This is a genomic window from Streptomyces sp. NPDC015125, assembly GCF_043080045.1.
In the GTDB taxonomy this organism is placed as follows: Bacteria; Actinomycetota; Actinomycetes; order Streptomycetales; family Streptomycetaceae; genus Streptomyces.
Genome location: NZ_JBIBVF010000011.1, coordinates 171,968 through 229,638 on the forward strand (window position 1 = coordinate 171,968; position 57,671 = coordinate 229,638).

Genomic DNA, 57,671 nt, shown 5'->3' on the forward strand with positions numbered 1-57,671 from the left:
ACCGCTCTTCGGGTGCACCTTGGCGAACACCTTCGGCACCAGCCCGTCCCGGGACATCGCGAAGAGGATGCGGGTCTGGCCGTAGAGCACGGTCAGCACGACGCTGGCGATGGCGATGACCGCGCCGAAGGCGAGCAGTACCGCCCAGAAGCTCTGGCCGGTGACGTCCTTCATGATCCCGGCGAGCGCGGCCTCCGAGCCCTCGAACTTCTGCCAGGGCATGGCGCCGACGGCGATGGCCGCGACCAGGCAGTACAGCGCGGTGACGATCACCAGCGAGAGCATGATCGCGCGCGGCATGTCGCGCTGCGGGTTCTTGGCCTCCTCACCGGCGGTGGAGGCGGCATCGAAGCCGATGTACGAGAAGAACAGGGTGGCGCCGGCCGCGCTGACACCCGCCATGCCCATCGGCATGAAGTTCGCGTAGTTGCCCGACTTCACGCCCTGCACGGCGACGCCGCAGAACAGCAGCAGGGCAACGATCTTGACGATGACCATGATCGTGTTGGCGCGGGCACTCTCCTTGGCCCCGCCCAGCAGGAACACCATCGCCAGCAGCACGACCAGCAGGGCCGGCAGGTTGAAGACGCCGCCGTCACCGGGCGGCTGGGACAGCGCGTCCGGGATGGTGAACCCCAGCGTGCCGTCGAGCAGCTCGTTCAGATACTGGCCCCAGCCCACGGCGACGGCCGCGACCGAGACGCCGTACTCCAGGATCAGGCACCAGCCGCAGACCCAGGCGACCAGCTCACCGAGGGTGGCGTAGGCGTAGGAGTACGACGATCCGGAGACCGGGATGGTGCCGGCCAGCTCCGCGTAGGACAGCGCGGAGAACAGGGCGGTGATACCGGCGATGACGAAGGAGAGGATGACCGCGGGCCCGGCGTCCGGGACGGCCGTGCCGAGGACCACGAAAATGCCGGTGCCGAGCGTGGCGCCGATGCTGATCATCGTCAGCTGCCACATACCCATCGAGCGGCGGAGCGTTCCCCCCTCGCCCTTGCCGCCCTCGGCGACCAGCCGCTCGACGGGCTTGCGCCGCATCAACCGGGTGCCGAGGCCTCCGGAGGCATGCGGTGGGGGCCCTGCGGGCGGGGCTGCGCCGTGCTCCAACACTGGGGTGGCTCCTTTATCGCTGCCGATCAGATGACGGTACGGAGGACGGCGACCGGCAGCGGTCGGTACACGGGCATGCCGAAGCAACCCGCAGCAGGAGACCGCCGAGCAGACGGACTCCGTCACTCCACGTACAGCGCATGACCTTACGGCCCGCCGCTGACCTGCCGTAATGCAGGTTCCTTGCGCAACAGCGACTGATCGTTGCGCACCGGCGCGCCGGGCAGCCGTTCGTTGCGCGCCGGGGTTCGATCGTACGGGCTCCGACGGGGTGCGACGGAACGGGGGCCCGGGTTCCGGATAGCCGAACGGCCCCGCACCGAGTCGGATACTGCTGGTCCGAGTCGGTGCGGGGCCGGTGAGCGGCGGTGCCGGGACGGGGGTACGTCCCGTGGCGGGTCAGTTCCAGCTGTCGTGCAGCGGCTTGCCCTCGGCGTAGCCGGCGGCGCTCTGCACCCCGACCACGGCCTTGTCGGCGAACTCCGCGAGGGAGGCGGCGCCCGCGTAGGTGCAGGAGCTGCGGACGCCCGCGATGATCGAGTCGATCAGGTCCTCGACGCCGGGGCGCGCCTGGTCGACGAACATCCGCGAGGTGGAGATGCCCTCCTCGAAGAGTCCCTTGCGGGCCCGGTCGTAGGCCGACTCATCGCTCGTACGGTTGCGCACGGCACGCGCGGAGGCCATCCCGAAGCTCTCCTTGTACGGCCGTCCGTCGGCGGTGTGCTGGAGGTCGCCGGGCGATTCGAGGGTGCCGGCGAACCAGGAACCGACCATGACGTTGGAGGCGCCCGCGGCCAGCGCCATCGCGACATCGCGGGGGTGGCGCACCCCGCCGTCGGCCCAGACGTGCTTGCCGAACTTCTTCGCCTCGGCGGCGCACTCCAGGACCGCGGAGAACTGCGGCCGGCCGACGCCGGTCATCATCCGGGTGGTGCACATCGCGCCCGGTCCGACACCGACCTTGATGATGTCCGCGCCGGCCTCGATCAGATCGCGGACGCCCTCGGCGGCGACGATGTTGCCCGCCACGATCGGGACCTGCGGGTCCAGCCCGCGGACGGCCCGGACCGCGGTGATCATCGACTCCTGGTGGCCGTGCGCGGTGTCCACGACGAGGGTGTCCACACCGGCGTCCAGCAGCGCCTTGGCCCGGCCGGCCACATCGCCGTTGATGCCGACGGCGGCCGCGATCCGCAGCTTGCCGTCGGCGTCCGTGGCGGGGGTGTACAGGGTGGCGCGGAGCGCGCCCTTGCGGGTGAGGATGCCGATCAGCATGCCGTCCGCGTCGACCGCGGGCGCGAGCTTGCGGTTGGCGGCGTCCAGGCGGTTGAAGGCCTCCCGCGGGTCGATGTCGGCGTCCAGGACGAGCAGGTCCTTGGACATGACCTCGGCCACCTGGGTGAAGCGGTCCACCCCGGCCAGGTCGTGCTCGGTGACGACGCCGACCGGGCGGCCGCCCTCGACGACGATGCCCGCGCCGTGCGCCCGCTTGGGCAGCAGCGCCAGGGCGTCGGCGACGGTCGCGACCGGGGACAGCACGATCGGGGTGTCCAGGACCAGATGGCGGCGCTTGATCCAGGTCACCACGTCGGTGACGACATCGAGCGGGATGTCCTGCGGAATGACGACCAGACCACCACGGCGGGCCACGGTCTCGGCCATCCGGCGCCCGGCGATCGCCGTCATGTTGGCGACCACGAGAGGGATGGTGGTACCCGTCCCGTCATGGGAGGACAGGTCCACTGCCTGACGGGAGCCCACGGCGGAGCGGCCGGGCACCATGAACACATCGTCGTAGGTCAGGTCGTAGGGCACCGAAGAACTCTCTTCGAGCGCGCCGTTCTTCGGATTCAGGAATCGCATATGGCCAGGATACGGGCCCTGACCAGGGCTCATGTGATAATCCGAGCCTTCTCCCGGCCGTGTGTGCGATCCGCCAAAGGCGCCGTGAGCGGCGGGGAGAGCCACGCCGGAACCAGGGTGCTCCGCCACCCGGCGGGCCGCACCGCATCGCCGCCGGTCAGACCTGGTACGGCCGCGCTACACGCCCTGCCGGTCCCGACCCCTGGCCATGATCACGACCAGACCGGTGTCCGTGTCACGCCAGTAGCCCACCGCATCCGCCAGTACGCCCTCGGCGATGCTCCACTCGTCCGGCGCCGCGGCCGCATAGCCCTGCCAGCCCGTCACGACGAGCAGCCGGCCGCGGTCGGCGGGGCACCAGGACAGATCGGTGAGGCAGTCGGCGAGCGCGTCCCAGTTGCGGCCGAACCAGTCCGGCAGCCGTAGTGCGCGGGCGCACCGGTCCATGAAGGCGGCCTTGTCCGCGACCCCCTCCAGATCCAGGGAGGTGCCGGTCCAGCCGGCGTCCCGCGCCGCGGCCAGCGCCTCGGCCACCGAGCGCTCCGCGGGCCAGGGCAGCACCCCGGGGGGCGTACGTCCGTCGAGCACCGCGGCGAGCGGCCGGGGCACGGAACCCGTCATCGAAGCACCGCCTTGAAGGTCCGGTAGTGGTCGTCGGTGTAGTACGTCTCATGGCTGTGTCCGGTGACGAGCCGGCGGGCTCCGCGGTCCGGCGAGCCGGGCGTGGGCACCGTGTACTCGTGGTAGTAGCCGCGCGGCTGACGGGGCAGCAGCCGCTCACGGTTGCCGAAGACGGTGCCGTCCTGCGGATACGGGAAGGGTCCGCCGGCCTCGATGAGCCGGAGGGTGTCCCGCGCCTGGGCGGGCAGCGCGCCGACCGGCACGACCGGCATGCCCGGCGGCCGGTCCGGAGTGCCGGAGCGGCCCGGCGCATCGGCGGCGGCCGTTGCGGTGGACCGCGGCGATCCGGACGAACTCTCGCCCGCGCCACCGTCCGTGACACACCCGGTCAGCACGAGGAGCAGCCCGGCGAGCAGCGTGCCGAGGACAGCGGCGGCACGGCGCCGGACGGAGCGGATCACCATGCGCCGATGCTGTCACAGGGCTGCGCAGGCTGCTCGTCGATGACGGCGCCAGGGGGGGCACGGGCCAGGCGGTGGGGCGGTCACGCACGGGCGGGCCGTCGCACGCGGGTGGGCGTCTCGCACGTGCGGGCGGGCGGGCACAGGCGGGCGGGCGCGCACGGGCGGGCGATCACGCGCAGGGGGCGGCGGCGAGCCGGTGGGGCGACGAGCCTGCCGGGTGGTCACGCAGGGCCGCCGCCACCGCGTCCCGCCCGGCGCAGGTCACGCCCCGTCAGGATCCGCCCGGTCCAGTGCGGGGCGCGGCCCGGGGCCGGTCTCCAGCAGCAGATGGTCGGCCGCGGCGGTGTCCGTGACCAGGCTCGTCACCAGCCCGGAGCGCAGCACCGCGCCGATCGCGTCGGCCTTGCGCCGGCCGCCGGCAATGGCGACGACCTCGGGGATACGGCGGAGCCGGTCCGCCTCGACGGTGATGCAGCGCTCACCGAGGTCCCGGCCGATCCGGCGTCCTTCGGCGTCGAAGAGGTGCGCCGACATCTCGGCGGCCGCACCCAGCGAGGCATAGTGCTCCCGCTCCTGCTCCGACAGCATGTCGTAGACGGTCGAGACGCCCGGCTCCCAGGAACCGATGGAGACACAGGCGACGGTGACCTTGTCGAAGTACTCGAACGCGCGGGCGATCCCGGTCTGGCGGCGCAGCGCCTCGGCGGTCGCCGAGTCGGGCAGCAGCATCGGCGCATAGATCGGATGCGCCTCGCCGCCGGCGACATCGGCCGCCCGGCGCACCGCTTCGACCGAGCCACGGTCGGCGGTACCGGCGTCGTACACACCGGTCAACTGCACCACGGTGCACGGCGGGAGGCGGTGCAGCGCGGCCGCCATATGAATGGTCGACCGGCCCCACGCCAGCCCCAGCACATCGCCCTCGGTGACCAGCTCACCGAGGAGATCGGCCGCGACCTCGCCGAGGTTCTCCGGGTCCGCGGCGTCGTCGGGCGGCGTCTGGCCGCCGAAGGCGGGGGGAGCGTCCGCGGGCGACTCGACGACCACCGCGTGCCGCAGGCCGTAGCGGGCCCGCAGGGCGTCGGAGCGTTCGGCGTCCAGCTCGGAGGGCACCCGGATCTCGATCCGTACGAGATCACGTTCCAGGGCGGTCTCCAGCACCCGCGCGACCTTGAACCGGCTGACGCCGAACTCCTCCGCGATCTGGATCTTCGACTTGCCCTCAAGATAGAAACGGCGGGCCATGGCCGCGGCCTGCACCAGCTCGGCAGGGCCCATTCCGGACTGTGGGCGGCTGGCTACCACGAAATTCTCCCCTTTTGCGCATCTGATCGAGTCTTTGCTCATCCTTTCAGAAACCCGGCGGCAACGGGGACCATGACCGTCCCGACCCTCGTGAACGCTCGGTTGCGCCACGCACAACGGGCGGCACGGCCCCCGCCACGGGCGGATTCCCGTGGCGTGAATCAGCCGGGCCGCCGGCTCCCGCCCCTCGCACTCAGTGCGCGCAGCCCCAGCCCGCCGCCGCGGTCGCCGTCTCGGCCTGCTCGCGCAGATCCCGGACCGCCTTGGCCGGGTCGTCCGCGCCGTACACCGCGGAGCCCGCCACGAACACATCGGCGCCCGCTTCGGCGCACCGCTCGATGGTGGCCGCCGAGACCCCGCCGTCCACCTGCAGCGCCAGCTGCAGACCGTGCCGGGAGATCAGCTCACGGGTGCGGCGGATCTTCGGCAGCATGATGTCCAGGAACGCCTGGCCGCCGAAGCCGGGCTCCACGGTCATGATCAGCAGCATGTCGAGCTCGGGAAGCAGGTCCTCGTACGGCTCGATCGGCGTGGCCGGCTTCAGCGCCATCGACGCCCGCGCGCCCTTGGCCCGGATCTCCCGCGCCAGCCGCACCGGCGCGGCCGCCGCCTCCACGTGGAAGGTCACGGACCCGGCCCCGGCCTCGATGTACTGCGGTGCCCAGCGGTCCGGGTCCTCGATCATCAGATGCAGGTCGAGGGGGGTGTCCGTCGCCTTGCTCAGTGACTCGACCACCGGCACACCGAGGGTGAGATTCGGGACGAAGTGGTTGTCCATGACATCGACGTGCAGCCAGTCGGCGCCCTTGACGGCCTGCGCCTCCTCGGCGAGGCGGGCGAAGTCTGCGGACAGGATGCTGGGGTTGATCAAGGCCATGCCCCCAGTATGGCGTGCGGGCCGGGAACGGGCGGAGGCGGGAGGGACGGGGCCCGGCGGGCCTGGGACACCCGACGCCCTCGCCCCCGGAGCGCGGCGTCGAGAGCGCGGCGTCAAGAGCGCGGCGTCGAGAGCGCGGATGAGCTCTCTCACGCGTGCCGGTGTTCCGCCTGCTCGGTCAGTTCGCGGACGGCGCGCGCACCGGTTCTCCGCCGTGGCGGCCGCTACCGCCGGGCGCCGGGCTCGCGGCCCCGGCTTCCTCCGTCTCCGCTGCGGCGGACTGCCGGCGCAGGGTTGCGGTGGCGATGTCCAGGAAGTCCCGTACGGGGCCCGCGCAGTTGTTCTCCGGTACCGCCAGGCAGGTTTCGACGGGCGGGGCATCGGTGACGGGCAGGTGGACGAGGTCAGGGCGGGGGTACGAGCCGGCGACGCTGAGGGGGACGAGCGCGAGGCCCTGCCCGGAGGCGATGAGCTCGAACTTCTCCTCCAGTGAGGACGTCCGCCGCGCCTTGACGTCGAGGATCGGCTCACCGTCGAGATCGGCCGACGTGAGGGTGTGACGGCCGGCCAGCGGATGCGTCACCGGCAGGCACGCGACCTTGGCCTCATGGCCGATGGGGACGGTGCGCAGCCCCGCATCGTCGAAGGGGCGCCGGAGGTATCCGACGTGCGCGCGGCCGTCGCGAAGCGGTGCGTCCTGCTCCCACCAGCGCAGCGGAAACACATCGATCTCGACCCTCGGGTGGCTCGCCGTGAACGCCAGGATCGCCTCGGACACCCGCAGGCCGGGCGAGAAGGCGACGACGAGCCGCTGCTCTCCCCGCTCGGCTTCGTGCACGCGCCGCAGCGCCGCTTCCACCACGGTGGTGATCCTGCCCGCTTCGTCGTACAACTGTCGTCCCGCCGGGGTCAGTTCGACGCTGCGCGTGGTCCGCGTGAACAGCAGGCAGCCCAACTCCTGCTCGAACGCGCGGATCTGCCGGCTGAGGACCGGCTGCGCGATGAACAACGACTGTGCCGCCCGGCCGAATTGCCGGTGCTCGGCCACCGCGACGAAATAGCGGAGCTTGCGCAGATCCAAATCCATGCCCGAAAGGTATCAACGTGGCGGAAAGGGTATTGGACGCCCTGCGGAACCCCTCGGAGACTTGCCTCGTGATCGTCCTCACCCCTTCGGCGGCGGGCGCCCACGCGGACCTCCGCCCCACGACATGGCGCACCCCGTGTCCGAGGCACTGAACCGCCACGTGGGCCACGCACGGCCGCCGTTGGACGGCCACGCCGCCACGTTCACCGGCTGCGTCAACGAGGCTTCGCAGCGGCTCCGACCCACAAGTCCCGACCCACCAGAGGAATCACATGACCGACACCCGCAAGACCGCCCTCGTCATCGGGGCCTCGCGGACCCTGGGCCTCGGGCTCACCGCCGAGTACCTGCGCCGCGGCTGGGACGTCATCGGCACGGTCCGCGGCAGCCGGCGCACCGGCCTCCACGACCTGGCCGAAGCGTCCGGCGGGCGGCTGACCATCGAATCGCTGGAGATGACCGAGCCGGAGCAGATCTCGGCACTGCGCGACCGACTGGCCCGGCGCACCCTCGACCTGCTCTTCGTCAACGCCGCCATCACGCGCGGCGACATCCCGATCGGCGAGGTCCCGACGGACATGTTCACCGAGGTCATGGTCACCAACGCACTCAGCCCGATGCGGGTCGTGGAATCCCTCCGCCCGCTGGTCACGCCCACCGGGACCATCGGCGTGATGTCCTCCGACCAGGGGAGCATTGCCCGGAACACCGAGGGCGGCCAGGACCTGTACCGGGCCAGCAAGTCCGCGCTGAACCAGCTGATGCGCAGCTACGCCGCCCGCCATGCCGAGGACACGCACCGGCTGCTCCTCATCAACCCGGGCTGGGTGCGCACCGAACTCGGTGGCCCTGACGCCGATCTCAGCGTGGAGGAGAGCATTCCCGGGGTGGTGGAGACGATCGAGCGCCACCGGGCGGAGCCCGGTCTGCACTTCGTCGACTACCAGGGGCAGGTCGTGCCCTGGTAGACGCCGCGACCGGGCCCCGCCGGGGCGGTGTTCCCGCTGAAGCGTGGTAGGCCCGCATTCGGGATGTTCCGGTGCGTCGCCGGTCCCGGAGGGCGGCGGCTCCGGTAGCGGCGGAGCCGACCCCCTGCCACAGGAGCGCGGCCCTCAACGAGTACGCCGGAATGCCGGAATGCCGGACATACCGTGTCCCCGGCCCACGGGCCAATGCAGACGCCTGGCAGGACGTTGTGGGACGCTCCCCCGATGCGCCCAGAGCGCCGCACCGTCAAGCGCCGGTCTCCGCCACACCGTTGGACCGTGGGGCGTGCCCTGCAGCACCAATCCGCCGTCAGGCGCCCCGCGTGACCATCGGCCACTTGCCCCGCCCACCGATCTGACTTACCTTCCAGTCGATCATGATCGAACGGGGGTTCTGATGGGTGTGGTTCTGCCTGGGTGGGCGGATGAGCTGCTTGACCTGATCGGCGTGTCGTGGCCGAACGTGGACGAGGACGACTACCGCGACATGGCCGACGCCATGCGGGAGTTCGCCGACGACATTGCCGAAGGCGCCGACGAGGCGCACACCGCCATCCAGGGTCTGGTCGGCTCGGCCGGCGGTTCCGTCGCCGTGGAGGCACTGAACACACACTGGGGCAAGGTCAACGGCAAACATCTGACGGGCCTTGCCGAGTGTGGCCGCAAGGCGGGCACCGCGATGGACGGTGTCGCGACCCTCATCGAGGGCGCGAAAATCGGCGCGCTGGTCCAGCTGGGCATCCTCGCTGCGGAGGTGATCGCCGCCCAGGCCGCGGCCCCCTTCACCCTTGGTTTGTCGGAATTGGGGGCGATGGGTGCGACGCAGGCCACCCGGATGATCCTCAAACGGCTCTTCAAAGAGGTCTGCCAACAGGTCGCCGAGCAGGTCGTCAGCATCGCGCTCACCCCGGTTGAGGAAGCGCTCGGGGCAATGGCCGGGGACCTCGTGGTCCAGCTCGGCGCCAATGCCCTCGGCGTCCAGGACGGTGTCAACCTCGGCCGGACCGCCAAGGCCGGCGGGGACGGCCTCCGGCAGGGCGCACAGAACGCCAAGGGTACGGCCAAGGAAACCGCCGCGAACCCGACGATGGGGCTCCTCAGCGCAGGCGGAAGCGGCGGTGGAGGGGGCAGGTCCGGGGGTGGAGCCGGCAGCGGGTTCAGCTTCGACGAAGGCGAACACAACAACGTCGTGACCGGTCTGCAGAGCGCGAGCGGCACGTTCCGCACCAAAGCCGGCGGCAAGATCGGCCGGGCCAGGAGCCACCACGGCCGTACCCGCGGCAAGGACGCCATCGCGAATGCGGCGAATGTGGTGTTGGACAAGGTGGTCGACGGCATCGAGGACGGCGTCAAGAAGACCGCCAAGCACCTCGACGAGAACATGACTCGCGGCGTCAAGCAGATGATCAAGAACCACCGCGACAACGACGAAAAAATCGCCGAGCACCTCAAAGGCATCGGCAAGAAGAACAAGCACGACCCGAAGTCACCCGACAACCATTCCGTCTCGCCCGCGCACTCCACGGGCAAGGGACGCGGAAAGAACCACAAGACCCGCGCCCAACTGGGCAAGGAACACCCCAACAACAGCACTCGCACCGACAAGGCTGTCAAGGACTGTGGTGACCCGGTGGACGTCGCCACCGGCCGGGTCTTCCTCCCTCAGACCGACATCGCCCTGCCCGGCGCTCTCCCTCTCACGTTCACGCGGAGATTCGAGTCGTCATACCGCGCGGGCCGCCGTATGGGGCCGTCCTGGTCATCCACGGCCGACCAGCGCCTGGAGATCGACGACCAGGGCATCATCTTCGTCACCGAGAACGGCCTGCTGCTCTCCTACGAGACTCCCGAGCCCGACCAACGTGTCCTGCCTGCCCACGGTCCGCGCTGGCCTCTGACACGGACCCCCCGGGGTGACTGGGCCGTCCACGACCCCGACACCGGGCAGACCCGCTACTTCACTGAAGCGAGCCACTCCCCCGGCACCGCCCTGCTGGACGAATTGTCGGACCGCAACGGCAACCGGATCGCCTTCGATTACGACGACGAAACCGGTGCCCCGCTCGCCATCCGCCACTCCGCCGGCTACCACCTCAAAATCACCACCGACGGCGACGGGTACATCACCGCGCTGCACCTCGCCGACGCCGCTGCCGACGGCACCGACGTGCTGGTCACTTCCTACGGCCACGACGAGCACGGCAACCTCACCACCCTCACGAGCTCCTCCGGCATCCCGACCCGGTTCGAGTACGACACCGACCACCGTCTCGTCGCCTGGACCGACACCAACGACAGCCGTTACGAGTACACCTACGACCACCACAGCCGCTGCGTCGCTGAAGGCGGGGCCGAAGGCCACCTGCGCTACCGCTTCGACTTCGGCCAACCGGAGCCCGGAACCGGCAACCGTGTCACCACCGCCACGAACTCTCTCGGGCATGCCACCCGCTACCTCATCAACGACCGGCTCCAGGTCATCGCCGAGACCGACCCGCTCGGCCACACCACCCGCACCCAATACGACGCGTACGACCGTCCTCTGGCCCTCACCGACCCGCTCGGCCACACCACCCGGTACACATACGACGAGCACGGCCACCTGACCACCATCAACCGCCCGGACGGTCGTCAGGCCATCGCCGAGTACAACAGCCTCGGTCGACTGGTTGCCGTGACCGGCGCGGACGGGTCCACTTGGCGGGACGAATACGACAGCCGTGGCAATCGCACGGCGAACATCGATCCGAGCGGCGCCACCACCCGCTTCAGCTACGACGCACAAGGCCATCCGACTTCTGTCACCGATGCCCTGGGCAACACCACCTCCGTCATATGTGACCCGGCAGGACTTCCTCTCCGCATCATCAATCCGCTGGGGGCAGAGACCCGCTACCGCCGCGATGCCTTCGGTCGCGTCATCTCCGTCACCGATCCGCTGGGCGCATCAAGCCGTCTGGCCTGGACGGTGGAAGGACGGCTGGCCGGCCATATCGGCTCCGATGGTTCGGAGCAGTCCTGGACATACGACGGCGAGGGCAACTGCATCGCCCACACCAACGCAGCAGGCGGGGTCACCACCTTCGAGTACACCCACTTCGACCAGCTCAAGGCACGAACCAGCCAGGACGGGGCTCGCTACGAGTTCACCCACGACACGGAGCTGCAGCTCACTTCCGTCACCAACCAGCAAGGCCTGACGTGGACTTATGAATACGATCCGGCCGGCCACCTGATATCCGAGACCGACTTCGACAACCGCACCCTCAGCTACACCCACACCCCGGTCGGCCGACTTGCCACTCGCACCAACGCCCTCGGCCAAACCGTCACCTACGCCCACGACTCCCTCGGAAGGATCGTGGAGAAGAACGCGGACGGGCGGGTTACTTCATACCAGCACGATCCTGCGGGGCACCTGCTGCAGGCATCGGCTCCGGACGTTGAGCTGAAATACCGGCGCGATTCTCTGGGCCGGGTGGTAGCCGAGACCGTGAACGACCGCACCACGACCTTCGCCTATGACGCCCTGGGACGCCGCACCCATCGCACAACCCCCGCAGGCGCAACGAGCAACTGGGAATACGACGCAGCAAGCCGCCGTACCGCCCTGACCGCCTCCGGTCGCACCCTCGGATTCGCATACGACCCCACGGGCCAAGAACTGACCCGTCATTTCGGCGCAGATCTGGCCCTCACCCACAGCTGGGATGCAAGCGGCCTACTCACCGACCAGTCTCTCACCGCACCGTCAGGCACCATTCAGCGGCGTTCCTACTCCTACCACCCGGACGGCAATCTCGCCGGAATCGACGATCAGCTGAATGGTCCCCGCACCTTCGACCTCGACAGCGCGGGCAGAGTAACTGCCGTTCATGCCCGAGGCTGGTCCGAACGGTATGCCTACGACGAGTCCGGCAATCAGACCGAAGCCGACTGGTCCGACCGGTACCCCTCCCCCGAATCCCGCGGCCCCCGCACGTATACGGGAACTCGCATCACGCGAGCCGGCGGCATTCGCTACGAACACGACGCGCAGGGCCGTGTCGTCTTGCGTCAGAAGACCAGGCTGTCCCGCAAACCCGAAACGTGGCGGTACGAGTGGGATGCCGAAGACCGGCTCGTCCGGGTCAGCACGCCCGGCGGCGGCACCTGGCGCTACATCTATGACCCCTTCGGCCGCCGGGTTGCCAAGCAACGCCTTGCCCCGGATGGCCGGCAGGTGCTGGAACAGACCAACTTCACCTGGGACGGCAACACCCTCGCCGAGCAGACCACCGCCTCACCCGATGGCACACACCTGATCACCCTCACCTGGGAACACAAGGGTCTGCACCCCATCGCCCAGACCGAACGCAAAAATCTGGCCGAAGCCCCGCAGCAGGAAATAGACCAACGCTTCTTTGCCATCGTCACAGACCTGATCGGCACCCCTGCCGAACTCGTGGACGAAGACGGCAACATCGCCTGGCGCGCCCGTAGCACCCTGTGGGGCTGCACCACCTGGAAGACCCATGCCACCGCCTACACGCCCCTCCGTTTCCCCGGCCAGTATTTCGACCCGGAGACCGGACTCCACTACAACAATCAGCGCTACTACGACCCCGACACCGCCCGCTACATCACACCGGACCCACTCGGCCTTCTTCCCGCACCCAATCCGACGGCCTACGTCCACAACCCGACCACGTGGATTGACCCGCTGGGCCTGTCGGCCTGCCCCCACCGAAAGAAGGGTGGCAGGCACAGTGTGGTTCTCGGCGTCAACGGAGACGATTTCGGGTCCGACGTTCTGGCGAAACACCTTCGTGAGAACGGCGACCCTGACGCCCACAACTACAATGGCCGAGCTTACGCGGATGACGTGAACGGAACCCCTGTTTGGATGTCCCATGTCATGGCCGCGGTGGGCGATCCGGACACCACTCTTTCCATAACGCTGGATGGCATGCCCAATCGCAATGGCGATAACGGAAATTGGAACACTCCCGAATCCATCCATGAAGCATTCCTGGTAGCCGTTGAGCACGGTCGGCAGTTTGGTGTGGGACCCGGCCAGGAGCGACCTGGCCCCGGCCACGGAACGGCCTGGGAGATGAGCGTGGTGGCCAGGAATGTCCTGGCGTTCAACGAAGACCTGGGGGGCCGCTCATGGGACTCCATACACTGGTATTCGGGCAATGAGAGGGTAACCGTTCCCGAACCAGACATTCCACTCCCTCCCAGGGAAGACCAGGCGGCCGGAAGACGCCGCCGCTGATTCTGCTGATCAGGCACAGTGGACCCCACAACGCACCGCGAAACCAGATAAGGTACACACGTGACTCACGGTAATATCGAACCCCAGGCATCGAATGTCGTGGCGGCCAAATGGCAAAAGGCGCGAGAAACCAGCGATGAGTTGATCGACCCCGTAATGGTCGAAGGCGCCTATGCGAATGCCCACCTCCGAGCCCTCTTTCCTCTCATCAGCCACGGGTCGCTGCACTTCAGCCGCTGCACCAAATTCCCCTGGACAAACGACGTACCGTCCATCTACCCGGCCTCCGGTGGAGGGTTTCGCGTGATCCGGATGAACGAACCCGTAGGGTCGAGCCGCCAGATCGTCGGAGAGGTGGACTCGGCCGAAGAGGCTGCCGCTTTGGTCGTCGCTCACTTCCCGCCCGGCTGCGGTCCGGCGATCGACGGAACCGCCGACGATCTCGACCGCCCCTGATCGCGCGTCGACCATCCAGCGCGCCCCAGGCACTGAACGGCGGCGCAGACCTCACCTCAGGTGGTCTGCGCCGCCATTCGCAGCGGGACACCACCGCTGGAGCTGCGCAGCGCAGCGTGGCTCCCATCGCAGCGGTTCCCTGACACTACGAAGGCAGACGTCTCCTCATGCCGTCCGCCGCAGCAGCGCCAGATACATCGCGTCCGTGCCGTGCAGATGCGGCCACAGCTGGACGTCCGGACCGTCGCCGAGCGCCGGTACGCCGGTCATCAGCGGGCGGGCGTCGATCCACTCCACCTGCACCGGCTCGCCGCCCCGCCCCTTGAGGACGTCGTCCACCACGGCCCGGGTCTCGGCCGGATGCGGCGAGCAGGTCGCATAGCCGACGACGCCGCCGACCCGTACGGCCGCGAGCGCCTGCCGGAGCAGCTCGCGCTGCAGCGGGGCGAACCCGTCCAGGTCCTCGGGGCGGCGCCGCCAGCGCGCCTCCGGCCGCCGGCGCAGCGCACCCAGACCGGTGCACGGCACGTCCACCAGCACCCGGTCGAAGGCACCGGGCCGCCAGGCCGGGCGGGTGCCGTCGGCGGTGATGACCGCGTACGGACCGGGGTTGCCGTCGAGCGCCCGCGCCACCAGACGTGCCCGGTGCGGCTGCTTCTCCGAGGCCAGCAGGGCGGCACCGCGCTCGGCCGCGAGCGCCGCCAGCAGCGCCGCCTTGCCGCCGGGGCCCGCGCAGCCGTCGAGCCAGGCGCGGTCGGGGCCCTCGACCGGCGCGTTCGCCAGCGCGAGGGCGACGAGCTGGCTGCCCTCGTCCTGCACCCCGGCGCGCCCTTCGCGGACCGGGTCCAGGGCGCCCGGCTCACCGCCCTCCGCGAGCCGCACCGCATACGGGGACCAGCGTCCGGGGAGCGCGCGCTCCTCGCCGGCCGCCGACAGGAGCTCCTCGGTGGTGGAGCGGCCGGGCCGGGCCACCAACGTCACCTCGGGGCGTTCGTTGTCCGCCTCCAGGAGGTCCTCGATACCGGCCCGGCCCCCTCCGAGCGCGTCCCACAGCGCCGAGACGATCCAGCGGGGGTGCGCATGCACGATGCCGAGGTGGTCCTCGGGGTCCTCGTCGTACTCCGGAGCGACCCGCTCCAGCCAGTCGTCCAGGTCATGGGCGGCGACCTTGCGCAGCACCGCGTTGACGAACTTCGCCCGTCCGTCGCCCAGCACCACCCGCGCCAGCTCGACGCTGGCGCTCACCGCGGCATGCGTCGGAATGCGGGTGCCGAGCAACTGGTGCGCCCCGAGGGTCAGCACGTCCAGGACCGGCGGGTCCACCTCCCGCAGCGGCCGGTCCACACAGCTCGCGATGATCGCGTCATACGTCCCCTGCCACCGCAGCGAGCCGTAGACCAGCTCCGTCGCCAGCGCCGCGTCCCGGGCGTCGAAGTCGCCGCCCTCGCGTGCCTTGCGCAACAACGGCGGCAACACGAGATTCGCGTAGGCGTCCCGCTCGTCGACGGCCCGCAACGCCTCGAACGCGAGGACCCTGACCGGGTCCTTCTGCGGGCGGCGATGGGGCTTGCTGGGGCGACGGCGCGGCTGCTGGCTCACAGAAAAGGTGCTCCGGATACGAGATGAGGGGTCCGTCCCAGCCTACGCGGCCCGCGCCTGCGGAGCGCGCGCGGAGGCCGGAGCCGGGCCGCAGACGCCCTCCGGCGGCTGCCGGCCCCATGACAGCGGACGGCGGGGGCTCAGTCCCCCAGCCGCTCCCCGCTCTCGATCCGCACCCCCCGCGCCCAATCGGCGGCCTTCATCGGCTTCTTGCCCTGCGGCTGGACCCAGCCGAGTTCGACGGGGTGGCTGCCGGTACCGGCGTACACCGCCTTCTTTGTCACGGCGAGTTCGCCGGGCGCAAGGGCGGGCTCGGTGTGGCCCGCGGCGGGAGTGGCCGACATCAGCTTGAGGCGCTCGCCGCGGAAGACCGTCCAGGCCCCCGGCGCGGGCGCACAGCCGCGGATCACCCGGTCGACCCGCAGCGCGGGCGCCGCCCAGTCCACCTTGGCGTCCTCGACCTCGATCTTCGGCGCGAGCGTGACCCCCTCGGCGGGCTGCGGCACCGCCTGCAGCGTGCCCTCCTCGATGCCGTCCATCGTCGCCACGAGCAGCCCGGAACCGGCGAAGGCCAGCCGGGTGAGCAGATCGCCGCTGGTATCGGTGGGCCGGACCTCCTCGGTCAGCACCCCGAAGACCGGGCCGGAGTCCAGTCCGGTCTCGATCTGGAACGTCGAGGCGCCGGTCACCTCGTCCCCGGCCAGCACCGCATGCTGCACGGGCGCCGCGCCCCGCCACGCGGGCAGCAGCGAGAAGTGCAGATTGACCCACCCCTTGGCGGGAATGTCGAGCGCTACCTTCGGCAGCAGCGCCCCGTAGGCGACCACCGGGCAGCAGTCCGGCGCGATCTCCCGCAGCCGGGCCAGGAAGTCCTCGTCGCGCGGCTTGACGGGCTTGAGCACCTCGATGCCCGCCTCCTCCGCACGCTCCGCCACGGGGCTGGCGACCAGCTTCCGGCCGCGTCCGGCGGGCGCGTCGGGCCGGGTGACGACGGCCACGACCTCGTGCCGGTCCGAGGCGATCAGGGCATCGAGGGCGGGTACGGCGACCTCGGGGGTGCCGGCGAAGACAAGCCTCATGGGTGGCGATCTACCTCTCACACGCAGCGGAACGACACACCAGTCTATGGGTCCCGTCCCAGGCAATGGGCGGTGGATCAGGGGGCGTACGACATTTCCCGCGCCTTGTACGGAAGCTCGTGCGCCCCCATACCGTGACCAGAGCCGCTGCTGCCGCGTTGGTCAAACAGCATTGACCCGGACCGGGCCGCTTTGGCGGCCCGCTCGCTTTCATCCTTCCTTTTCCACGCCGGTTCGAGAGGCTTGCTCATGGCCGACCACGCAACCCACGACGCCCAGGCGCGCGCCAGCCTGCATCTCCTGGTGCGGGACATCGAACGGGTGCGCCGGCAGGTGGACGCACTGCGCACGCTGACCGCTCAGCTCGGCAACGTCTACCGGCCCCGGCGCACCGGCCCCTCCGCAGGCTTTGTCGTCTACGGACGCGCGCCCGCCCCGACGGTGCGTCTCGCCCAGGAGCTGCGGGACAGCGTCGAAACCCTGGTCACGGCAGCGGTCGACTTCGACCGTTCGCTGGGATTCTCCTGGGACGCGGTGGGCTCGGCACTCGGCGTCACCAAACAGGCGGTGCACCGCCGTTACGGTGCCCGCCGGGCCGCCGCCCAGCCCTCCTCGGAGAGCAACGGCGGTGACCCGACGGTGCGTTCACCCGACTCCGCCACCGCGAGCCGTGCGGTGACCATGGCCGCGGGCCTGCCCGGCTCCCCGTCCGTCCCGGCCGCCCGCGCCATGCCCGCCCAGCCCTCCGCGGTCTCCCGCGAGGAGCCGGCCCGCCCGGGCGCCTTCCCCGGCCCCCGCAACGGCTGAACCACCCCGGCACCGAGCGCCCTTGGCTCCCCCGCCGCTCGCCAACGCCCCGGGACCACCCGCCGACATCGGTCCCGGGGCGGCGCCATGTCCGGGGCCACCCGGGCGCCTCACCCCAGATCGGGCGGATCGATCCGTACCCGTACCGCCTCGCCCTCCCGCTTGACCAGCCGGGCCGCACGGGCCGCCTTGAGCGCCGCGGCGAGGGCGGCGCCCTGGCCGGGGCGGACGCGGACCAGCGCGCGTTCCCACTGCTCGCCCGGCGGAGGGTCGCCGGGGCGACGCGGGCGCGCGGGGTCCGGTACCGGCAGCGGAACGGGCCCCAACACCTCGGCGCCCACGGGGAGTTCGGTATCCCTCAGCAACTCGGCGACGTCCTCCCCGCGGCCGGCGACGGAAGCCATCCGCGACACCGGGGGGAAGCCGAGCTCGGCCCGTTCGGCCAGCTCGCGGACCGCATGGCCGACCGGGTCCCAGCGCACCAGCGCCTGCACCGGCCGCAGCGTCGGCTCCGCGATCACCGCGACGGTGCCGCCCTCCGCCTGGCCGCGGACCAGCGCGGCGGCGCCCAGCCAGCGGCGCAGCGCCTCCTCCCCCGCCCGCAGGTCCGGTCGCCCCAGCAGCGCCCAGCCGTCCAGCAGCAGCGCCGCCGCATATCCGCCGTCCTCGGCCACCGGCTCCGCGCCCGGTGTGCTCACCACGAGCGCGGGAGCCCCCGGCACCGTTGCCAGGACATGATCACGCCCGGAGGTGCGCACCGGGACCGACGGGAACACCCGACCCAGTTCCTCCGCCGTCCGCCGCGCCCCCACGATCTGGGCCCGCAGCCGCGCCCCGCCGCACTCGGCGCAGTGCCAGTCCGGCTCGGGCCGGCCGCACCACGCACAGGCCAGCTCACCCGCGTCCTGCGATTCCAGCGGGCCCGCACAGGCCCGGCAGCGCGCAGGGGTACGGCAGCGTTCGCAGGCCAGGCGGGGCGCATACCCCCGGCGCGGGACCTGGACGAGCACCGGTCCGCGCTGCAGGCCCTCGCGCACCACCTGCCAGGCCATCGTCGGCAGCCGGGCGGCGCGCGCCGCGGCGTCCCGCGCCTCGTCACCGTCGCTGACCGTACGCACCAGGGGCGCAGCGGTCCGCACCTGCTCGCGCTCGGCGGTCAGCGGGCGTGCCCAGCCGGTCTCGACGAGCTGGGCCGCCTCGACCGTGCAGCTCAGCCCGCCCAGCAGAAATCCGGCGCGCTCATTGACCGACCGCTGGATCAGGACCTCACGGGCGTGTGGCCGGGGTGCATGCGGATCGCTGTGGCTGGCGTCCCCGTCGTCCCACAGGGCGACCAGGCCCAGGCCGGCGACCGGCGCGAACATCGCCGCGCGCGTCCCGACCACGGCGCGCACCGCGCCACGGCTGACCGCCAGCCAGCGGCGGTAGCGCTCCTCGGGCCCGGCGTCGGCGGTCAGCAGCACATGCCGGCCCTCCCCGATCAGCTCGCCGAGGGCCGCGTCCACCCGCGCCGCGGCGCGCCCGTCCGGCACCACCACCAGCGCGCCACGCCCGCCGGCCAGCGCCGCGGCCACCGCCCGCGCCAGCTCCTGCGGCCAGGTCGCCCCCGGCAGCGCCGTCCACACCGCCCGCGGCGCATCCCCCCGCGTCAGCGCCGCCAGGAAGCCGGGGCCCGCTCCGTAGCGCGCCCAACTTCCGGGCTCCGGCGCGGCGTTGGGCGGCAGTGGCGCCGGCGACGGCTTGGCCTCCGCCCGTGCCCGGCGCGGCGGGACGGCCAGCTGCACCACATCGGCGAGCGTCCCGGCATAACGGTCCGCCACCGCCCGGCACAGCCCCAGCAGCTCGGGCGTCAGCACCCGCTCGGACGACAGCACCTGCGCGATCGGGGCGAGCACCCCGCGGTAGTCGCTCTCCGCGGCCCGCTCCACGATGAAACCGCTGACCAGCTTGCCGCCCTCACGACGGCCGCCCTTCTCACCCGCGCCGAAGCGCACCCGCACCCGCACCCCGGGCTGGGCTTCGGCGTCCATCGCCGCGGGCACCGCGTAATCGAAATAGCGGTCGAGGTGCACCAGCCCCTTGTCGACCAGCACCCGCGCCACCGGCAGCCCGGCGGCCAGCTCGGCCCCCCGCCACGTCCGCGGCTTCGCCCGCTCCGCCTTGGTCTCCCGCACGGCCTCCCGGATGAGGGCCAACTGCTCGCCCGCACCCGATGCCCCCGCCTCCGGTCGCCCGTTCTCCCTGCTCACAGCATCAGTCTTAGCAGATGGCACGGACAGTGAGCGGCGGCCTGTGGACAGCCGACGGCCCCGGACCGCTCGGGCGGTCCGGGGCCGTGGGTCACTACACGGGCGGTACGAAAACCGAGGAGCCTTAGAGGCCCGCAGCCTTCTTCAGCGCCTCCACCCGGTCCGTGCGCTCCCAGGTGAAGTCCTCCAGCTCACGGCCGAAGTGGCCGTAGGCGGCGGTCTGGGCGTAGATCGGACGGAGCAGATCGAGGTCGCGGATGATGGCGGCCGGGCGGAGGTCGAAGACCTCGCCGATGGCCTGCTCGATCTTGTCGGTGTCGACGGTGGCGGTGCCGAAGGTCTCGACGAAGAGTCCGACCGGCTCGGCCTTGCCGATGGCGTAGGCGACCTGGACCTCGCAGCGGGCCGCGAGGCCGGCGGCGACGACGTTCTTGGCCACCCAGCGCATCGCGTAGGCGGCGGAACGGTCGACCTTGGACGGGTCCTTGCCGGAGAAGGCACCGCCACCGTGGCGGGCCATGCCGCCGTAGGTGTCGATGATGATCTTGCGGCCGGTGAGGCCGGCGTCACCCATGGGGCCGCCGATCTCGAAGCGGCCGGTCGGGTTGACCAGCAGCCGGTAGCCGTCGGTGTCCAGCTTGATGCCGTCCTCGACGAGCTGGGCCAGGACGTGCTCGACGACGAACTCGCGGATGTCGGGAGCGAGCAGCGAGTCGAGGTCGATGTCGCTGGCGTGCTGCGAGGACACCACGACGGTGTCGAGGCGGACGGCCTTGTGGCCGTCGTACTCGATGGTGACCTGGGTCTTGCCGTCGGGGCGGAGGTAGGGGATGGTGCCGTTCTTGCGGACCTCGGACAGGCGCTTGGACAGGCGGTGCGCGAGGTTGATCGGGAGCGGCATCAGCTCCGGGGTCTCGTCGCAGGCGTAGCCGAACATCAGGCCCTGGTCGCCGGCGCCCTGCTTGTCCAGCTCGTCGTCGTCGCCCTCGACGCGGTTCTCGTACGCGGTGTCGACACCCTGGGCGATGTCCGGGGACTGCGCGCCGATGGACACCGAGACGCCGCAGGAAGCGCCGTCGAAGCCCTTCTTGGACGAGTCGTAACCGATGTCCAGGATCTTGTTGCGGACGAGGTTGGGGATGTCGGCGTACGCCTTCGTCGTCACCTCGCCGGCCACATGCACCAGGCCGGTGGTGATCAACGTCTCCACGGCGACCCGAGAGGTCGGGTCTTCCTTGAGGAGAGCGTCGAGGATGGTGTCGCTGATCTGGTCAGCGATCTTGTCGGGGTGGCCCTCGGTGACGGACTCCGAGGTGAACAGGCGGCGGGACACATCGCTCCCTGGGGTTGCAGCGGCTGCTGGCTGATCATTGGCGGAAGGGCCGAGAGCTGCGCTCGGCCCGATCCACTCGCCAGTTTATCGGTCGTGTGCGGTGTTCGGGCACGCGGTCTCGATTTATGGACCCCCCGTGACCTGGGACACCACGGCCCTCGGTAGGACGATCACCTCGAGTATGGGCCGGGTCAAGGGGACAAGCCGGAGTTTAGGCGGCCGGTGGAGTGACTCCCGGGTCCGTACGGGCGCGTCAGGGACGGGTCTCGGCCAGGCGGGGCGCGACCAGGTCCCAGACCGTGTCGGCCAGGTCTTCCTTGGGGCCGTACGGGACCGGGGTCTCGGTTCCGTCGGCCGCCAGGATCACCGCCTCGTTCCCGTCCGAGCCGAAGGCCTTGCGCTCCCCGACCTCATTGACGACCAGCAGGTCACAGCCCTTGCGGGCGAGCTTGGCACGGCCGTTGGCGAGCACCTCGTCGGTCTCCGCGGCAAAGCCGACCACGAGCTGACCAGGGCGGGCCCGCTCGGCGGAGAGCTCGGCGAGGATGTCCGGATTTCGGACCAGAGTGACCGGTTCCGGCTCCTGTCCTTCGACCTTCTTGATCTTGCCGCTGGTGTAGACGGCGGGCCGGAAATCGGCGACGGCGGCGGCCATGATCACCGCGTCGGCGTCCGCGGCCGCCTTCAGCACCGCCTCGTGGAGCTGACGGGCGGTCCCGATGTGGATCACCTCCACCCCCGCCGGATCGGGCAGCTCGGTGTTGCCGGCGACCAGCGTGACGTGGGCCCCGCGGGCCGCCGCGGTCCGGGCGAGCGCGTAGCCCTGCTTGCCGGAGGAGCGGTTGCCCAGGTAGCGGACGGGATCCAGCGGCTCGCGGGTGCCGCCCGCACTGACCACGACGCGGCGGCCGGCGAGATCCTGCTCCGTCGCCCGGTCGCCGCGGGCCAGCACCCGGCGGCAGAATGCGAAGATCTCGGCCGGGTCGGGGAAGCGGCCCTTGCCGGTGTCGACGCCGGTCAGCCGGCCGACCGCCGGGTCGATGACGAGGGCGCCGCGGCGGCGCAGCGTGGCGACGTTCTCCTGGGTGGCGGGGTTCTCCCACATCTCGGTGTGCATCGCCGGGGCGAAGACCACCGGGCAGCGCGCGGTGAGCAGGGTGTTGGTCAGCAGGTCGTCGGCGAGGCCGTGGGCGGCCTTGGCGAGCAGGTCGGCGGTGGCGGGGGCCACCACGACGAGGTCGGCGGCCTGGCCGATCCGGACGTGCGGGACCTCGTGGACGGATTCCCAGACCTCGGTGCCGGCCGGGTTGCCGGACAGCGCCGACCAGGTGGCCTCCCCGACGAAATGCAGCGCCGAGGCGGTCGGCACGACCCGTACGTCGTGTCCGGACTCGGTCAGCCGCCGCAGCAGCTCACACGCCTTGTACGCGGCGATCCCGCCGCTCACCCCCAGGACGACCCTGGGCCGCTCCCGCTCACGCCTGTCCATCGCTTCGCCGCTCCCCGGGCCTAGGTCCGTACGTATGCCCCTATGACACACCAAGGGCCCGGCGGTTGCTCCGCCGGGCCCTTGGTGAATCGTTCTGCTGCTTACTGCGCCGGGCCCTCGATGGCCTCGGAGGTCAGCAGGCCCGCGTTGATCTCGCGGAGCGCGATCGACAGGGGCTTCTCGTGGACGTGGGTGTCCACGAGCGGGCCGACGTACTCGAGCAGGCCCTCGCCGAGCTGCGAGTAGTACGCGTTGATCTGACGCGCGCGCTTGGCGGCGTAGATCACCAGGCTGTACTTCGAATCGGTGGCCTCGAGAAGCTCATCAATGGGCGGGTTGATGATGCCCTCGGGTGCGGTGATGGAAGAGGACACTCTCTGCCTTCCGAAGGGGGATGAAGCGGGGGTGACGCAAAGTCTTCGACGGTCCGGGGAGCTGCGCGGTCAGCCGCTGGTGTTCTCGTCTCCGGACCTGTCCAGCATCAAGGCTAGCAGCTCACGGCTGACGTCCTCGACGGAGGTGTTGACAAGCGTCGTATCGAACTCCTTCTCCGCTGCCAGTTCGATCCTGGCGGCGGCCAGCCGGCGCTCGATGACCTCCGGCGCCTCGGTGCCCCGGCCGGTGAGCCGGCGGACCAGCTCGTCCCAGCTCGGCGGGGCCAGGAAGAGCAGATGCGCTTCCGCCATGGACTCGCGGACCTGGCGGGCGCCCTGCAGGTCGATCTCCAGCAGGACCGGCTCCCCGGACTCCAGGCGGTCCAGCACCGCCTGGCGGGGAGTGCCGTACCGGTTGCCCGCGAATTCGGCCCATTCGAGCAGCTCGCCGTTGGCGATCAGCTTGTCGAATTCCCCGTCGTCGACGAAGAAGTAATGGACACCGTGCCGCTCCCCGGGACGCGGCTTGCGGGTGGTGGCCGAAACCGAGAGCCAGACCTCGGGGTGGACCTTGCGCATATGCGCGACGACCGTGCTCTTGCCGACCCCGGAGGGGCCGGAGAGCACGGTCAGTCGCGGTTGTCTGGCCGGGGGCGCGGGGGTCGTCCCCCCGGAGACTGCAGAACTCATGCAGCGATTATTCCAGCTTCCCGGTGATGCCGGAAAATTCAGGAAGCAGTGCTGCCGAACTCGCGCTCCAGCGACGCGATCTGGTTGGAGCCAAGGCCCCGGACACGGCGGCTCTCGGAGATCCCGAGCCGTTCCATGATCTGCTTGGCGCGGACCTTGCCGACGCCCGGCAGGGACTCAAGGAGCGCGGAGACCTTCATCTTGCCGATGACGTCGTTCTCCTGGCCCTGCTTGATGACCTCATGGAGGGAAGCACCGGAGTGCTTGAGCCGATTCTTGACCTCGGCGCGCTCCCGGCGAGCCGCGGCGGCCTTCTCGAGCGCGGCTGCGCGCTGTTCAGGGGTAAGGGGCGGAAGAGCCACGCCTACGTCACCTCGGATGTCGAACTGTCGGATACGGACCGGTGTGGAACCTAGTCGCCCCGCACCTGCGGAGCAACGAGCAACGCGCTTACGTGCAGTGCTCTCGTCGGAGACTAGCGCCAGAGGGCGCCGGAGTCAGCGAGAACAAGCGAAAAGTCCTGGTCAGACTCTGCTGACCAGGACAATTCGGGACCAAAGTCCCCGTCGGAAGGGTCTCAATCGAGCGCGGTGCGCACTTCGCCGGCGAATCGGTCCGCCGCGGCGCGCAGTGCCGAGGTGTCCGGACCGTGCCGCAACACCCCTCGGCTGACGCTCGGCACCACGTTGCGCACGGCGGCACCGAAGACCTTCGGGAGGTCGGCGGGGGTGGCGCCCTGGGCACCGATGCCGGGGGCGAGCAGCGGGCCGTTGATCGCCAGATCGAACGAGGAGAGATCGCCGAGCGTGGCGCCGACGACCGCGCCGAAGGAGCCCAGCGGCTCGGCCCCGGCGTTCTCGGCGGCGAGGTGGCCGAGCATGGTGGCGGCGAGCGTGCGGCCGTCCTCGCGCACCGCCCGCTGGACCTCGGCGCCCTCCGGGTTGGAGGTGAGGGCGAGGACGAAGAGCCCGGCGCCGTTCTCGCGCGCCAGGTCGACGGCCGGCTTCAGCGAGCCGTAGCCGAGGTACGGGGAGACGGTCAGCGCATCGGAGAACAGCGGCGAGTCCTTGCGCAGGTAGGTCTCGGCGTAGGCGGCCATGGTCGAGCCGATGTCGCCGCGCTTGGCGTCCATCAGGACCAGGGCACCGCGCTCGCGCGCCTCCTCGACGGCGGTCTCCAGGACCGCCAGGCCGCGCGAGCCGAAGCGCTCGAAGAACGCGGATTGTGGCTTGAAGACGGCCACCGACTCGCCGAGGGCCTCCACGACGGTCCGGGTGAACCGCGCCAGGCCCGCGACATCGTCGTTCAGGCCCCAGTCGGCCAGCAGCGAGGCGTGCGGGTCGATGCCGACGCAGAGCGGACCGCGCTCGTCCATGGCGCGGCGCAGGCGGGAACCGAAAGGCTCGGTCATGCGGACACCTTCTTGTGCTCGGCGCCGACGGCGTCGGCAAGAGTGGCGTACGGGCTGTTGCGCAGACGGGCGGCGAGGCCCTTGTGGATCGCGCGGCACCAGAACGGGCCCTGGTAGATGAAGGCGCTGTAGCCCTGGACGAGGGTGGCGCCGGCCAGGATGCGCTGCCAGGCGTCCTCGGCGTTCTCGATGCCGCCCACCCCGATCAGGGTGATCTTGTCGCCGACGCGGGCGTAGAGGCGGCGCAGCACCTCCAGGGAACGCTCCTTGACGGGCGCACCGGAGAGTCCGCCGGTCTCGGCGGTCAGCTTCGGGTCGGAGGTCAGGCCGAGGCCCTCGCGGGCGATGGTGGTGTTGGTGGCGATGATCCCGTCCAGACCCAGCTCGACGGCCAGGTCGGCGACCGCGTCCACATCCGCGTCGGCCAGGTCGGGGGCGATCTTGACCAGCAGCGGGACCCGGCGGTCGGTGACCGTGCGGTCGGCGGCCTCGCGGACGGCCGTCAGCAGCGGGCGGAGGTGGTCGACGGCCTGGAGGTTGCGCAGCCCCGGGGTGTTCGGGGAGGAGACATTGACGACCAGGTAGTCGGCGTGCCGGGCGAGCCGCTCGGTGGAGATGACGTAATCGGCGGTGGCCCCGTCCTCCGGTACGACCTTGGTCTTGCCGATGTTGACGCCGACGGTGGCCGGGAAGACCGGGTTGCGGGCGGCCAGACGGGCCGCCACGGACGCGGAGCCGTCGTTGTTGAACCCCATCCGGTTGATCAGCGCGCGGTCCGCCACGAGCCGGAACAGGCGCTTCTTGGGGTTGCCGGGCTGCGGCTGGGCGGTGACCGTGCCGATCTCGACATGGTCGAAGCCGAGCATGGTCATCCCGTCGATCGCGACGGCGTTCTTGTCGAAGCCGGCGGCCAGGCCGAAGGGGCCGTGCATCCGGCGGCCCAGGGCCTCGGTGCGCAGCTCCTTGTAGCGGGGCGCGAGGGCGGCCGCGACGAAGGTGCGCAGCACGGGGAGGCGCACGGCCAGCTGGATCCAGCGGAAGGCCAGGTGGTGGGCCTGCTCGGGGTCCATGCGCTTGAAGATCAGGTGGAAGAAGAGGCGGTACATCGTGCGGTGGGCCTTCCGGGGCGAGAAGTGAGGGGCTCATGAAGAGGGGGACACCGCGTCGGTGTCCCCCTCCTGGCCGCTACTCCTCGCGGGCCGCGGTGAGATGTTCGGCGTGTTCCTGGAGGGAACGCACGCCCACGTCACCGCGGGACATGGCCTCGATGCCCTGGACGGCGGCGGCCAGTGCCTGGACCGTGGTCAGGCAGGGGACGCCGCGGGCGACGGAGGCGGTACGGATGTCGTAGCCGTCCAGCCGGCCGCCGGTGCCGTAGGGGGTGTTGACGATCAGGTCGACCTGGCCGTCGTGGATGAGCTGGACGATGGTCTTCTCCCCGTCCGGGCCCTCGCCCTCGGACTGCTTGCGCACCACCGTGGCGTTGATGCCGTTGCGGCGCAGCACCTCGGCGGTGCCGGAGGTGGCGAGCAGTTCGAAGCCGTGCGCGACCAGTTCGCGGGCCGGGAAGATCATCGAGCGCTTGTCGCGGTTGGCGACGGAGACGAACGCGCGGCCCTTGGTGGGCAGCGCCCCGTAGGCGCCGGACTGCGACTTGGCGTAGGCGGTGCCGAAGACCGAGTCGATGCCCATGACCTCGCCCGTGGAGCGCATCTCCGGGCCCAGGATGGTGTCCACCCCGCGGCCGTGGATGTCACGGAACCGCGACCAGGGCATCACGGCTTCCTTGACGGAGATCGGCGCGTCCAGCGGCAGGGTGCCGCCGTCGCCCGTCTTGGGCAGCATGCCCTCGGCGCGCAGCTCGGCGATGGTGGCGCCCAGCGAGATCCGGGCGGCGGCCTTGGCCAGCGGCACCGCGGTGGCCTTCGAGGTGAAGGGGACCGTACGGGAGGCGCGCGGGTTCGCCTCCAGGACGTAGAGGATGTCGCCGGCCATCGCGAACTGGATGTTGATCAGTCCGCGGACGCCGACGCCCTTGGCGATGGCCTCCGTCGAGGTGCGCAGCCGCTTGATGTCGTAGCCGCCGAGCGTGATCGGGGGCAGCGCGCAGGCGGAGTCGCCGGAGTGGATGCCGGCTTCCTCGATGTGCTCCATGACGCCGCCGAGGTAGAGCTCCTGGCCGTCGTAGAGCGCGTCGACGTCGATCTCGATGGCGTCGTCGAGGAAGCGGTCGATGAGGACCGGGTGGCGGTCGATCAGGCCGGCGTGGCGGGTGAGGTACTCGCCGAGCGACGGCTCGTCGTAGACGATCTCCATACCGCGGCCGCCGAGCACATAGGACGGGCGGACCATGACCGGGTAGCCGATCTCCGCGGCGATCCGCTTGGCCTCGTCGAAGGAGAAGGCGGTGCCGTACTTGGGGGCCGGCAGTCCGGCCTCGGTGAGCACCCGGCCGAAGGCGCCGCGCTCCTCGGCGAGGTCGATCGCCTCGGGCGAGGTGCCGACGATCGGCACGCCGTTGTCCTTGAGCGCCTGCGCCAGGCCGAGCGGGGTCTGGCCGCCGAGCTGCACGATGACGCCGGCGACCGGTCCTGCCTGGGTCTCGGCGTGCACGATCTCCAGCACGTCTTCCAGCGTCAGCGGCTCGAAGTACAGGCGGTCGGAGGTGTCGTAGTCCGTCGAGACGGTCTCCGGGTTGCAGTTGACCATCACGGTCTCGTAGCCGGCGTCGCTGAGCGCGAACGAGGCGTGGACGCAGGAGTAGTCGAACTCGATGCCCTGGCCAATGCGGTTGGGGCCGGAGCCGAGGATGATCACGGCCGGCTTCTCGCGGGGCGCGACCTCGGTCTCCTCGTCGTAGGAGGAGTAGAAGTACGGGGTCTTCGCGGCGAATTCGGCGGCGCAGGTGTCGACCGTCTTGTAGACCGGGCGGACCCCGAGGGCGTGCCGCACCTCGCGCACGACGTCCTCGCGCAGCCCGCGGATCGCGGCGATCTGGGCGTCGGAGAAGCCGTAGCGCTTTGCGTCCGCAAGGATCTCCGGGTGGAGCTTCTCGGCGGCCGCGATCTCGTCCGCGATCTCCTTGACGAGGAAGAGCTGGTCGACGAACCAGGGGTCGATCTTCGTGGCGTCGAAGACCTCCCCGGGCGTGGCGCCGGCCCGGATCGCCGCCATGACGGTGTTGATCCGGCCGTCGGTGGGGACCTTGGACTTCTCCAGCAGCGCGGCCTTCTCGCCCGGCTCGGTCAGGAAGTCGAACTGGCTGCCCTTCTTCTCCAGGGAGCGCAGGGCCTTGTTGAGCGCCTCGGGGAAGTTGCGGCCGATGGCCATGGCCTCGCCGACCGACTTCATGGTCGTGGTGAGCGTGGCGTCGGCGGCGGGGAACTTCTCGAAGGCGAACCGCGGCACCTTGACGACGACATAGTCGAGGGTCGGCTCGAAGGAGGCCGGGGTCTTCTCGGTGATGTCGTTGGGGATCTCGTCGAGGGTGTAGCCGACGGCGAGCCGGGCGGCGATCTTCGCGATCGGGAAGCCGGTGGCCTTGGAGGCCAGCGCCGAGGAGCGCGAGACGCGCGGGTTCATCTCGATGACGATGACCCGGCCGTCCTCGGGGTTGACCGCGAACTGGATGTTGCAGCCGCCGGTGTCGACGCCGACCTCGCGGATGACGGCGATGCCGATGTCCCGCAGGGTCTGGTACTCGCGGTCGGTGAGCGTCATCGCCGGGGCGACGGTGATCGAGTCACCGGTGTGCACACCCATCGGGTCGAAGTTCTCGATGGAGCAGACGACCACGACGTTGTCGTTCTTGTCGCGCATCAGCTCCAGCTCGTACTCCTTCCAGCCCAGGATGGACTCCTCCAGGAGCACCTCGGTGGTCGGCGAGAGCGTCAGGCCCTGGCCGGCGATCCGGCGCAGCTCCTCCTCGTCGTGCGCGAAGCCGGAGCCGGCGCCGCCCATGGTGAAGGAGGGGCGGACGACGACGGGGTAGCCGCCGAGCTCGTCGACGCCCGCGAGGACGTCGTCCATGGAGTGGCAGATGACCGAGCGGGCGGACTCGCCGTGGCCGATCTTGGCGCGGACGGCCTCGACGACCTCCTTGAACAGGTCGCGGTCCTCACCCTTGTTGATCGCCTCGACATTGGCGCCGATCAGCTCGACGCCGTACTTGTCGAGGGTGCCGGACGCGTGGAGGGAGATCGCGGTGTTCAGCGCCGTCTGGCCGCCCAGGGTGGGCAGCAGGGCGTCCGGGCGCTCCTTGGCGATGATCTTCTCGACGAAGTCCGGGGTGATCGGCTCGACGTAGGTAGCGTCGGCGATCTCCGGGTCGGTCATGATCGTCGCCGGGTTGGAATTCACCAGGATGACGCGCAGGCCCTCGGACTTGAGGACCCGGCACGCCTGGGTACCGGAGTAGTCGAACTCGGCGGCCTGGCCGATGACGATCGGGCCGGAGCCGATGACCAGGACGGACTGGATATCGGTGCGCTTAGGCACGCTGGCCCTCCATCAGGGAAACGAAGCGGTCGAAGAGGTACGCGGCGTCGTGCGGACCCGCGGCGGCTTCGGGGTGGTACTGGACACTGAAGGCCGGCTGGTCGAGGAGGTGCAGGCCCTCCACCACGTTGTCGTTGAGGCAGACGTGGGAGACCTCGGCGCGGCCGAAGGGGGTGTCGGAGACGGTGTCGAGCGGGGCGTCGACGGCGAATCCGTGGTTGTGCGCGGTGACCTCGACCTTGCCGGTCGTGCGGTCCTGCACCGGCTGGTTGATACCGCGGTGGCCGTACTTGAGCTTGTAGGTGCCAAAGCCCAGCGCGCGGCCCAGGATCTGGTTGCCGAAGCAGATGCCGAACAGCGGCGTCTTGCGCTCCAGCACTCCCCGCATCACGGAGACCGGGTGGTCGGCGGTGGCCGGGTCGCCGGGGCCGTTGGAGAAGAACACTCCGTCCGGGTTCACCGCGTAGATGTCCTCGACGGTGGCGGTGGCGGGCAGGACGTGCACCTCGATGCCGCGCTCGGCCATCCGGTGCGGGGTCATGCCCTTGATGCCCAGGTCGATCGCGGCGACGGTGAACTTCGCCGCACCGACCGGGACGGCTTCGCCGTCGGCACCGATCGCCGGGATGACGTAGGACTCCTTGGTGGCAACCTGCGTGGACAGGTCGGCGCCCTGCATCTCGGGGGCCTGGCGCACCTTGGCCAGCATCATGCCCGCGTCGGCCAGCGCCTCGCCGGAGAAGATGCCGACCCGCATGGCACCGCGCTCGCGCAGATGGCGGGTCAGGGCGCGGGTGTCGACACCGCTGATGCCGACGACGCCCTGGGCGACCAGCTCGTCGTCCAGGGAGCGCACCGAGCGCCAGTTGGACGGGACACGGGCGGGGTCGCGGACGACATAGCCGGCCACCCAGATCCGCTGCGACTCGGGGTCCTCGTCGTTCACACCGGTGTTGCCGATGTGCGGGGCGGTCATGACGACGACCTGGCGGTGGTACGAGGGGTCGGTCAGCGTCTCCTGGTAGCCGGTCATGCCGGTGGAGAACACCGCTTCGCCGAAGGCCTCCCCCACGGCCCCGTAGGCGCGGCCGCGGAAGCTGCGGCCGTCCTCCAGGACGAGTACGGCGGGGATCCCCCTTGTGCCGTGGGCGGTGCCCCTGGTGGAGGTCGTCATCGTGCGCCTTCCGTTTCGGTGTGCTCGGTGGTGCTGGTGGTGTGGTCGGTGGTGCTCAGCCGGTTGACGGCCTCGACCCAGGCCGGGTGCTCGTCCGCCCGGTCGGAGCGGAAGCCGGAGTCGAGCTGCCGGCCGCCGTGCTCCCAGGTGACGATCAGCAGGCCGCCCTCGGTCAGGACCTTGCCGGCGATGCCCTTGTCGAGGCGGGCGCCGCGCAGTGCGGCGGCCGGCACGAAGAAGTCCGCCGCGCCCGGCCGTACGACGTCCAGTCCCTGGCCGGTGAGGGTCAGCTCGGCGCGGCTACGGGTGCCCAGGCCGCGCGCCACGATCCGGTCGAGCCACTGCCCGGCGGTGGTGGAGCCGTGGTAGCGGCCCGACAGGGTCAGCAGCGGGGTGCCGGGGTCGTCGGGAGTGGACGGCAACTCGGGCAGATCGCCCTGGAGCGTGCCGCGCCACTTCCAGCCCTGGCGCATCAGCCAGTAGACGAAGACGACGAAGACCAGCAGTCCGACGACCCAGGCGATCCGACCGGCCCAGTCGGTGACCGGAGCGGAGTGCTGCGCCGCGGCCAAGGTGCTCAGTGGAGGTGTCACGCCAGCTTCCCGTCGACGACCGTTGCCCGGCCCCGCAGGAAGGTGTGGGTGACGCGTCCCGGCAGCTCACGGCCCTCGTAGGGGGTGTTGCGGCTGCGGGAGGCGAAGCCCGCGGGGTCCACCTCTCCACGGTAAGCGGAGTCGAGCAGCATGAGGTTGGCGGGCTCACCAGCCGAGACGGGACGGCCGTGGCCCTCCAGGCGGCCGATGTGCGCCGGGCGGAAGGACATCCGGTCGGCGACGCCGGCCCAGTCCAGCAGTCCGCTGTCGACCATCGTGTGCTGGACGACGGAGAGCGCAGTCTCCAGGCCGACCATGCCCATGGCCGCCGCGCCCCACTCGCAGTCCTTGTCCTCGTGCGGGTGCGGGGCGTGGTCGGTGGCGACACAGTCGATGGTGCCGTCGGCGAGCGCCTCGCGCAGCGCCAGGACGTCGGCCTCGGTGCGCAGCGGCGGGTTCACCTTGTAGACGGGGTTGTAGCTGCGGACCAGCTCGTCGGTGAGCAGCAGGTGGTGCGGGGTGACCTCGGCGGTGACGTTCCAGCCCTTGGACTTCGCCCAGCGGACGATCTCGACCGAGCCCGCCGTGGACAGGTGGCAGATGTGCACCCGGGAGCCGACGTGCGCGGCGAGCAGCACATCGCGGGCGATGATCGACTCCTCGGCGACCGCGGGCCAGCCGCCGAGGCCCAGCTCGGCGGAGACGATGCCCTCGTTCATCTGGGCGCCCTCGGTGAGCCGCGGCTCCTGGGCGTGCTGGGCGACGACACCGTCGAAGGCCTTCACGTACTCCAGGGCGCGCCGCATGATCACGGCGTCGTCCACGCACTTGCCGTCGTCGGAGAAGACCCGGACGCCGGCCGCGGAGTCGCGCATCGCGCCGAGCTCGGCGAGCTTCTTGCCCTCCAGGCCGACGGTGACCGCACCGACCGGCTGGACGTCGCAGTAGCCGGACTCCTTGCCCAGCCGCCAGACCTGCTCGACGACGCCGGCGGTGTCCGCGACGGGGAAGGTGTTGGCCATGGCGTGGACGGCGGTGAAGCCGCCGACGGCGGCCGCCTTGGTGCCGGTCAGCACGGTCTCGGAGTCCTCGCGGCCCGGCTCGCGCAGATGGGTGTGCAGGTCGACCAGGCCCGGCAGCAGGATCTTGCCGCCGGCCTCGACGACCTGCGCACCCTCGGCGCTCAGCCCGGTCCCGACCGCCGCGATGACCTCGCCGTCGATCAGCACGTCCTGCGGTTCGCCACCGAGGACCTTCGCGCCGCGAATCAGGGTCTTGCTCATGGTTACTTGCTCTCCTCGGTGCGAGTGCTGGTGCCGTTGCCGGCGGTCAGGGCGGGCTCGTTGCCGCCCAGAAGCAGATAGAGGACGGCCATCCGGATGCTCACGCCGTTGGTGACCTGTTCGACCGCGGTGCAGCGGGGCGAGTCGGCGACCTGGGCGGTGATCTCCATGCCGCGGTTCATCGGACCGGGGTGCATCACGATCGCGTGCTCGGGCATCCGGGCCATCCGGTCGCCGTCGAGACCGTAGCGCCGCGCGTACTCCCGCTCGGTCGGGAAGAACGCCGCGTTCATCCGCTCCCGCTGGACGCGCAGCATCATCACCGCGTCGGACTTGGCGAGCACGGCGTCGAGGTCGTAGGAGACCTCGCAGGGCCACTGCTCCACACCGATCGGTACCAGCGTCGGCGGCGCGACCAGGGTGACCTCGGCGCCGAGGGTGGTCAGCAGATGGACGTTGGAGCGGGCGACCCGGCTGTGCAGGATGTCGCCGACGACGGTGATGCGGCGGCCGGCGAGGTCCTGGCCCACGCCCGCGTCGGCGCCGACGAGCCGGCGGCGCATCGTGAAGGCGTCGAGCAGTGCCTGGGTGGGGTGTTCGTGGGTGCCGTCACCGGCGTTGACCACGGAGCCGCCGATCCAGCCGGAGGTCGCCAGGCGGTGCGGGGCGCCGGAGTCGTGGTGCCGGATGACGACGGCGTCCGCGCCCATCGCCTCCAGGGTCAGGGCGGTGTCCTTGAGGGACTCGCCCTTGGAGACCGACGAGCCCTTGGCGGAGAAGTTGATGACATCGGCGGAGAGGCGCTTCGCCGCGGCTTCGAAGGAAATTCGGGTGCGGGTCGAGTCCTCGAAGAAGAGGTTGACGACGGTGCGTCCGCGCAGGGTGGGGAGCTTCTTGATCGGCCGGTCGGCGACCCGGGCCATCTCCTCGGCGGTGTCGAGGATCAGGACGGCGTCGTCGCGCGTGAGATCGGCGGCCGAGATGAGGTGACGCTTCATCCGGTTTTCTCCGTGAGTGAAGGAGGTGTACGGGAATGTCCGTCGAGCAGGCATGCCTGCGGACCCGGGGTCACCGGGTCCGTGCGCGGTGCGCTATCGCTCGCCGGCCGGGGCGGGGTGCTTCACGCCGAGCAGCACGGCGTCCCGGCCGTCCTCCTCGGTGAGCTGGACCTTGACCGTCTCCCGCAGCGACGTGGGGAGGTTCTTGCCTACGTAGTCGGCACGGATCGGCAGTTCGCGGTGGCCGCGGTCGACGAGGACCGCCAGCTGTACGGCGCGCGGCCGGCCGATGTCGCCCAGCGCGTCCAGCGCGGCGCGGATGGTGCGTCCGGAGAAGAGCACGTCGTCCACGAGCAGGACGACGCGGCCCTCGATGCCGTCGGCGGGGATGTCCGTGCGGGCGAGCGTGCGGGCCGGGCCCAGGCGCAGGTCGTCGCGGTACATCGTGATGTCGAGCGAGCCGACCGGGACCGTGCGGCCGGTGATCTCTTCGAGCTTGGCGGCGAGCCGTCGGGCGAGGAATACGCCGCGGGTGGGGATCCCCAGGAGCACCACGTCGTCCGCGCCCTTGGCGCGCTCGACGATCTCGTGGGCGATGCGGGTGAGCATCCGCGCGATGTCCGGGCCTTCGAGCACCGGCCGTGCGGGGAGCTGAGCCGTCGTGTCGGAACTGCTTGAGTCCATATGAAACGGACCTCCTTCTCCGCCTCACGGGACGGACCTTAAAGGACGTCGAAATTACGCAGCCCAGGCTATCAGGACCCCTCGCAGGAGCGGTCCGCGCCCCTGACGGGTGAGGGTCTGCCCCGTTCCGCTTGACGAAGTCAGATTACGCTGCGTAACCTCACAGTGAGTTACCAGCCCGCGGCGGAGCCGCATGTCGATACAGCCGTCTGGGGAGTTTTATGTCCAGCGAATACGCCAAACAGCTCGGGGCCAAGCTCCGCGCCATCCGCACCCAGCAGGGCCTTTCTCTCCACGGCGTCGAGGAGAAGTCCCAGGGCCGCTGGAAGGCCGTGGTGGTGGGTTCCTACGAGCGCGGTGACCGTGCCGTGACCGTGCAGCGCCTTGCCGAGCTGGCGGACTTCTACGGCGTTCCGGTGCAGGAACTGCTGCCGGGCACGACACCGGGCGGAGCGGCCGAGCCGCCGCCGAAGCTGGTGCTCGACCTGGAGCGCCTGGCCCACGTCCCGCAGGAGAAGGCCGGCCCGCTGCAGCGGTACGCCGCCACCATCCAGAGCCAGCGCGGCGACTACAACGGCAAGGTCCTCTCGATCCGCCAGGACGACCTGCGCACCCTCGCGGTCATCTACGACCAGTCGCCCTCGGTGCTGACCGAGCAGCTGATCAGCTGGGGCGTGCTCGACGCGGAAGCGCGCCGTGCCGTGCAGCACGACGAACTCTGATCCACCGCATCACCTGCAGAAACGTGCCGCCGCTCCGGGATTCCGGGGCGGCGGTTTCTGTGTACCGGCGCACGGACGGCGCACACGGCGCGCGGACAGTGCGCCAGGAGAGCCCCCATACGGCGTTCTGCGGGCATGCGAAGGGCCCGGAGCATCACCCTTCGCTCCGGGCCCGTTCACACGCTCTGCCGACCGCCTACTGCGCCTCGCGCCGCAGGCTCGGCTTCAGCTCCTTGAACCGGCCGAGGAGGCCGTTGACGAAGGACGGGGAGTCGTCCGTGGAGAACTCCCTGGCGAGCTGCACGGCTTCGTCGATCGCCACCGCGTCCGGCGTGTCATCCACCCAGAGCAGCTCATAGGCACCGAGCCGCACGATGCTGCGGTCGGCCGCCGGCATCCGGTCCAGGTCCCAGTCGACCGCGTAGGTGGAGATCAGCTCGTCGATCCGGGCGACGTGGTCCGCGTACCCCTCGACCAACTGCAGGGTGTATTCGTTCACCGGCGGCTGCCGTGGGTCGGTCCGGGCGTGCCGCATCCAGTCCGCGAGCACGGACTGCACATCGGCACCGCGCTGGTCGGCCTCGAAGAGAATCTGGAAGGCGCGCTTACGGGCCTTGGTACGGGCAGCCACGGTTAGCTGTTCACCCGGCCGAGGTAGTCGCCGGTGCGGGTGTCGACCTTGATCTTCTCGCCCTCGGTGATGAAGAGCGGCACCTGGATCTCGTAGCCGGTCTCCAGGGTGGCGGGCTTGGAGCCGCCGGTGGAGCGGTCGCCCTGGACGCCGGGCTCGGTGTGCTGGATGACGAGCTCGACGGCGGCCGGCAGCTCCACGTAGAGCACCTCGCCCTCGTGCTGCGCCACGACGGCCTCGAAGCCCTCGAGGAGGAAGTTCGCGGCGTCGCCGACGGCCTTGCGGTCGACCATCAGCTGGTCGTAGGTGTCCATGTCCATGAAGACGAAGTACTCGCCGTCCATGTACGAGAACTGCATCCCGCGCTTGTCGACAGTGGCCGTCTCGACCTTCACGCCGGCGTTGAAGGTCTTGTCCACCACCTTGCCGGAGAGCACGTTCTTCAGCTTGGTGCGGACGAAGGCCGGGCCCTTACCGGGCTTGACGTGCTGGAACTCGACGACGGACCAGAGCTGGCCCCCTTCGAGCTTGAGCACCAGGCCGTTCTTGAGGTCGTTCGTGGAAGCCACGGTTGCGGAATCTCCTGGACTGCAGGTGGTGGGTACCTCGGAGCCGTACGCCGCAAGCCGTGGGGCTCACAGCGCGAGCAGCTCCTTGGTCGTGATCGTGAGTAGCTCGGGTCCGCCGTCCGCCTCGGGGCGGACGACGAGTGTGTCGTCGATCCGGACACCCCCACGGCCCGGGATGTGAACCCCCGGCTCGACGGTGACCGGCACGCAAGCGTCCAGTTTACCCATGGCGGCAGGGGACAATTGAGGGTCCTCGTCGATTTCGAGCCCCACACCGTGCCCGGTCCACGCTCCGAGCCTCTCACCGTACCCCGCCGCGTCCAGCACATGGCGGGTCACCCGGTCCACCTCGCGGCATTCCACACCCGGCGCAAGGGCCTCACGCCCGGCCCGCTGGGCTGCGAAAACGAGCTCGTACAGTTCGATCTGCCAGTCCGAGGGCGTGGTGCCGATGACGAAGGTCCGGCCGATCTCACAGCGGTAGCCGCGGTAATTGGCGCCCAGGCAGACACTGAGGAAGTCGCCCTCCTCGACCCGCCGGTCGGTGGGCAGATGCCCGGGGCGGCCGGCGTTCGGGCCGGTCGCGACGGACGTGGGGAAGGCCGGGCCGTCCGCACCGTGGTCCACCAGCCGGCGCTCCAGTTCCAGGGCCAGATGCCGCTCGGTGCGGCCGACCAGGATCGATTCGAGGAGCTCCCCCAGGGCCTGGTCGGCGATCTCCGCGGCGATCCGCAGACAGGCGATCTCGTCGTCGTCCTTCACCAGCCGCTGCGCCTCGACCGCGCAGGCCAGGTCGGTCAGCCGCAGCCGGGGGGCGACCTGGGAGAGCGCACGGTGCCGGGTGACGGTGAGGTGGTGCTCCTCGACGGCCAGGGTGTCCGCGCCGGCCGTCGCGGCGAGGTCGGCGCCGGCCACGACCGGGTCGCCGCCGCGGGTCGGCAGCACCGACACCCGTACGTCATCGGCCGGCCGGCCCTCGGCGGGATCACCGCTCAGCGGCCTGCCGCACAGCAGCACCTCGTCGGCCGGGCCCAGCAGCAGCGCGGCGCCGGGCGGCGCGCAGCCGGTGAGGTAGCGGACGTTCGCGGGGCGCGAGATCAGTGCGGCGGCACTTCCGGCCCCGGCTACGCGGTCGCGCAGCCGCGTGCGTCGGGCCGCGTACAACTCGGACATATCACGAGCGTACGGCGGCTCCCCCGGGGCGGCCGGTCGAGCGGGGCCGCCCGGGGGACCGGGTTGCTGCGGCCGCTACCGGTTCGCGGGCTACCAGCTCGGCGGGCTGGCGATGCTGCGGGCGACGACGTCGTCCAGCACCCGCACCGTCGTGGCGACGTCGTGCTGGGAGTTGTCGATGATCGGCAGGCCGGAGCCGTACCAGCCGGCCATCCGTCCGTGGATCCTCGCCACCTCTTCGTCGGACAGCCGTCGGTTGCCGCTGCGCCGGGCATTGCGCTCCAGGACGATCTCCAGGCCGGGCAGCAGCACGATCGGCAGCAGGCCGGGCCCCACATGGCGCTTCCAGCCGCCCAGTCCGATGACCGGCCGGTCGGGGAAGACGGCGTCGTCGAGGATGCAGGAGATGCCGTTGGCAAGGAAGTTGCGGGCCGCGAAGCCGCAGGTGCGGCGGGCGAGGCGGTACTGCGCCTCGGAGTGGTCGTTCCAGCCGGCCTGCGGGTCGGCGAAGCCGGACCGGACCCATTCGCGGACGTCGTCGAGGCTGATGTGCGCGGTCGGCACCCGCCGGGTGTCGGCCCAGTGGCGCGCCACGCTGGTCTTGCCGGCCCCGGCCGGGCCGATGAGCAGCACCGCGACGGCCGCATGCGCGGCGTCCGGCGCCGTGGTGTCGGTGGGCGGGCTGGGCAGCGGCACCGGGGCGCCCGGGGGCAGCTGGACATGGCCGGTGATGTCCGTGCTCTGCGGCATGGGCGGGGCCTGCTGGGGCGCGGGCCCGTGCCGGCCCTGACCGGGGGCGGGCTGCTGCACGGGCGGAGCCGGGGCGGCCGGGGCCGACGGCGAGGTGGGCGGGGTGTGCTGTCCCGGGTTGGGCGTCCAGTTCATGGCGGCGCCGGGTGATGCCTGCCCGTGGGGCGGTGGCAGCGGAGCCCCCACTGCGTAGTGCATCCGGTGGCTCTCCGTCTCGTGCGGTCGACTCGTGCGGTCGATGTGGTGCGGTGCTCCTCCGGCTCACGCCGGGCGGGGTGCCCCCAGGCGCCGGGGCTCGGCTGCCCGGTGCGACTGGCGGCAACCCGGCGGCCCGGAGGGGCCGTTGTGCCCCACGGCCGTCGGCGTGGGTGGGTACTGCTGCGAACGGTACCCTCCCGGACGCGGCAGGAGCGCCCGCTGCCCCCGGCGCTCGGTGCGGGAACGGCCGGGGGCGGGAAAACGTGCCCGAGGGGGCGTCAGCCGTTCAGTTCCTCGGCCAGCGCACGGAGCGCGAGCCGGTAGGAGCCGATGCCGAAGCCGGCGACCGTGCCACTGGCGACGGCCGCGATGACCGAAGTGTGGCGGAACTCCTCGCGCGCGTACGGATTCGAGATGTGCACCTCGATCAGCGGGGCGGTGCGCTGGGCGGCCGCGTCCCGCAGGGCGTACGAGTAGTGCGTGAAGGCACCCGGGTTGATGACGACCGGGATCGACCCGTCGGCGGCCTCGTGGAGCCAGCGGATCATCTCGCCCTCGTCGTTGGTCTCCCGGACCTCGGCCTCGAAGCCCAGCTCCTTGCCGAGCCGGGCGCACTCCTGGACCAGTCCGGCGTAGGAGGTGGCGCCGTAGACCTCGGGCTCACGGGAGCCCAGCCGGCCGAGATTGGGCCCGTTGAGGACGAGCACCCGCCGGGTGCCGCCGCTCATGCCGCGATCTCCGCATGGGCGGCCAGCAGCATGGCCGGGTCCGGGCCCTCCAGGACGGTCGGCTTGGCGAGGCCGTCCAGGACGATGAAGCGCAGCCGGTCGCCGCGGGACTTCTTGTCGACCTTCATCGTCTCCAGCAGCTTGGGCCACTGATCGCCGCGGTAGGTCAGCGGCAGCCCGACGGACTCCAGCACGGAGCGGTGCCGGTCGGCGGTGGCGTCGTCCAGGCGGCCGGCGATCCGGCCGAGCTCGGCGGCGAAGACCATGCCGACGGAGACGGCAGCGCCGTGCCGCCAGTTGTAGCGCTCGTTCTTCTCGATGGCGTGCGCGAGGGTGTGGCCGTAGTTGAGGATCTCGCGCAGCCCGGACTCCTTGAGGTCCGCGGAGACGACCTCGGCCTTGACGCGGATGGCCCGCTCGATCAGCTCGGCGGTGTGCGCGCCGTCCGGGCGCTTGGCGGCCTCCGGGTCCGACTCGATCAGTTCGAGGATCGCCGGGTCGGCGATGAAGCCGGCCTTGATGACCTCGGCCAGACCCGAGACGTAGTCGTTGACCGGCAGCGAGTCCAGCGCGGCCAGGTCGCAGAGCACTCCGGCCGGCGGGTGGAAGGCGCCGACGAGGTTCTTGCCCTCGGCGGTGTTGATACCGGTCTTGCCGCCGACCGCCGCGTCCACCATGCCCAGGACCGTCGTCGGCACCGCGATCCAGCGCACTCCGCGCAGCCAGGTCGCGGCGACGAAGCCGGCCAGGTCGGTGGTGGCGCCGCCGCCCACGCCGACGATCACATCGCTGCGGGTGAAGCCGGACTGGCCCAGCGCCTTCCAGCAGTACGCCGCGACCTCGGCGGTCTTGGACTCCTCGGCGTTCGGCAGCTGGATGGCAATCGCCTCGTAGCCCTGGGAGGCCAGGTCCTCGCGCAGGGCCTCACCGGTGGCGGCCAGCGCCTCGGGGTGCAGCACCGCAATCCGCTTCGCGCTCTCGCCGATCAGGCCCGCGAGTTCGCCGAGCAGCTGCCGCCCGACGAGCACCTCGTACGGGTCGGTGCCCGCCGTGCCGCCGACCTGGATACGGGTGGCCTGCTCCGTCATGCCTGTTCCTCCCTGTGGGCGGCCTGCGGGGTCTGCCCCGCGGCCTGCCGTAGCTCCAAAGCGTCCAGGATCGCCTCGGCGACCTGCGCGGGGGTGCGTTCCTCCGTGGCGATCACGGCACGCGCAACCTCGGTGTACAGCGGGCGGCGGCGTTCCATCAGCTCACGCCACTGCTTCCGCGGGTTGACGGCCAGCAGCGGGCGGGGCGCGTCGAGGCCCACCCGCTTGACGGCATCGGCGAGTTGGACGTCCAGGAAGACCACCGGCAGGCCGGCCAGCAGCTTGCGGGTGCCGTCGTCCAGGATCGCGCCGCCGCCGAGCGAGAGCACACCGGGGTGGCTCTCCAGCGCGTCGCGAACCGCCGTCCGCTCCAGTTCGCGGAAGTACGGCTCGCCCTCGTCGATGAAGATCTCGGCGATCGGCCGGCCGGCCGTGGCGACGATATCGGCGTCGGTGTCCCGGTAGCCGACGCCCAGCCGGTCGGCCAACAGCGCGCCCACCGTCGACTTGCCGGCCCCGGGCGGGCCGATCAGCACGACGACCGGCGACGTCATCGGATCGCCAGATTGTCGAGGAAGGTCTGCACATTGCGGCGGGTCTCCGGCACGCTGTCGCCACCGAACTTCTCCACCACCGCGTCCGCCAGGACCAGGGCCACCATCGCCTCGGCGACGATGCCCGCGGCCGGCACGGCGCAGACGTCCGAGCGCTGGTGGTGCGCCTTGGCCGCCTCACCGGTGCTCACATCGATGGTCGCCAGCGCCTTCGGCACCGTCGCGATCGGCTTCATCGCGGCCCGCACCCGCAGCAGCTCGCCGGTGGTCAGCCCGCCCTCGGTGCCGCCGGAGCGGCCCGAGCTGCGCTTGATCCCGTCGTCGGTCGAAAGGATCTCGTCATGGGCCTTCGAACCCGGCACCCGCGCCAGGTCGAAGCCGTCGCCGACCTCGACGCCCTTGATCGCCTGGATACCCATGAGGGCGGCGGCCAGCCGGGCGTCCAGCCTCCGGTCCCAGTGGACGTGCGAGCCGAGGCCCACCGGCACGCCGTAGGCCAGCACCTCGACCACACCGCCGAGGGTGTCGCCGTCCTTGTGGGCCTGGTCGATCTCGGCGACCATCGCCTTGCTCGCGTCCGCATCGAGGCAGCGCACCGGGTCGGCGTCCAGCTTCTCCACGTCGGAGGGCCTCGGGTAGACCCCGTACGGGGCCTTGGCCGCGGCCAGCTCGACGACGTGCGAAACGATCTCGATGCCGGCCGTCTCCTTGAGGAAGGAGCGGGCCACCGCGCCCAGGGCGACCCGGGCGGCGGTCTCGCGGGCGGAGGCGCGCTCCAGGATCGGGCGGGCCTCGTCGAAGCCGTACTTCTGCATCCCGGCGAGGTCGGCGTGGCCGGGGCGGGGACGGGTCAGCGGCGCGTTACGGGCCAGTGCGGCCAGCTCCTCCGGGTCCACCGGGTCGGCCGCCATCACCTGCTCCCACTTGGGCCACTCGGTGTTGCCGACCATCACGGCCACCGGCGAGCCCAGCGAAAGGCCGTGCCGCACCCCGCCCAGGAACGTGACCTCGTCCTGCTCGAACTTCATCCGGGCACCGCGGCCATAGCCGAGCCGGCGCCGGGCCAGGGCGTCCGCCACCAGCTCCGTGGTGATCGGGACTCCGGCCGGAAGGCCCTCCAGCGTCGCCACGAGTGCGGGGCCGTGCGACTCCCCCGCCGTCAGCCAGCGCAACCTGCTCAACGGTGCTCCTCATGTACTGCTCATCCGCGTACGGTCTTCCCCCCGATCCTCCCACGTCGCGGGCGACGGGCAGCGCCCAGTCCAGGGGGCGGACCGGGCGTGCGCGGACAGCGAGGACCGGACCGGGCCGGACCGGACGGGTCAGCGGGCGGCGAGCGCCGCCTCCCCGGCCTTGCGCATCGCGGCCAGGGGCGCCGGAGACCGCCCCGTCATCTGCTCCACCTGCAGTACGGCCTGGTGGACCAGCAGGTCGAGGCCGCCCACCACGGCACCGCCGCGAGCGGCCCAGGCGGTGGCAAGTGTCGTCGGCCAGGGCTCGTAGAGAACGTCGAAGAGCGTGCCGGCCCGGTCGGGGACGGCTGCGGCGAGCGCATCGGTGGTGCCCGCCGGGGTGGTGGCGATGGTCAGCGGCGCCTCGAAGGCCGCCGCGGCGTCCTCCCAGGCGGCAGTGCGGACCGTGACGCCCAGCCGCTCGCCCCAGCCGCGCATCTCGTCGGCGCGTGCCCGGCTGCGGACGTATGCGGTGACCTCACCGGTGCAGATACGGGAGAGCGCGGCGAGCGCCGAGGAGGCGGTGGCGCCGGCGCCCAGCACCGACGCCCGCTCGACCTGCCGCACCCCCCGCTCGCGCAGCGCGGCGAGCATGCCGGGAATATCGGTGTTGTCGCCGAGGCGGCGCCCGTCGGCAGCGAGGACGACGGTGTTCACCGCCTCGACCGAGGCCGCCGTGGGGCTGATCCCGTCGAGCAGCGGGATCACCGCCCGCTTGAGCGGCATGGTCAGCGACAGGCCCGCCCAGGTGGCGTCCAGGCGCTCCATGAAAGCGGGCAGCGCCGCTTCGTCGACCTCGTGGCGGTCGTAGGTCCAGTCGCTCAGTCCGAGTTCCCGGTAGGCGGCGCGGTGCAGCACCGGCGAGAGGGAATGCGCGATGGGGGATCCGAGGACCGCTGCTCGACGTGTGGTGCTCATTGCTGGGTTTTCTCGTGTTCCTTTTCGTAGATGCGCCGGTTTCGCTCGTGCTCTTCATTCGTCTCGGCGAACAACGTCTTTTCCGGGTTGATCGAGACGAAGTAGTACCAGTTGCCCTTGGCCGGGGCGATGGCCGACTTCAGCGCCACTTCACCCGGGTTGCCGATCGGGCCCGGCGGCAGTCCCTTGAACTTGTAGGTGTTGTAGGGATCGTTGAAATTGCGCAGGTTGTCGACGGAACCGGTGTCCAGTGTGCTCTGGGATTTCGCGTAGTTCACCGTCGAGTCGAAGTCCAGCAGGCCGTATGTCTCGGTGTTGTTCGGCTTGAGACGGTTGTAGACGACGCGCGCGACCTTGAGGAAGTCATGCTTGTACTTGCCTTCGGCCTGCGTGAGGCTGGCGACGGTCAGCAGCTGCATCGGCGAGTCGAGCTTGAGCTGGCGGGCCTTACCTTCCAGGTCGTACCTCGTGTAGACCTGGTTCGCCCTCGCCACCATCTGCTTGAGGACCGCGGCCGGCTTCACCTTGCCGCCCACGCTGTACGTGGACGGATAAAGGAACCCCTCCAGCGGGTCCTTTATCTTCGGCGAGTCGTCGGCCCACGACGGCAGCCCGAGGCTCTTGACGTCGCTCTTGGCGACGCCCTTGGTCGTGCCCGCCTTGAGGTGCAGCTTCTGGTCGATGAGTTTGTAGACGTCGCCGGCCCGCAGCCCTTCACGGATGGTGAGGCCGTTACGGCTCTTGGGATCCAGCATCAGTTCGATGGCCGCGGCGCCCGACATCTGCTTGCGCAGCGAGTACGTCCCCGGCTGCATGGAGTTCGCCTTCTGGTTCTCACCGGCCGCCTCGGTGAAGGCGCCGGCGCTCTTGATGACGCCCTCGCGCTGGAGAATCTGACCCATTTCCGAAAGCGTCGAACCGTCCGGAATATCGACCTGGATCTCGCCGGACCCTTCCCCCTCGTAGTCGGGGGCCGATCCGAAGTGGGCCATGAAGAAGTCATAGCCGAAGTAGCCGACCGCGCCCACGGCTCCGGCGAAGACCAGCGCGACGACCAGGCAGGCGGTGCCGCTGCGCCGTTTGTTCTTCTTGCCACGGCGCTCGCGGCCGGCCCGGCGGGTATCGCGCGGGTCGTCGTCGTGGTCGTCGTCCCCGCCGCCCGCGAAGAACGCATGCTCCGGCTCCGGCTCGCGGGGCTCCGGCTCGGCCCGCCAGTCGTCACCGGGGCCGTTGCCGTCGTCGTAGTGCGGCTCCGGCTGCTGCGGATACTGCGGGCTCTGCTGCTGCGGGTGCGGCGCCTGCTGGTACTGCTGTTGCTGCTGCATCTGCTGCTGTTGCGCCTGCTGCTGCAGATGCTGCGGCTGTGGCGGCGGATAGGCATCGGGGGTGGCGTAGTAGTCGGGGCTCGTCCCGCTGTACGGGTCGACCGGCGGCTGCTGCCCGTAGGGGTCGTACGGGTCGTACGGCAGCTGCCCGCCCTGCGTACCGTCCCAGCCGCCGTTGCCGCCGTTGTACTGCTGCTCGGCATACGGGTCGGCGTGCTGCCGGGGATACCGGGCGGCCTGCTGCCCGTCCCACTGGGGCTGCTGCGCCTGGCCTCCGGAGGTGCCCTGCTCACCGTAGAGCGGGTCCTCGGGATGCCACGGTTCGGAGCCGTAGCCCCGGCCATACTCGGTCATCGATCCCCTAGAGCCGAGAGGCGGTGCGCTCCGGACCGGCAGCGCGCTTGCTGAATCCGACCCGCCTCTACTTGCACGCGCGGCTGTTCGAACGCCGCACATCGCGCGGAACGTTACCGTACCGCGATCAGATGACCACTTCGACGCTCTCGCCCGGGGGTTCCCCGGAGACGCGTTCGGCCTCCAGCGCGCTCTGCAGGATCACCACCGCGGCCGCCTGGTCGATCACCGAGCGGCCCTTCTTGCTGCGCACACCCGAGGCCCGCAGTCCCTGGGTCGCAGTGACCGTCGACATACGCTCATCGACCAGCCGGACCCCTACGGGTGCGATGTTCCGGGCCATCTCCTGGGCGAAGACCCTGACCTTGGCCGCGGCGGGCCCCTCTCCCCCACTGAGGGAGCGGGGCAGGCCGACCACGACTTCGAGGGGCTCGTACTCCTCGACGATCGCCTTGAGCCGACGGTGCGCTGACGGGACGTCACGTCCCGGCACGGTCTCGACGGGGGTGGCGAGGACCCCGTCGGGGTCGCACGAGGCGACCCCGATACGGGCGTCCCCGACATCCACGGCGATGCGCCGTCCGCGTCGCATCTCCATCACGCGCGTCAGGCCGCCTCGGCGACGAGGCGCTCGACGGCCTCGATGGCCTCGGGCACCGCGGCGGCGTTCTGGCCGCCGCCCTGGGCGACGTCCGGCTTGCCGCCGCCACCGCCGCCGAGCGTCTTGGCGGCCGTACGGACCAGGTCACCGGCCTTGATGCCACGCTCGCGGGCGGCCTCGTTGGTGGCGATGACCGTCACCGGGCGGCCATTGGCCACTGTGAAGAGCGCCACAACGGCGGCCCGGCCGCCCTGGATCCGCCCGCGGACGTCGAGCACCAGCTTGCGCAGGTCGTCGGCGGAGGTGCCGTCCGGGACCTGACCGGCGGCCAACGCCACACCGCGGACGTCCTTGGCCCCCTCGGCCAGCCCGGCGGCGGCCTGCAGCACCTTCTCCGCGCGGAACTTCTCGATCTCCTTCTCGGCGTCCTTCAGCTTGGCCAGGACGCCGGAGATCTTCTCGGGCAGCTCCTCCGGCCGTCCCTTGACCAGCTCGGTGAGCTGGGAGACGACGGTGTGCTCGCGGGCGAGGAACTTGTAGGCGTCCACGCCGACCAGCGCCTCGACGCGGCGTACGCCGGAGCCGATGGAGGACTCGCCGAGCAGCTTCACCAGACCCAGCTGGGCGGTGTTGTGGACGTGGGTGCCGCCGCACAGCTCCTTGGAGAAGTCACCGATGGTGACCACCCGGACCCGGTCGCCGTACTTCTCGCCGAATTCGGCGATGGCGCCCTGCTTCTTGGCGTCGTCCATGCTCATGACCTCGGCATGGACGTCGAGCTCCCGGGCGAGCACGTCGTTGATCTTCTGCTCGACGTCGGTGAGGACCGTGCCGGGCACGGCGGCCGGCGAGCCGAAGTCGAAGCGGAAGCGGCCCGGGGAGTTCTCCGAACCGGCCTGGGCCGCCGTCGGGCCGAGGGCGTCGCGCAGCGCCTGGTGGGTGAGGTGGGTGGCGCTGTGGGCGCGGGCGATGGCACGCCGGCGGGTGACGTCGATGGCGGCGTACCCGGCGGAGCCGAGCACCACCTCGCCGACCTGGACGACGCCCTTGTGGACCGTGACACCGGGCACCGGCTGCTGGACGTCGCGGACCTCGACGACGGCGCCGGATTCCAGCTTGATCCGTCCGGTGTCGGCGAGCTGGCCGCCGCCCTCGGCGTAGAAGGGGGTGCGGTCCAGGACGACCTCGACGTCGTCGCCCTCATGGGCGGCGGGCGCCGGGACGCCGTTGACCAGCAGGCCGACGACGGTGGACTCGCCCTCGGTGGCGCTGTAGCCGGTGAATTCCGTGGCGCCGGACTTGTCGGCGACCTCGCGGTAGGCCGACAGGTCGGCGTGGCCGCTCTTCTTGGCCTGGGCATCGGCCTTGGCGCGGTCCCGCTGTTCCTTCATCAGGCGGCGGAAGCCGTCCTCGTCCACCGAAAGGCCCTGTTCGGCGGCCATTTCGAGGGTGAGGTCGATCGGGAAGCCCCAGGTGTCGTGGAGCAGGAAGGCCTTGTCGCCGGGCAGGACCGTGGAACCGGTGGCCTTGGTGTCCGTGACGGCGGTGTCGAGGATGTTGGTGCCGGCCTTCAGGGTCTTGACGAAGGCGGCCTCCTCGGCGAGGGCGACCGTCTCGATGCGGCGGCGGTCCTCCAGCAGCTCCGGGTACTGCTGGCCCATGGTCTTGACGACCACGTCCAGCAGCTCGCCGATGACCAGCCCGCCGGCCCCGAGCAGGCGCATGTTGCGGATGGCGCGGCGCATGATGCGGCGCAGGACATAGCCGCGGCCCTCGTTGCCGGGGGTGACGCCGTCGCCGATGAGCATCGTGGACGTACGGATGTGGTCGGCGACGACGCGCAGCGAGACATCGGTGGCGTCCGAGGCGCCGTAGTGCACGCCGGAGAGCTCGGTGGCCTTGTCGATGACGACCCGGAGGGTGTCCGTCTCGTACATGTTCGGGACGTCCTGCAGGATCATCGCCAGGCGTTCGAGGCCGAGGCCGGTGTCGATGTTCTTGCTGGGCAGCTCGCCGAGGATCTCGAAGTCCTCCTTGCCGGTGCCCGCACCCCGCTCGTACTGCATGAAGACCAGGTTCCAGATCTCCACATACCGCTCGTCGTTGACGGCCGGGCCGCCCTCGACGCCGAAGGCCGGGCCGCGGTCGTAGTTGATCTCGGAGCACGGGCCACAGGGGCCCGGCACGCCCATGGACCAGTAGTTCTCCTTCTTGCCCAGCCGCTGGATGCGCTCCTTGGGCACGCCGATGACGTCGTGCCAGATGCGCTCGGCCTCGTCGTCCTCCAGGTAGACGGTGATCCAGAGCTTCTCCGGGTCGAGGCCGTAGCCACCGTCGGCCTGGGAGCCGGTCAGCAGCTCCCAGGCGTACTTGATGGCGCCTTCCTTGAAGTAGTCGCCGAAGGAGAAGTTGCCGCACATCTGGAAGAACGTGCCGTGCCGGGTGGTCTTGCCGACCTCTTCGATGTCCGGCGTACGGACGCACTTCTGCACGCTGGTGGCGCGCGGGGCGGGCGGCTTGACCTCGCCGAGGAAGTACGGCTTGAAGGGGACCATGCCCGCGTTGACGAGCAGCAGCGTCGGGTCGTCCGCGATGAGCGACGCCGACGGCACGACGGTGTGCCCGCGCTCCTCGAAGAAGCGCAGCCAGCGGCGGCGGATTTCAGCCGACTCCATCAGTGGTCCTCTTTTCCAGTCGGTCCGGTCAGACCGGTGTGTCCGGTTGTTCTCGTGGTGCGGTACTGCGGTTCGAGCACCGCACGGCGCGGCGGGGGCAGCTCGCGCACCTCGCCCGTCTCACCGAGGCCCAGGGCCTCGTGCAGCTGCTCTTCACGGTCCGCCATTCCGGCCCGTACGTCCAATGCAAATTGGCGCAGCCGGTGTCCGGTCTCGACGGCCTTGTCCGCGGCCTGTGCGGCGAGGCTGTCGGGCTGCAGCTTGCGCAGCTTGCGGTGGACCTTGTTGGTGGCCCAGACCCCGGCGGCGGCGCCGGTGGTGAACCAGAATGCGCGGCGGAACATCGCTGTGATCAGTCCTTGGAGCGACGGTTGCGGCGCCCGCCACGGCGGGCGCCGGGCAGGGTACGGCCGAGGAGGACGGTGCGCTCGACGCGCCCGGCGGCAGGGGCTTCCTCGCCCTTCTTGCCGATCGCGCGGCGCACGCCGTAGCCGAACGCCGCCACCTTGACCAGCGGGCCGCCGAAGGCGGAGGAGACGGTCGAGGAGAGCGCCGAGGCATTGGCGGTGACCTCCTGGACGTCGGCGGCAATGGCATCGACGCGGGCCAGCTGGGTGTGCGCGGAGCGGACGGTCACGGAGGCGTCGGCCAGGAGCGGGACGGCCTGCTCGGACACTTCGGCCACCATCTTGGTGGTCGCCTTGAGCGTCTGCGCGAGCCTCACCAGCACGAGGGCGAGGAACGACACAAGGATCGCCCAGAAGACGGCCACGAGGATCCCGGCCACCTCTCCACCGGACACGTTGGCACCACACTCCGACTGATTTGGTCTGGGCTCGTTCCCGCTCAGCTGTCCGCTCGAACGGCAACCTTGACCTTATCGCGCCGTGACTGTCCGTCCGCACCCCGTTCCCCCTCGGACGCGGAGCGCGGGCCCGGGATTCCCGAGGCGTGATTGTACGGTCCGCATCCCGCCGAGTACGCTCCGTGTGCCATGCGACGCCTCACGCGCCCCGGCCCTGCTCCCCGTCCCTCCCCCGCGCGCCTGCGGGAGGCTGACCGGCCGGGGAATCTGCCCGCGGAGCTGGGCGGCTTCATCGGCCGCCACGACGAACTGGCCACGCTGGCACGGCAGCTGGAATCCGCCCGGCTGGTCACCCTCACCGGCCTCGGCGGCGTCGGCAAGTCCCGGCTTGCCCGTCAGACGGCAGGGATCTTGCAGGATCGCTTCTGCGATGGGGTGTGGCTGGTCGAACTGGCCTCCCTGCGCGAGCCGCACCTCCTGGAGCACACCGTCGCCGAGGCGCTGGGAGCCACCGGCCACAGCGGCCGCCCGGTGCGCTCCGCGCTGTGCGACCTCCTCGCCGACCGGGACCTGCTGCTCGTCCTGGACGGCTACGAGCACCTGGTCGACGCCTGTGCCGAACTGACCGGGCAGCTGCTGCGCCGTGCCCCCGGGCTGCAGGTGCTGGCCGCGGGCCGGCGGCCGCTCGGGCTCGACGGCGAGCGGACCGTGCCGCTGCCGCCGATGAACACCGCCGATGCGGCCGCCCTCTTCGCCGAGCGCGCCGCCGCCGTCGTCCCCGGGTTCACCGTCGGGCCGTCCAACGAGGCGGCGGTCACCGAGCTCTGCGACCGGCTGGACGGCATTCCGCTCGCACTGGAGCTGGCCGCCGGACGGCTGCGCGCCCTGTCCGTGGACCAGGTGCTGCACCGGCTCGACGACCGTTTCCGGCTGCTGACCGGCACCCGCCCGCGCTGCTCCCCCGGGCTCGCGGCCCCGTTCGAGCAGGAGGGGCCCCGGTCCGGGCTCCCGGCCCCGCGTGAGCCGGGGGGACCCCCGCCCCGCCACCGGACACTGCGTACCGCGATCGGCTGGAGCCATGAGCTGTGCACGCCCGAGGAACGGCTGCTGTGGGCGCGGCTGTCGGTCTTCGCCGGGCACTTCGATCTGGAGGCGGCCGAATACGTCTGCTCGGGGCCGGAGCTGCCGGCCGGTGAACTCCTCGACGTCCTCACCGAGTTGGTCACCCAGTCGGTGCTCGTACACGAGGAGACCGCGGCCGGGGCCCGCTACCGGATGCTGGACACGGTACGGGCCTACGGGGCGGGCTGGCTGGCGGCGACGCCCGACGGCGAGCGGCTGCGGCGCCGGCACCGCGACTGGTATCTGGGGCTGGCCACCTGGTGCGAACTGGACTGGTTCAGCTCCCGGCAGGCCGAGATCGCGGCCCGGATCGAGGCCGACCTGCCCAATGTGCGGGTGGCGCTGGAACAGAGCCTGGAGACTCCCGCCGATACCCACCTGGGCCAGTACCTGGCGGGCACGCTGTGGTTCTACTGGGTGGGCTGCGGCCGGCTCTCGGAGGGCCGGCACTGGCTGGACCGGGCCCTGGAGCTGGAGAGCACCCACGACGAGGCGCGGCTGAAGGCGCTGTGGGTGGCCGGCTACGTCGCGGTGCTCCAGGGGGACACCGTCGGCGCGCTGGGGGCCCTGCAGGAGTGCCGTGACGAGGCCGAGCGGACCGGCAACGCCACCGCGGCCGCGTATGCGCTGCACCGCACCGGCTGTCTGGCGCTGGTCAGCGACGACCTGCCGCGCGCCGAGAGGCTGCTGCGCGCCGCGCTGGATCGCTACCGGGAGATCGGCGAGCTCAACAGCAATGTGCTGCTGGGGCAGGTCGAGCTGGCGATGGCGGTGGCCTTCCAGGGCGAGCTGGCGGACGCGGTGCGCAGGTGCGAGGACGTCCTGGAGGTGTGCGAGGAGCACGGCGAGCGCTGGACGCTGGCGTACGCCCAGTACGTACTGGCCTTCGCGGCCTGGTCCCGTGGCGACGGCGGGCGGGCCCGTGCGCTGCTGGAGGAGTGCCTGGCCATCGATCACACCTTCCACGATCTGCTCGGAGCGGTGCTGGCGATCGAGCTGCTGGCCCTGGTGACGCTCGGCGAGGGCGACGCGGAGGAGGCGGCGGTGCTGCAGGGAGCCGCCGGGCGGATCTGGCCGTCGGTGGGGCTGCCGCTGTTCGGCTCGCGCCATTTCAACCAGCCGCATGTGCAGTGCGAGCAGCAGGCGCGCGAGCGGCTGGGAGACGAGCGCTACGAGCGCTGCCGGCGCGCGGGCGAGCGGCTCGACCTGGACGCGGCGGTGGCCCGGGTCCTGCGGACCGCGGGCCTGCTGCCCGCACCGCTGCACACGGTGCGGATCACGGCGCCCGGCACGAACGAGCCCGCCGCCTCCCCCTCCGCGAGCGGCGGGGAGACGGCGGGCTGAGCGCGTGGCGCTGCGCCTGCTGTGGTGCTTAGCGGGCGTAGTACTCGACGACGAGCTGCTCGTCGCAGATCACCGGGATCTCCTTGCGGTTCGGGTCCCGGTCGAGACGGAACGCCAGAGCCGGCAGGTTGACCTCGAGGTAGCGCGGGGTCTCACCGTCGGTGTCGTAGCCACCCTCGCGGGCGACCTGGAAGGGGTGCTTCTCGCGGCTGCGCTCGCGGACCATCACGACATCGCCGGGACGGACGCGGAAGGACGGCTTGTCGACCTTGCGGTCGTTCACCGAGATGTGGCCGTGGACGACCATCTGACGAGCCTGGTAGATGGTGCGGGCGATGCCCGACCGCAGGACGAGCGCGTCCAGACGGCGCTCAAGCTCGATGATCAGCGCTTCGCCGGTCTTGCCTTCGACCTTCCGAGCGCGGTCGTAGGCACGCGCCATCTGGCGCTCGCTGATGTCGTACTGCGCACGCAGGCGCTGCTTCTCGAGCAGACGGACCTTGTAGTCACTGCTCTGCTTGCGGCCACGGCCGTGCTCGCCGGGCGGGTAGGGACGGGCCTCGAAGTACTTGACGGCCTTCGGCGTCAGCGCGATGCCGAGCGCGCGGGACTTCTTGACCTTGGGACGCGACTGGTTCACGTGGAACGGACCTCCGTGTAAGTTAGGTGAGGCTTACCTTAGCGCGAGGAGAACGCATGTTTCGACCTGGGATCCCCCTGCCCAGTGCACACCGCACCGAGGCGGGTCAGCCGCGTCCCGTGGAAGACGCCCAGCAGCCCACTGCCGCCGAGCGCATACGAACCCTCGTCGAGTCCAATGGTATGGCGTCTTTGAGCATCCCCGGCGTCGAGGACCCCGACGAAGCCGGTCTCTCGGCTCCCGTCTGCCGCACCGTGACACCCGGCGGAGACGTGCTGTTGCTGGTTCCAGGCGACTGTGCGGCGGCTCGGGCGGCCGCACACGCACAGGACGACGATCTCACAGCCGTGATGGAGATCACGGATGTCGCACCGGTCTCGGTGCCTCATCGGATCCGCGGACGGGCCTGGGTGGCCGGCTGGCTGACCCCCGTACGCAATGAGCAGCGCGCCGAGGCCGCCATGCTGCTCGCCGAGCGACACCCGGTGGGCGAGCTGCTCGGCATCGGTGAGGCGCTGCAGCCGGCCCCGGCACCGGGCCGGTACGGGCGGACCGCCTGGATGATGCTGCGCCTGGAGGTCGGTGAGGGCGCGGTGGACGATCTGTGGGGCGCCGAACCCGTCGAGCCCGACGAGTTCGCCGTCGCGGCCCCCGATCCGCTGGCCGCTCACGAGGCGGAGCTGCTGCAGCATCTGCACACGGCGCACAGCGAGCAGGTGCGCGGGCTGTGTGCCCTGCTGGGCGACCGCAAGGAAGCCTGCGGGGTGCGCGACCGGGCCGTGCCGGTGGGCCTGGACCGCTTCGGCCTGCGGGTGCGCTTCACCGACGCCGAGCAGCGGTCCTTCGACGCGCGGTTCGACTTCCCCGAGCCCGTGCGGGACGTGGCGGGGCTGCGGCGGGCGATGCATCTGCTCTTCGAGGCGGCGGCCGAGTAGTCCGCGGCCTCGAACGGCCCGGCCTTCCGGGACTCCGCGCGGTCGGGGAGCCACCCGGCCGGGACTCCCGGCGCCGACACGGCCGGGGAGCCCCGGCACGGCCACGGGAGCCACCGGCCGGACCGGCGAGGGCTTGCTGACCGGCCGGGGCCGTCCGGACCCGGCCAGGGCATCCGGACCGGCGCCGGCCAGGCCTATTCGGTGGCTGCCTCGCCGGAGGCCGAGCGCAGGCGGACGCGGACCCGCTCGACCACATCGGCGTAGCGCGCCTCCGCGCCATGGCGGGTGGGCTCGTAATACCGCTTGCCGTGCACCTCGTCCGGCGCGTACTGCTGGGCGGCGATACCGCCCGGCAGGTCGTGCGGGTACTGATAGCCCTGGCCGTGGCCGAGCTTCTGAGCGCCCTTGTAATGGCTGTCGCGCAGATGCGGGGGCACCGCACCCGCCTGACCGGCCCGGACGTCCGCCAGGGCGGCGTCGATCGCTCAGCGTGATCCGGGCCTCCGGGAAGCCGATCATCGCCACGGCCTGGGCGGCGGCCACCGCGGTCTGCAGGGCCGTCGGATCGGCCAGGCCGATGTCCTCGCTCGCCGAGATCATCAGCCGGCGGGCGATGAAGCGCGGGTCCTCGCCCGCCTCGATCATGCGCGCGAGGTAGTGCAGCGCGGCGTCGACGTCCGAGCCCCGGATGGACTTGATCAGCGCGCTGGCGACGTCGTAGTGCTGGTCGCCGTCCCGGTCGTACTTCACCGCCGCCCGGTCGACGGACTCCTCCAGCGTCCGGAGGGTGATCTCCTTCTCCCCCTTGGCCAGCGCGGATCCTGCACCGGCCTCCAGGGCCGTCAGCGCCCGCCGGGCATCGCCGCCCGCGATCCGCAGCAGATGCCCCTCGGTGTCCTCGGGGAGGGTGACCGAGCCCGCCAGGCCGCGCGCATCGGTCAGCGCGCGGTGCAGCAGCCCGCGCAGATCGTCGTCCGTGAGGGGTTCGAGGGTCAGCAGCAGCGACCGGGACAGCAGCGGCGAGATCACCGAGAAGTACGGGTTCTCGGTCGTCGCGGCGATCAGGGTGACCCAGCGGTTCTCCACGGCCGGCAGCAGGGAATCCTGCTGGGCCTTGCTGAAGCGGTGGATCTCGTCCAGGAAGAGCACGGTCTCCTTGCCGAAGCCGCCGGAGGCACGCCGGGCGCCGTCGATGACCGCGCGGACCTCCTTGACGCCCGCCGTGATGGCGGAGAGCTCCACGAAGCGCTTGTTCGTCGCCTGGCTGACGACGTACGCGAGGGTCGTCTTGCCGATGCCCGGCGGCCCCCACAGGAACACCGACGACGGCCCCGCCGGCCCCCCGTTGCCCTCGCCGACCAGCCGGCGCAGCGGCGAGCCCGGCTTGAGGAGATGCTGCTGCCCCACGACTTCGTCGAGGGTGCGCGGACGCATCCGCACGGCGAGCGGGGACCCCGCGGGGTCCTTCTCCTGACGGTCTTCGGCAGCGGCGGTGAACAGGTCGGGCTCCACGTCCACGAGCCTATGCCACCCCACTGACAACGCCCCGGGCACCGTTGACGGCGGCCGGGGCGTGCGGTGGGTGCGCGCGGCCGACTAGATCAGCGTGCTCCAGAACGACCACCAGTTGGTGAGGATCAGCACAGCGATCACGCCGTACCAGACCACGGGCACGACCCAGTGGAACTCCACGACGGCGCCGCGCAGCCCCTCGGGAGCCGGGATGATGCCGTGCTTGAGGTTGTGCGCGGTGGTGTACCAGAACATCAGGATGGTGACGCACCAGGTCAGAGTGCACCACAGGCACAGCGAGTTGATGCTGTACAGCGACTGGGACATCAGCCACATGCAGAAGACCGCGGCGAGCCCGGTGCCGATGTTCAGGCCGATCCAGTACCAGCGGCGGAAGCGGGCGCCGGCCAGCAGGGCCATACCGATCGCGATGACCACACCGAAGCCGACCAGCCCGGCCATCGGGTTCGGGAAGCCGAAGACTTCCGCCTGCTCGCTCTTCATGACGTTGGTGCAGGAGACGATCGGGTTGAAACTGCAGGCCGGCGTGAACTTCTTGTTCTTCAGCAGCTCGAACTTGTCCAGGGTGATGATCCAGGCCGCGAAGATGCCCAGCGCACCGGTGATCACCAGGAGCAGCGCGAAGCCGCGGCCGGAACCGATGGTGCCCGCGCCGCTCGCGCGGTCGTCGTCGGTGGACACGTCGTCAAGCGCTGTCGTCGTCATATCGCCGTTCCGTCGATCCCGTGGGAGATGAGGCTGAGCAAGCGGTCCGCGAGCGCGGCACCGCCGTTCATTCTGCCCCAATTCCACCATGGCCCACTGTGCGATGAACATAAAGCCGAACCCTCCGTACACAGGGTTCTCTCAGGTTCGCGCCCCGTCTGCCCGCCCTGCCCCCGCTCCGGGACCGGCCGCCGCCGGTGGCACGGCCCGTCCAAAACCCTCCGCCGGGATGACGGCGCAGCGGGCGTTGACACCGGACGCCGACAGCACGAGGGGCCCGGACGGCAGGTCGCCGTCCGGGCCCCTCGGAATCCCGCCGCGCGGCCTCAGCCCAGCCTGCGCCGGACTTCCTCGGCCACCCCGTCCAGCGCGACGCCGGTCTGCTCGCCGCTCTCCAGGTCCTTGAGCTGGACGACACCCTCGGCCAGGTCCCGCTCACCCGCGACCAGCGCCAGCCGCGCACCGGAGCGGTTGGCGGACTTCATGGCGTTCTTCAGGCCCTTGCCGCCGAACGCGAAGTCGGTGGCGACACCGGTCCGGCGCAGCTCGGTGACCACACCGAACAGCACCCGGCGGGCCTCCTCGCCGAGCGGGACGGCGTACACGGCGGTGGCGGCGGGGATGTCGAGCGTGATCCCCTCCGCCTCCAGTGCCAGCACCGTACGGTCGACTCCCAGCGCCCAGCCGACGGACGGCAGCGCGGGGCCGCCGATCATCTCGGAGAGGCCGTCGTAGCGGCCGCCGCCGCCCACCGCGGACTGCGAGCCCAGGCCGTCGTGAACGAACTCGAAGGTGGTGCGGGTGTAGTAGTCCAGGCCGCGTACCAGCTTCTCGTCGTCCTCGAAGGCCACGCCCGCCGCGGTCAGCAGCTCGCGCACCTGCTCGTGGTACGCCTTGCAGGCCTCACAGAGGTAGTCGCGGAGCCTGGGCGCCCCGTCGAGCTGCTTCTGCACCGCTTCACGCTTGTCGTCCAGGACCCGCAGCGGGTTGATGTCCACCCGGCGCCGGGTGTCCTCGTCCAGGTCGAGTCCGCGCAGGAAGTCCTGCAGCGCGGCGCGGAAGACGGGGCGGCACTCCTTGTCGCCCAGCGAGTTGAGCAGGATGCGGAAGTTCCGCAGGCCCAGCGCGCGGTAGGCCTGGTCGGCCAGGATGATCAACTCGGCGTCCAGCGCCGGGTCTTCGGCACCGATGGCCTCGGCGCCGACCTGGGAGAAGTGGCGGTAACGGCCCTTCTGCGGACGCTCGTAGCGGTAGTACGAGCCGGAGTACCAGAGCTTGACGGGGAGGTTGCCGGCCTTGTGGAGGTTGGCCTCCAGCGCGGCGCGCAGCACGGAGGCGGTGCCCTCGGGGCGCAGCGCCAGCTGGTCGCCGCCCTTGGTCTCGAAGGCGTACATCTCCTTGGTCACGATGTCGGTGGACTCGCCGACCCCGCGCGCGAACAGCTCGACGTTCTCGAAGCCGGGCGTCTCGATGTAGCCGTACCCGGAGTTCTTCAGCGGCGCGGAGATCGCCTCGCGCACCGCGAGATAGGTGGCGGACTGCGGCGGAATCAGGTCGTAGGTGCCCTTGGGGGCCTTGAAGGTGCTCACGGAAACTCTCGTCACATTCCTCGTCGTGGAGCCGGACTGAAGCCGTCTCCGAGGCCGGCGGCCACCTCCCGCAGGAAGGGGTTGGTGGCGCGCTCGCGGCCGATGGTGGTCTGGGGGCCGTGGCCGGACAGGACGACGGTCGAGTCCTCCAGCGGCAGGCACACACGCGCCAGCGACTGCAGGATCTCGGCGTGGTCGCCGCCCGGCAGGTCGGTGCGTCCGATGGAGCCGGCGAACAGCAGGTCGCCCGAGAAGAAGACCGGCGGAACGTCGGCCTGCTCGGGCATCCTGAACGTCACCGACCCCTTGGTATGGCCCGGGGCGTGCGCGACGGAGAATTCGATCCCGGCGAGTTCCAGGGCGGCACCGTCGCTCAGCTCCTTGACGTCGTCCGGCTCGCCCACCGTGAGCTCGCCCATGAGCTGCTGACCGATGGAGCGGCCGAGGGCCTTCTCCGGGTCGCTCATCATGTAGCGGTCCTCGGGATGGATCCAGGCCGGGACGTCGTGCGCGCCGCACACCGGGACGACCGAGGCGACGTGGTCGATGTGACCATGCGTGAGAACGACCGCTACGGGCTTGAGCCGATGCTTTGCGACGGCGTCCTCGACTCCTTGGGCCGCCTGGTGGCCCGGGTCGATGATGACGCACTCCTCGCCTGCGGCGGGGGCGACCAAGTAGCAGTTGGTGCCCCAGGCCCCGGCGGGGAACCCGGCAATCAGCACGTTCGTCCTTAAGGTCGGTGTGGAGGCCGGCCCGCAAGGCCGCTCCTCCCGGACATCTCGGCAGCTCCAGAGCCTACCGGCGGGACTCCCGGCAGAGCGAACCCGTATACCGTACGGCCACGGCGCACGAGCGCGATCGGTGATCAGTGATCGGACAAGGAGACGACCGGTGGTCAGCAAAGATCAGCGGCGGCGGCAGCTCGCCCGCGAGAAGTACGAGCGTCAGCAGCAACGGCGGAGCGCGGACCGGCGGAAGGCCAAACGCCGCAACGTGATCATCGCCTCGGTCGTGGCCGTCACGCTGGCCGCCGGCGCCGCGGTCTACGCCTCCACCGGACTCGCGGGCGGCAGCGACCAGGAATCCGACCGGCCCGCGGCGGCCCCGACGCCGTCCAGGGCACCGGACCCGTGCCACAGGCCCGCGAAGGGCACGCCGTCGCAGAAGACCTGGGCCAAGGAA

At 70.9% G+C, this 57,671-nt stretch carries 49 protein-coding genes and 1 pseudogene (2 of these 50 running past the window's edge); 8 read left to right on the forward strand and 42 right to left on the reverse strand.

Going from position 1 to position 57,671, the window contains the following annotated elements; translation table 11 throughout:
• The 7 genes from ACF088_RS23495 to ACF088_RS23525 all read right to left on the reverse strand — a co-directional run.
• On the reverse strand, window positions 1-1,116 hold the 5' portion of the coding sequence (locus tag ACF088_RS23495) for an amino acid permease (protein WP_392377730.1). Its footprint begins 348 nt before the window's first position; 1,116 of the gene's 1,464 nt are visible here — the first part of the coding sequence; its start codon is at window positions 1,114-1,116; its stop codon lies beyond the left edge, outside the window.
• Window positions 1,117-1,515: 399 nt separating this feature from the next.
• Window positions 1,516-2,979, reverse strand: coding sequence for a GuaB1 family IMP dehydrogenase-related protein (locus ACF088_RS23500; protein WP_392377731.1), 1,464 nt, complete (start codon window positions 2,977-2,979; stop codon window positions 1,516-1,518).
• Window positions 2,980-3,156: 177 nt separating this feature from the next.
• Window positions 3,157-3,600, reverse strand: coding sequence for a barstar family protein (locus tag ACF088_RS23505; protein WP_392377732.1), 444 nt, complete (start codon window positions 3,598-3,600; stop codon window positions 3,157-3,159).
• Window positions 3,597-4,064 (reverse strand): ribonuclease domain-containing protein, encoded by a 468-nt coding sequence (locus ACF088_RS23510; protein ID WP_392377733.1) that lies wholly within the window; start codon window positions 4,062-4,064, stop codon window positions 3,597-3,599. Before ACF088_RS23510 ends, ACF088_RS23505 begins: the two co-directional genes overlap by 4 nt.
• Window positions 4,065-4,325: 261 nt before the next feature.
• On the reverse strand, window positions 4,326-5,342 hold the full coding sequence (locus tag ACF088_RS23515; RefSeq protein WP_129297385.1) for a sugar-binding transcriptional regulator: 1,017 nt from the start codon (window positions 5,340-5,342) through the stop codon (window positions 4,326-4,328).
• Between the two features lie 220 nt (window positions 5,343-5,562).
• A complete protein-coding gene (rpe, locus tag ACF088_RS23520; protein ID WP_392377734.1) occupies window positions 5,563-6,246 on the reverse strand; it encodes a ribulose-phosphate 3-epimerase in 684 nt (227 codons plus the stop codon).
• Window positions 6,247-6,424: 178 nt separating this feature from the next.
• Window positions 6,425-7,333 (reverse strand): LysR family transcriptional regulator, encoded by a 909-nt coding sequence (locus ACF088_RS23525; RefSeq protein ID WP_392377735.1) that lies wholly within the window; start codon window positions 7,331-7,333, stop codon window positions 6,425-6,427.
• 272 nt (window positions 7,334-7,605) lie between these two features.
• On the opposite strand from ACF088_RS23525, the gene ACF088_RS23530 reads away from it, so the two are divergent.
• From ACF088_RS23530 to ACF088_RS23540, 3 genes are all read left to right on the forward strand, one after another.
• Entirely contained in the window at window positions 7,606-8,301 is a 696-nt protein-coding gene (locus tag ACF088_RS23530) for an SDR family oxidoreductase (protein WP_392377736.1), read from the forward strand.
• A gap of 466 nt (window positions 8,302-8,767) precedes the next feature.
• The gene (locus ACF088_RS23535; protein WP_392377737.1) at window positions 8,768-13,579 is read left to right on the forward strand and encodes an RHS repeat-associated core domain-containing protein; all 4,812 of its coding nucleotides are present in this window, start codon (window positions 8,768-8,770) and stop codon (window positions 13,577-13,579) included.
• Between the two features lie 60 nt (window positions 13,580-13,639).
• A complete protein-coding gene (locus ACF088_RS23540) occupies window positions 13,640-14,035 on the forward strand; it encodes a DUF6193 family natural product biosynthesis protein (protein ID WP_392377738.1) in 396 nt (131 codons plus the stop codon).
• 165 nt (window positions 14,036-14,200) lie between these two features.
• On the opposite strand, the gene ACF088_RS23545 is transcribed toward ACF088_RS23540, so the two are convergent.
• A complete protein-coding gene (locus ACF088_RS23545; RefSeq protein ID WP_392377739.1) occupies window positions 14,201-15,634 on the reverse strand; it encodes an RsmB/NOP family class I SAM-dependent RNA methyltransferase in 1,434 nt (477 codons plus the stop codon).
• A gap of 140 nt (window positions 15,635-15,774) precedes the next feature.
• A complete protein-coding gene (gene fmt / locus ACF088_RS23550; protein ID WP_392377740.1) occupies window positions 15,775-16,713 on the reverse strand; it encodes a methionyl-tRNA formyltransferase in 939 nt (312 codons plus the stop codon).
• Window positions 16,714-16,962: 249 nt separating this feature from the next.
• Between fmt and ACF088_RS23555 the strand changes: the two genes are divergently transcribed.
• Window positions 16,963-17,520 (forward strand): hypothetical protein, encoded by a 558-nt coding sequence (locus ACF088_RS23555; RefSeq protein ID WP_392377741.1) that lies wholly within the window; start codon window positions 16,963-16,965, stop codon window positions 17,518-17,520.
• Window positions 17,521-17,630: 110 nt separating this feature from the next.
• On the opposite strand, the gene ACF088_RS23560 is transcribed toward ACF088_RS23555, so the two are convergent.
• The 14 genes from ACF088_RS23560 to pyrR form a co-directional block, all read right to left on the reverse strand.
• Window positions 17,631-19,769: a primosomal protein N' gene (locus ACF088_RS23560; RefSeq protein ID WP_392377742.1), complete on the reverse strand. Its 2,139-nt coding sequence runs from the start codon at window positions 19,767-19,769 to the stop codon at window positions 17,631-17,633.
• A gap of 124 nt (window positions 19,770-19,893) precedes the next feature.
• A complete protein-coding gene (metK, locus tag ACF088_RS23565; protein WP_350249835.1) occupies window positions 19,894-21,102 on the reverse strand; it encodes a methionine adenosyltransferase in 1,209 nt (402 codons plus the stop codon).
• Between the two features lie 253 nt (window positions 21,103-21,355).
• Complete coding sequence (coaBC, locus tag ACF088_RS23570) at window positions 21,356-22,591, reverse strand: bifunctional phosphopantothenoylcysteine decarboxylase/phosphopantothenate--cysteine ligase CoaBC (protein ID WP_392377743.1); 1,236 nt, start codon at window positions 22,589-22,591, stop codon at window positions 21,356-21,358.
• 101 nt (window positions 22,592-22,692) lie between these two features.
• Complete coding sequence (gene rpoZ, locus ACF088_RS23575) at window positions 22,693-22,965, reverse strand: DNA-directed RNA polymerase subunit omega (RefSeq protein WP_005319902.1); 273 nt, start codon at window positions 22,963-22,965, stop codon at window positions 22,693-22,695.
• A gap of 69 nt (window positions 22,966-23,034) precedes the next feature.
• Window positions 23,035-23,655 carry a guanylate kinase gene (gene gmk, locus ACF088_RS23580; RefSeq protein WP_392377744.1) on the reverse strand — a complete coding sequence of 207 codons (621 nt, stop codon included), beginning with the start codon at window positions 23,653-23,655 and terminating at the stop codon, window positions 23,035-23,037.
• A gap of 38 nt (window positions 23,656-23,693) precedes the next feature.
• Window positions 23,694-24,017: an integration host factor gene (locus ACF088_RS23585; protein ID WP_006607450.1), complete on the reverse strand. Its 324-nt coding sequence runs from the start codon at window positions 24,015-24,017 to the stop codon at window positions 23,694-23,696.
• Window positions 24,018-24,232: 215 nt separating this feature from the next.
• The gene (gene pyrF, locus ACF088_RS23590; RefSeq protein WP_392377745.1) at window positions 24,233-25,066 is read right to left on the reverse strand and encodes an orotidine-5'-phosphate decarboxylase; all 834 of its coding nucleotides are present in this window, start codon (window positions 25,064-25,066) and stop codon (window positions 24,233-24,235) included.
• A complete protein-coding gene (locus ACF088_RS23595) occupies window positions 25,063-26,172 on the reverse strand; it encodes a quinone-dependent dihydroorotate dehydrogenase (protein ID WP_392377746.1) in 1,110 nt (369 codons plus the stop codon). The genes pyrF and ACF088_RS23595 overlap by 4 nt, the downstream gene beginning before the upstream one ends.
• Window positions 26,173-26,251: 79 nt before the next feature.
• Window positions 26,252-29,563 carry a carbamoyl-phosphate synthase large subunit gene (gene carB / locus ACF088_RS23600; protein WP_392377747.1) on the reverse strand — a complete coding sequence of 1,104 codons (3,312 nt, stop codon included), beginning with the start codon at window positions 29,561-29,563 and terminating at the stop codon, window positions 26,252-26,254.
• Window positions 29,556-30,737 carry a glutamine-hydrolyzing carbamoyl-phosphate synthase small subunit gene (gene carA / locus ACF088_RS23605; RefSeq protein WP_392377748.1) on the reverse strand — a complete coding sequence of 394 codons (1,182 nt, stop codon included), beginning with the start codon at window positions 30,735-30,737 and terminating at the stop codon, window positions 29,556-29,558. Before carA ends, carB begins: the two co-directional genes overlap by 8 nt.
• On the reverse strand, window positions 30,734-31,330 hold the full coding sequence (locus ACF088_RS23610; RefSeq protein ID WP_392377749.1) for a hypothetical protein: 597 nt from the start codon (window positions 31,328-31,330) through the stop codon (window positions 30,734-30,736). The genes carA and ACF088_RS23610 overlap by 4 nt, the downstream gene beginning before the upstream one ends.
• On the reverse strand, window positions 31,327-32,613 hold the full coding sequence (locus tag ACF088_RS23615) for a dihydroorotase (RefSeq protein WP_392377750.1): 1,287 nt from the start codon (window positions 32,611-32,613) through the stop codon (window positions 31,327-31,329). The genes ACF088_RS23610 and ACF088_RS23615 overlap by 4 nt, the downstream gene beginning before the upstream one ends.
• A 2-nt stretch (window positions 32,614-32,615) precedes the next feature.
• A complete protein-coding gene (locus ACF088_RS23620; protein ID WP_392377751.1) occupies window positions 32,616-33,611 on the reverse strand; it encodes an aspartate carbamoyltransferase catalytic subunit in 996 nt (331 codons plus the stop codon).
• 93 nt (window positions 33,612-33,704) lie between these two features.
• Window positions 33,705-34,295, reverse strand: a complete 591-nt coding sequence (pyrR, locus tag ACF088_RS23625; RefSeq protein ID WP_392377752.1) for a bifunctional pyr operon transcriptional regulator/uracil phosphoribosyltransferase PyrR — start codon at window positions 34,293-34,295, stop codon at window positions 33,705-33,707.
• Window positions 34,296-34,516: 221 nt separating this feature from the next.
• Between pyrR and bldD the strand changes: the two genes are divergently transcribed.
• Window positions 34,517-35,017 (forward strand): transcriptional regulator BldD, encoded by a 501-nt coding sequence (gene bldD, locus ACF088_RS23630; RefSeq protein WP_030076442.1) that lies wholly within the window; start codon window positions 34,517-34,519, stop codon window positions 35,015-35,017.
• Window positions 35,018-35,213: 196 nt separating this feature from the next.
• Here the strand turns inward: bldD and nusB are convergent, their stop codons facing one another.
• The 14 genes from nusB to ACF088_RS23700 all read right to left on the reverse strand — a co-directional run bounded on the left by nusB (window position 35,214) and on the right by ACF088_RS23700 (window position 48,615).
• The gene (gene nusB, locus ACF088_RS23635) at window positions 35,214-35,648 is read right to left on the reverse strand and encodes a transcription antitermination factor NusB (RefSeq protein ID WP_392377753.1); all 435 of its coding nucleotides are present in this window, start codon (window positions 35,646-35,648) and stop codon (window positions 35,214-35,216) included.
• Window positions 35,649-35,650: 2 nt separating this feature from the next.
• Window positions 35,651-36,217: an elongation factor P gene (gene efp, locus ACF088_RS23640; RefSeq protein WP_030076436.1), complete on the reverse strand. Its 567-nt coding sequence runs from the start codon at window positions 36,215-36,217 to the stop codon at window positions 35,651-35,653.
• Between the two features lie 66 nt (window positions 36,218-36,283).
• Window positions 36,284-37,390, reverse strand: a complete 1,107-nt coding sequence (locus ACF088_RS23645; protein ID WP_392377754.1) for an aminopeptidase P family protein — start codon at window positions 37,388-37,390, stop codon at window positions 36,284-36,286.
• A 90-nt stretch (window positions 37,391-37,480) separates the two neighbouring features.
• Complete coding sequence (locus ACF088_RS23650; protein ID WP_392377755.1) at window positions 37,481-38,338, reverse strand: Pro-rich N-terminal domain-containing protein; 858 nt, start codon at window positions 38,336-38,338, stop codon at window positions 37,481-37,483.
• 278 nt (window positions 38,339-38,616) lie between these two features.
• The gene (aroQ, locus tag ACF088_RS23655) at window positions 38,617-39,066 is read right to left on the reverse strand and encodes a type II 3-dehydroquinate dehydratase (RefSeq protein ID WP_392377756.1); all 450 of its coding nucleotides are present in this window, start codon (window positions 39,064-39,066) and stop codon (window positions 38,617-38,619) included.
• The gene (gene aroB, locus ACF088_RS23660; protein ID WP_392377757.1) at window positions 39,063-40,154 is read right to left on the reverse strand and encodes a 3-dehydroquinate synthase; all 1,092 of its coding nucleotides are present in this window, start codon (window positions 40,152-40,154) and stop codon (window positions 39,063-39,065) included. The genes aroQ and aroB overlap by 4 nt, the downstream gene beginning before the upstream one ends.
• Window positions 40,151-40,708 carry a shikimate kinase gene (locus ACF088_RS23665; protein WP_392377758.1) on the reverse strand — a complete coding sequence of 186 codons (558 nt, stop codon included), beginning with the start codon at window positions 40,706-40,708 and terminating at the stop codon, window positions 40,151-40,153. Before ACF088_RS23665 ends, aroB begins: the two co-directional genes overlap by 4 nt.
• A complete protein-coding gene (gene aroC, locus ACF088_RS23670) occupies window positions 40,705-41,889 on the reverse strand; it encodes a chorismate synthase (RefSeq protein WP_392377759.1) in 1,185 nt (394 codons plus the stop codon). Before aroC ends, ACF088_RS23665 begins: the two co-directional genes overlap by 4 nt.
• A gap of 141 nt (window positions 41,890-42,030) precedes the next feature.
• Window positions 42,031-42,858, reverse strand: a complete 828-nt coding sequence (locus ACF088_RS23675) for a shikimate dehydrogenase (protein WP_392377760.1) — start codon at window positions 42,856-42,858, stop codon at window positions 42,031-42,033.
• On the reverse strand, window positions 42,855-44,537 hold the full coding sequence (gene mltG, locus ACF088_RS23680; RefSeq protein WP_392377761.1) for an endolytic transglycosylase MltG: 1,683 nt from the start codon (window positions 44,535-44,537) through the stop codon (window positions 42,855-42,857). Before mltG ends, ACF088_RS23675 begins: the two co-directional genes overlap by 4 nt.
• 127 nt (window positions 44,538-44,664) lie before the next feature.
• The gene (gene ruvX / locus ACF088_RS23685; RefSeq protein WP_392377789.1) at window positions 44,665-45,129 is read right to left on the reverse strand and encodes a Holliday junction resolvase RuvX; all 465 of its coding nucleotides are present in this window, start codon (window positions 45,127-45,129) and stop codon (window positions 44,665-44,667) included.
• Between the two features lie 14 nt (window positions 45,130-45,143).
• Window positions 45,144-47,813: an alanine--tRNA ligase gene (gene alaS / locus ACF088_RS23690; RefSeq protein WP_392377762.1), complete on the reverse strand. Its 2,670-nt coding sequence runs from the start codon at window positions 47,811-47,813 to the stop codon at window positions 45,144-45,146.
• Window positions 47,813-48,157, reverse strand: a complete 345-nt coding sequence (locus ACF088_RS23695; RefSeq protein ID WP_392377763.1) for a DUF6167 family protein — start codon at window positions 48,155-48,157, stop codon at window positions 47,813-47,815. Before ACF088_RS23695 ends, alaS begins: the two co-directional genes overlap by 1 nt.
• A gap of 8 nt (window positions 48,158-48,165) precedes the next feature.
• Window positions 48,166-48,615, reverse strand: coding sequence for a DUF948 domain-containing protein (locus tag ACF088_RS23700; protein WP_392377764.1), 450 nt, complete (start codon window positions 48,613-48,615; stop codon window positions 48,166-48,168).
• 192 nt (window positions 48,616-48,807) lie between these two features.
• On the opposite strand from ACF088_RS23700, the gene ACF088_RS23705 reads away from it, so the two are divergent.
• The gene (locus ACF088_RS23705) at window positions 48,808-51,084 is read left to right on the forward strand and encodes an ATP-binding protein (RefSeq protein WP_392377765.1); all 2,277 of its coding nucleotides are present in this window, start codon (window positions 48,808-48,810) and stop codon (window positions 51,082-51,084) included.
• A gap of 28 nt (window positions 51,085-51,112) precedes the next feature.
• On the opposite strand, the gene rpsD is transcribed toward ACF088_RS23705, so the two are convergent.
• The gene (rpsD, locus tag ACF088_RS23710; RefSeq protein WP_030987289.1) at window positions 51,113-51,724 is read right to left on the reverse strand and encodes a 30S ribosomal protein S4; all 612 of its coding nucleotides are present in this window, start codon (window positions 51,722-51,724) and stop codon (window positions 51,113-51,115) included.
• A 182-nt stretch (window positions 51,725-51,906) separates the two neighbouring features.
• On the opposite strand from rpsD, the gene ACF088_RS23715 reads away from it, so the two are divergent.
• The gene (locus ACF088_RS23715) at window positions 51,907-52,659 is read left to right on the forward strand and encodes a DUF2470 domain-containing protein (RefSeq protein ID WP_392377790.1); all 753 of its coding nucleotides are present in this window, start codon (window positions 51,907-51,909) and stop codon (window positions 52,657-52,659) included.
• A 194-nt stretch (window positions 52,660-52,853) separates the two neighbouring features.
• Here the strand turns inward: ACF088_RS23715 and ACF088_RS23720 are convergent.
• From ACF088_RS23720 to ACF088_RS23735, 4 genes and pseudogenes are all read right to left on the reverse strand, one after another.
• Window positions 52,854-54,171: pseudogene (locus tag ACF088_RS23720) on the reverse strand (replication-associated recombination protein A).
• Window positions 54,172-54,255: 84 nt separating this feature from the next.
• Window positions 54,256-54,897, reverse strand: coding sequence for a vitamin K epoxide reductase family protein (locus ACF088_RS23725; RefSeq protein ID WP_392377766.1), 642 nt, complete (start codon window positions 54,895-54,897; stop codon window positions 54,256-54,258).
• A gap of 326 nt (window positions 54,898-55,223) precedes the next feature.
• Window positions 55,224-56,486, reverse strand: coding sequence for a histidine--tRNA ligase (gene hisS / locus ACF088_RS23730; protein WP_392377767.1), 1,263 nt, complete (start codon window positions 56,484-56,486; stop codon window positions 55,224-55,226).
• Between the two features lie 11 nt (window positions 56,487-56,497).
• Window positions 56,498-57,211 carry an MBL fold metallo-hydrolase gene (locus tag ACF088_RS23735; protein ID WP_392377768.1) on the reverse strand — a complete coding sequence of 238 codons (714 nt, stop codon included), beginning with the start codon at window positions 57,209-57,211 and terminating at the stop codon, window positions 56,498-56,500.
• 169 nt (window positions 57,212-57,380) lie between these two features.
• Between ACF088_RS23735 and ACF088_RS23740 the strand changes: the two genes are divergently transcribed.
• Window positions 57,381-57,671: the start of a peptidylprolyl isomerase gene (locus ACF088_RS23740; protein ID WP_392377769.1), read on the forward strand. The gene runs 543 nt beyond the window's last position; 291 of the gene's 834 nt are visible here — the first part of the coding sequence; the start codon lies at window positions 57,381-57,383; its stop codon lies off the right edge, out of view.

Coding starts and splice junctions, on each gene's coding strand:
- ACF088_RS23500 (WP_392377731.1), bottom strand. CDS start 2,979: ATGCGATTCCTGAATCCGAAGAACGGCGCGCTCGAAGAGAGTTCTTCG.
- ACF088_RS23505 (WP_392377732.1), bottom strand. CDS start 3,600: ATGACGGGTTCCGTGCCCCGGCCGCTCGCCGCGGTGCTCGACGGACGT.
- ACF088_RS23510 (WP_392377733.1), bottom strand. CDS start 4,064: ATGGTGATCCGCTCCGTCCGGCGCCGTGCCGCCGCTGTCCTCGGCACG.
- ACF088_RS23515 (WP_129297385.1), bottom strand. CDS start 5,342: ATGGGCCCTGCCGAGCTGGTGCAGGCCGCGGCCATGGCCCGCCGTTTC.
- rpe (WP_392377734.1), bottom strand. CDS start 6,246: ATGGCCTTGATCAACCCCAGCATCCTGTCCGCAGACTTCGCCCGCCTC.
- ACF088_RS23525 (WP_392377735.1), bottom strand. CDS start 7,333: ATGGATTTGGATCTGCGCAAGCTCCGCTATTTCGTCGCGGTGGCCGAG.
- ACF088_RS23530 (WP_392377736.1), top strand. CDS start 7,606: ATGACCGACACCCGCAAGACCGCCCTCGTCATCGGGGCCTCGCGGACC.
- fmt (WP_392377740.1), bottom strand. CDS start 16,713: ATGAGGCTTGTCTTCGCCGGCACCCCCGAGGTCGCCGTACCCGCCCTC.
- ACF088_RS23555 (WP_392377741.1), top strand. CDS start 16,963: ATGGCCGACCACGCAACCCACGACGCCCAGGCGCGCGCCAGCCTGCAT.
- coaBC (WP_392377743.1), bottom strand. CDS start 22,591: ATGGACAGGCGTGAGCGGGAGCGGCCCAGGGTCGTCCTGGGGGTGAGC.
- gmk (WP_392377744.1), bottom strand. CDS start 23,655: ATGAGTTCTGCAGTCTCCGGGGGGACGACCCCCGCGCCCCCGGCCAGA.
- pyrF (WP_392377745.1), bottom strand. CDS start 25,066: ATGACCGAGCCTTTCGGTTCCCGCCTGCGCCGCGCCATGGACGAGCGC.
- ACF088_RS23595 (WP_392377746.1), bottom strand. CDS start 26,172: ATGTACCGCCTCTTCTTCCACCTGATCTTCAAGCGCATGGACCCCGAG.
- carA (WP_392377748.1), bottom strand. CDS start 30,737: ATGACGACCTCCACCAGGGGCACCGCCCACGGCACAAGGGGGATCCCC.
- ACF088_RS23615 (WP_392377750.1), bottom strand. CDS start 32,613: ATGAGCAAGACCCTGATTCGCGGCGCGAAGGTCCTCGGTGGCGAACCG.
- ACF088_RS23620 (WP_392377751.1), bottom strand. CDS start 33,611: ATGAAGCGTCACCTCATCTCGGCCGCCGATCTCACGCGCGACGACGCC.
- pyrR (WP_392377752.1), bottom strand. CDS start 34,295: ATGGACTCAAGCAGTTCCGACACGACGGCTCAGCTCCCCGCACGGCCG.
- bldD (WP_030076442.1), top strand. CDS start 34,517: ATGTCCAGCGAATACGCCAAACAGCTCGGGGCCAAGCTCCGCGCCATC.
- ACF088_RS23645 (WP_392377754.1), bottom strand. CDS start 37,390: ATGTCCGAGTTGTACGCGGCCCGACGCACGCGGCTGCGCGACCGCGTA.
- ACF088_RS23650 (WP_392377755.1), bottom strand. CDS start 38,338: ATGCACTACGCAGTGGGGGCTCCGCTGCCACCGCCCCACGGGCAGGCA.
- aroQ (WP_392377756.1), bottom strand. CDS start 39,066: ATGAGCGGCGGCACCCGGCGGGTGCTCGTCCTCAACGGGCCCAATCTC.
- aroB (WP_392377757.1), bottom strand. CDS start 40,154: ATGACGGAGCAGGCCACCCGTATCCAGGTCGGCGGCACGGCGGGCACC.
- ACF088_RS23665 (WP_392377758.1), bottom strand. CDS start 40,708: ATGACGTCGCCGGTCGTCGTGCTGATCGGCCCGCCCGGGGCCGGCAAG.
- ACF088_RS23675 (WP_392377760.1), bottom strand. CDS start 42,858: ATGAGCACCACACGTCGAGCAGCGGTCCTCGGATCCCCCATCGCGCAT.
- mltG (WP_392377761.1), bottom strand. CDS start 44,537: ATGACCGAGTATGGCCGGGGCTACGGCTCCGAACCGTGGCATCCCGAG.
- ruvX (WP_392377789.1), bottom strand. CDS start 45,129: ATGCGACGCGGACGGCGCATCGCCGTGGATGTCGGGGACGCCCGTATC.
- alaS (WP_392377762.1), bottom strand. CDS start 47,813: ATGGAGTCGGCTGAAATCCGCCGCCGCTGGCTGCGCTTCTTCGAGGAG.
- ACF088_RS23695 (WP_392377763.1), bottom strand. CDS start 48,157: ATGTTCCGCCGCGCATTCTGGTTCACCACCGGCGCCGCCGCCGGGGTC.
- ACF088_RS23705 (WP_392377765.1), top strand. CDS start 48,808: ATGCGACGCCTCACGCGCCCCGGCCCTGCTCCCCGTCCCTCCCCCGCG.
- ACF088_RS23715 (WP_392377790.1), top strand. CDS start 51,907: ATGGCGTCTTTGAGCATCCCCGGCGTCGAGGACCCCGACGAAGCCGGT.
- ACF088_RS23725 (WP_392377766.1), bottom strand. CDS start 54,897: ATGACGACGACAGCGCTTGACGACGTGTCCACCGACGACGACCGCGCG.